Origin of the sequence: Dyadobacter sp. (assembly GCF_017744695.1) — a bacterium.
GTDB lineage: Bacteria > Bacteroidota > Bacteroidia > Cytophagales > Spirosomataceae > Dyadobacter.
The window spans coordinates 519,042-576,712 of the sequence record NZ_JAGIAS010000002.1 but is presented as its reverse complement, the minus strand read 5'-3'; the positions used below and the strand labels follow the sequence as shown (position 1 = coordinate 576,712).

The 57,671-nt window shown below is 52.0% G+C and carries 46 protein-coding genes (2 of these 46 cut by a window edge); 16 read left to right on the top strand and 30 right to left on the bottom strand.

Translation table 11 applies throughout. The features are described 5' to 3' along the window. The 4 genes from J7619_RS10010 to J7619_RS09995 all read right to left on the bottom strand — a co-directional run. Positions 1-1,052, bottom strand: the 5' portion of a protein-coding gene (locus J7619_RS10010; protein WP_291197511.1) for a glycoside hydrolase family 71/99-like protein. Its footprint begins 256 nt before the window's first position; 1,052 of the gene's 1,308 nt are visible here — the first part of the coding sequence; the start codon lies at positions 1,050-1,052; its stop codon lies off the left edge, out of view. Between the two features lie 118 nt (positions 1,053-1,170). After that, positions 1,171-1,860: a DUF3823 domain-containing protein gene (locus tag J7619_RS10005; RefSeq protein WP_291197509.1), complete on the bottom strand. Its 690-nt coding sequence runs from the start codon at positions 1,858-1,860 to the stop codon at positions 1,171-1,173. Between the two features lie 106 nt (positions 1,861-1,966). Continuing rightward, positions 1,967-3,862, bottom strand: a complete 1,896-nt coding sequence (locus J7619_RS10000; RefSeq protein ID WP_291197507.1) for a RagB/SusD family nutrient uptake outer membrane protein — start codon at positions 3,860-3,862, stop codon at positions 1,967-1,969. 12 nt (positions 3,863-3,874) lie between these two features. Continuing rightward, positions 3,875-7,018, bottom strand: a complete 3,144-nt coding sequence (locus J7619_RS09995; RefSeq protein WP_291197505.1) for a TonB-dependent receptor — start codon at positions 7,016-7,018, stop codon at positions 3,875-3,877. A 296-nt stretch (positions 7,019-7,314) separates the two neighbouring features. On the opposite strand from J7619_RS09995, the gene J7619_RS09990 reads away from it, so the two are divergent. Together J7619_RS09990 and J7619_RS09985 are read left to right on the top strand one after the other, a co-directional pair. Beyond that, positions 7,315-8,070 carry a T9SS type A sorting domain-containing protein gene (locus J7619_RS09990; RefSeq protein WP_291197503.1) on the top strand — a complete coding sequence of 252 codons (756 nt, stop codon included), beginning with the start codon at positions 7,315-7,317 and terminating at the stop codon, positions 8,068-8,070. 3 nt (positions 8,071-8,073) lie between these two features. Continuing rightward, positions 8,074-9,849 (top strand): hypothetical protein, encoded by a 1,776-nt coding sequence (locus J7619_RS09985; protein WP_291197501.1) that lies wholly within the window; start codon positions 8,074-8,076, stop codon positions 9,847-9,849. Positions 9,850-9,917: 68 nt separating this feature from the next. Here J7619_RS09985 and J7619_RS09980 read toward each other — a convergent pair whose 3' ends face one another. The 11 genes from J7619_RS09980 to J7619_RS09930 form a co-directional block, all read right to left on the bottom strand. Further along, positions 9,918-10,178 carry a hypothetical protein gene (locus J7619_RS09980; protein ID WP_291197499.1) on the bottom strand — a complete coding sequence of 87 codons (261 nt, stop codon included), beginning with the start codon at positions 10,176-10,178 and terminating at the stop codon, positions 9,918-9,920. A gap of 58 nt (positions 10,179-10,236) precedes the next feature. After that, the gene (locus J7619_RS09975) at positions 10,237-10,875 is read right to left on the bottom strand and encodes a hypothetical protein (protein WP_291197497.1); all 639 of its coding nucleotides are present in this window, start codon (positions 10,873-10,875) and stop codon (positions 10,237-10,239) included. A gap of 75 nt (positions 10,876-10,950) precedes the next feature. Further along, complete coding sequence (locus J7619_RS09970; RefSeq protein ID WP_291197495.1) at positions 10,951-13,191, bottom strand: TonB-dependent receptor; 2,241 nt, start codon at positions 13,189-13,191, stop codon at positions 10,951-10,953. Positions 13,192-13,297: 106 nt separating this feature from the next. Further along, positions 13,298-14,011, bottom strand: coding sequence for a LytTR family DNA-binding domain-containing protein (locus J7619_RS09965; protein WP_291197493.1), 714 nt, complete (start codon positions 14,009-14,011; stop codon positions 13,298-13,300). Next, complete coding sequence (locus J7619_RS09960; RefSeq protein ID WP_291197491.1) at positions 14,008-15,030, bottom strand: sensor histidine kinase; 1,023 nt, start codon at positions 15,028-15,030, stop codon at positions 14,008-14,010. The genes J7619_RS09965 and J7619_RS09960 overlap by 4 nt, the downstream gene beginning before the upstream one ends. A gap of 140 nt (positions 15,031-15,170) precedes the next feature. Further along, positions 15,171-20,165, bottom strand: coding sequence for an Ig-like domain-containing protein (locus tag J7619_RS09955; protein ID WP_291197489.1), 4,995 nt, complete (start codon positions 20,163-20,165; stop codon positions 15,171-15,173). A 64-nt stretch (positions 20,166-20,229) separates the two neighbouring features. Next, positions 20,230-20,538 (bottom strand): DUF6916 family protein, encoded by a 309-nt coding sequence (locus J7619_RS09950; RefSeq protein WP_291197487.1) that lies wholly within the window; start codon positions 20,536-20,538, stop codon positions 20,230-20,232. Then, positions 20,520-21,023 carry a GNAT family N-acetyltransferase gene (locus J7619_RS09945; protein ID WP_291197485.1) on the bottom strand — a complete coding sequence of 168 codons (504 nt, stop codon included), beginning with the start codon at positions 21,021-21,023 and terminating at the stop codon, positions 20,520-20,522. The genes J7619_RS09950 and J7619_RS09945 overlap by 19 nt, the downstream gene beginning before the upstream one ends. A gap of 44 nt (positions 21,024-21,067) precedes the next feature. Continuing rightward, entirely contained in the window at positions 21,068-21,589 is a 522-nt protein-coding gene (locus J7619_RS09940; RefSeq protein ID WP_291197483.1) for a phage tail protein, read from the bottom strand. Positions 21,590-21,636: 47 nt separating this feature from the next. Continuing rightward, positions 21,637-22,152, bottom strand: a complete 516-nt coding sequence (locus J7619_RS09935) for a phage tail protein (protein WP_291197480.1) — start codon at positions 22,150-22,152, stop codon at positions 21,637-21,639. A gap of 42 nt (positions 22,153-22,194) precedes the next feature. Beyond that, positions 22,195-22,704: a phage tail protein gene (locus J7619_RS09930; RefSeq protein WP_291197478.1), complete on the bottom strand. Its 510-nt coding sequence runs from the start codon at positions 22,702-22,704 to the stop codon at positions 22,195-22,197. Positions 22,705-23,198: 494 nt separating this feature from the next. Between J7619_RS09930 and J7619_RS09925 the strand changes: the two genes are divergently transcribed. The 7 genes from J7619_RS09925 (at position 23,199) to J7619_RS09895 (ending at position 36,935) form a co-directional block, all read left to right on the top strand. After that, on the top strand, positions 23,199-24,566 hold the full coding sequence (locus J7619_RS09925; protein WP_291197476.1) for a glycoside hydrolase family 140 protein: 1,368 nt from the start codon (positions 23,199-23,201) through the stop codon (positions 24,564-24,566). A 141-nt stretch (positions 24,567-24,707) separates the two neighbouring features. Further along, positions 24,708-25,280 carry an RNA polymerase sigma factor gene (locus J7619_RS09920; protein WP_291197474.1) on the top strand — a complete coding sequence of 191 codons (573 nt, stop codon included), beginning with the start codon at positions 24,708-24,710 and terminating at the stop codon, positions 25,278-25,280. A gap of 118 nt (positions 25,281-25,398) precedes the next feature. Beyond that, positions 25,399-26,484, top strand: coding sequence for a FecR family protein (locus J7619_RS09915; protein WP_291197472.1), 1,086 nt, complete (start codon positions 25,399-25,401; stop codon positions 26,482-26,484). Between the two features lie 198 nt (positions 26,485-26,682). Continuing rightward, positions 26,683-30,300 (top strand): TonB-dependent receptor, encoded by a 3,618-nt coding sequence (locus J7619_RS09910; protein ID WP_291197470.1) that lies wholly within the window; start codon positions 26,683-26,685, stop codon positions 30,298-30,300. A gap of 10 nt (positions 30,301-30,310) precedes the next feature. Further along, positions 30,311-32,029: a RagB/SusD family nutrient uptake outer membrane protein gene (locus J7619_RS09905; RefSeq protein WP_291197468.1), complete on the top strand. Its 1,719-nt coding sequence runs from the start codon at positions 30,311-30,313 to the stop codon at positions 32,027-32,029. 152 nt (positions 32,030-32,181) lie between these two features. Continuing rightward, positions 32,182-35,445 carry a DUF1553 domain-containing protein gene (locus J7619_RS09900; RefSeq protein ID WP_291197466.1) on the top strand — a complete coding sequence of 1,088 codons (3,264 nt, stop codon included), beginning with the start codon at positions 32,182-32,184 and terminating at the stop codon, positions 35,443-35,445. Positions 35,446-35,456: 11 nt separating this feature from the next. Further along, on the top strand, positions 35,457-36,935 hold the full coding sequence (locus J7619_RS09895; RefSeq protein ID WP_291197464.1) for a DUF1501 domain-containing protein: 1,479 nt from the start codon (positions 35,457-35,459) through the stop codon (positions 36,933-36,935). Here J7619_RS09895 and J7619_RS09890 read toward each other — a convergent pair. The 5 genes from J7619_RS09890 to J7619_RS09870 form a co-directional block, all read right to left on the bottom strand. Further along, positions 36,932-37,375: a DUF3592 domain-containing protein gene (locus tag J7619_RS09890; RefSeq protein ID WP_291197463.1), complete on the bottom strand. Its 444-nt coding sequence runs from the start codon at positions 37,373-37,375 to the stop codon at positions 36,932-36,934. The two genes, J7619_RS09895 and J7619_RS09890, sit on opposite strands and share 4 nt — an antisense overlap. A gap of 12 nt (positions 37,376-37,387) precedes the next feature. After that, positions 37,388-37,738 carry a hypothetical protein gene (locus J7619_RS09885; RefSeq protein WP_291197462.1) on the bottom strand — a complete coding sequence of 117 codons (351 nt, stop codon included), beginning with the start codon at positions 37,736-37,738 and terminating at the stop codon, positions 37,388-37,390. 10 nt (positions 37,739-37,748) lie between these two features. Further along, on the bottom strand, positions 37,749-38,153 hold the full coding sequence (locus J7619_RS09880; protein WP_291197461.1) for a hypothetical protein: 405 nt from the start codon (positions 38,151-38,153) through the stop codon (positions 37,749-37,751). Between the two features lie 2 nt (positions 38,154-38,155). After that, positions 38,156-38,656, bottom strand: a complete 501-nt coding sequence (locus J7619_RS09875) for a DUF4468 domain-containing protein (RefSeq protein WP_291197460.1) — start codon at positions 38,654-38,656, stop codon at positions 38,156-38,158. A 159-nt stretch (positions 38,657-38,815) separates the two neighbouring features. Then, complete coding sequence (locus J7619_RS09870) at positions 38,816-39,787, bottom strand: GlxA family transcriptional regulator (protein WP_291197458.1); 972 nt, start codon at positions 39,785-39,787, stop codon at positions 38,816-38,818. On the opposite strand from J7619_RS09870, the gene J7619_RS09865 reads away from it, so the two are divergent. The 4 genes from J7619_RS09865 (at position 39,786) to J7619_RS09850 (ending at position 43,257) form a co-directional block, all read left to right on the top strand. Next, positions 39,786-39,971 carry a hypothetical protein gene (locus tag J7619_RS09865; protein WP_291197456.1) on the top strand — a complete coding sequence of 62 codons (186 nt, stop codon included), beginning with the start codon at positions 39,786-39,788 and terminating at the stop codon, positions 39,969-39,971. The two genes, J7619_RS09870 and J7619_RS09865, sit on opposite strands and share 2 nt — an antisense overlap. Next, complete coding sequence (locus J7619_RS09860) at positions 39,968-40,459, top strand: VOC family protein (RefSeq protein ID WP_291197454.1); 492 nt, start codon at positions 39,968-39,970, stop codon at positions 40,457-40,459. The genes J7619_RS09865 and J7619_RS09860 overlap by 4 nt, the downstream gene beginning before the upstream one ends. 7 nt (positions 40,460-40,466) lie before the next feature. After that, complete coding sequence (locus tag J7619_RS09855; RefSeq protein ID WP_291197452.1) at positions 40,467-40,877, top strand: VOC family protein; 411 nt, start codon at positions 40,467-40,469, stop codon at positions 40,875-40,877. Between the two features lie 115 nt (positions 40,878-40,992). Beyond that, positions 40,993-43,257, top strand: coding sequence for an excinuclease ABC subunit UvrA (locus J7619_RS09850; protein ID WP_291197450.1), 2,265 nt, complete (start codon positions 40,993-40,995; stop codon positions 43,255-43,257). 259 nt (positions 43,258-43,516) lie between these two features. Here the strand turns inward: J7619_RS09850 and J7619_RS09845 are convergent, their stop codons facing one another. From J7619_RS09845 to J7619_RS09800, 10 genes are all read right to left on the bottom strand, one after another. After that, positions 43,517-43,702, bottom strand: coding sequence for a hypothetical protein (locus J7619_RS09845; RefSeq protein ID WP_291197448.1), 186 nt, complete (start codon positions 43,700-43,702; stop codon positions 43,517-43,519). Between the two features lie 129 nt (positions 43,703-43,831). Continuing rightward, on the bottom strand, positions 43,832-44,284 hold the full coding sequence (locus tag J7619_RS09840; RefSeq protein WP_291197446.1) for a GNAT family N-acetyltransferase: 453 nt from the start codon (positions 44,282-44,284) through the stop codon (positions 43,832-43,834). Positions 44,285-44,330: 46 nt separating this feature from the next. Next, positions 44,331-45,209, bottom strand: a complete 879-nt coding sequence (locus tag J7619_RS09835) for an alpha/beta hydrolase (RefSeq protein WP_291197444.1) — start codon at positions 45,207-45,209, stop codon at positions 44,331-44,333. A gap of 90 nt (positions 45,210-45,299) precedes the next feature. After that, positions 45,300-45,689 (bottom strand): hypothetical protein, encoded by a 390-nt coding sequence (locus J7619_RS09830; protein WP_291197442.1) that lies wholly within the window; start codon positions 45,687-45,689, stop codon positions 45,300-45,302. Positions 45,690-45,726: 37 nt separating this feature from the next. After that, entirely contained in the window at positions 45,727-46,980 is a 1,254-nt protein-coding gene (locus J7619_RS09825) for a hypothetical protein (RefSeq protein ID WP_291197440.1), read from the bottom strand. A 126-nt stretch (positions 46,981-47,106) separates the two neighbouring features. Next, complete coding sequence (locus tag J7619_RS09820) at positions 47,107-48,006, bottom strand: hypothetical protein (protein WP_291197438.1); 900 nt, start codon at positions 48,004-48,006, stop codon at positions 47,107-47,109. A gap of 11 nt (positions 48,007-48,017) precedes the next feature. After that, positions 48,018-48,584 carry a hypothetical protein gene (locus J7619_RS09815; protein WP_291197436.1) on the bottom strand — a complete coding sequence of 189 codons (567 nt, stop codon included), beginning with the start codon at positions 48,582-48,584 and terminating at the stop codon, positions 48,018-48,020. 11 nt (positions 48,585-48,595) lie between these two features. After that, positions 48,596-49,105: an RNA polymerase sigma factor gene (locus J7619_RS09810; protein WP_291197434.1), complete on the bottom strand. Its 510-nt coding sequence runs from the start codon at positions 49,103-49,105 to the stop codon at positions 48,596-48,598. A 133-nt stretch (positions 49,106-49,238) separates the two neighbouring features. Next, a complete protein-coding gene (locus J7619_RS09805) occupies positions 49,239-50,873 on the bottom strand; it encodes a glycosyltransferase family 39 protein (RefSeq protein ID WP_291197432.1) in 1,635 nt (544 codons plus the stop codon). Continuing rightward, the gene (locus tag J7619_RS09800) at positions 50,813-51,997 is read right to left on the bottom strand and encodes a hypothetical protein (protein ID WP_291197430.1); all 1,185 of its coding nucleotides are present in this window, start codon (positions 51,995-51,997) and stop codon (positions 50,813-50,815) included. Before J7619_RS09800 ends, J7619_RS09805 begins: the two co-directional genes overlap by 61 nt. Positions 51,998-52,598: 601 nt before the next feature. Here J7619_RS09800 and J7619_RS09795 point away from each other — a divergent pair. The 3 genes from J7619_RS09795 to J7619_RS09785 form a co-directional block, all read left to right on the top strand. Continuing rightward, complete coding sequence (locus J7619_RS09795; RefSeq protein WP_291197428.1) at positions 52,599-55,877, top strand: SusC/RagA family TonB-linked outer membrane protein; 3,279 nt, start codon at positions 52,599-52,601, stop codon at positions 55,875-55,877. Positions 55,878-55,889: 12 nt separating this feature from the next. Next, complete coding sequence (locus J7619_RS09790; protein ID WP_291197426.1) at positions 55,890-57,368, top strand: SusD/RagB family nutrient-binding outer membrane lipoprotein; 1,479 nt, start codon at positions 55,890-55,892, stop codon at positions 57,366-57,368. A gap of 70 nt (positions 57,369-57,438) precedes the next feature. Then, positions 57,439-57,671 carry the 5' portion of a sulfatase-like hydrolase/transferase gene (locus J7619_RS09785; protein ID WP_291197424.1) on the top strand. Its footprint extends 865 nt past the window's final position, so 233 of the gene's 1,098 nt are visible here — the first part of the coding sequence; its start codon is at positions 57,439-57,441; its stop codon lies off the right edge, out of view.

Genomic DNA, 57,671 nt, shown 5'->3' with positions numbered 1-57,671 from the left:
AATTCGCCCTTGTTGCGCGGAATTTGGTTGTAGAGTAATTTGTCGTTTTTCAGGTTACCCCAACTGAAACCTGGGAAAACAAGCGGCGCATAGTCGATTTTATTCGTTTTGCACCAGGTAATGTCTGCGGGGAGGTTGGCGCCGGCTACACTCAGGTAGGTAGAGGCGTTGTAACGGCCCACGGCCCAGGGCATGATAATATCGGCCTGCTTGATGACCGTATGCAGCAACGGCGAGTTTTCTGTATCGCGGCCGAGTTCCCGCCAATAGTAGGGGACGCCGAGTAAAATAGAAGCTTTTTTGGAAGGACCCTTTATTTTCTCCATCAATATCTGAATGTCGGCAATGGTGTATTTCCGGCCGTCGTTGAAACCCACACCCCAGATGGCCAGCAGTGGCCGTCCGTTGTGCCTGAGGTAGGTTGGGTTTTCCTGTCCGTCGAACAGTTTGAATTGCTGTTGCAGTTCTTCCCAATCCTTCACGATGAAATCCATATCCGCGGAAGTGGAGCCACTGAGATCGTACATAATGCTGATCGCCCGGCCGTACTTTTTGGATGCTTTCAGTGCATTGGCCAGCACTTTATTGAAGTGCCGCTTGCCGCTTTCACCTTTTACTTCCGAGACGAACCTTTGCATATATACGCCGTCGATTCTGTGTTCCTTCATCCATTTGAAATGCAGATCCACGCTTTCCTCATCATAGGGGCTGTACACTTTGGCGGGGTCGCCATTGGCATATTGGAATGCAGTGTTGTAGGTTTTGGCATATTCGGTCACGTCCGGCCAGAAATCAATGGAAGCGAAACCCGGTTCGAACTTGCCGGCTTTCTGATAATGATGCCAGCCGCGGCCGGCGCCATCGCCTTCCGCAGTAAACCAGCCCTGATACCCGGCCATGACCAGGCCTTTGTAGCTTTTAAACAACGAATGCGATTCGTCGTATTTGACTTCCTCGACGGGTTTGGGATCGTCGGTTCTCGGATTTTCATCGCTGCCCTTGCAGCCCAACGAGATGATGGATAGGCAAAATAGGAGTTTAGGTAAGTTCATAAGAAGCTGTAAGCTTTAAGCTATATGTTGTAAGCTTATGTTTTTATCCAGAATATTTACAGCCGCAAGCCATTACTGAAAGCGTATAGCTTAGAGCCTATGGCCTACGGCTTTTTCATTACAATGCAACCCTAACCGCTTTGGCGTAATTAAACTTCGACTCGGGGGCATCGATAATGGCGCCTGCGCGGAAGAAGTATGGGTTGCCGGTTTTCAGCACGTTACTATTCGAAGGTAGGTCAATTTCCAGCTGATAAACCTTGTTCGGGTCGATGGCGCCGTTGATCTCCTGCTCCGCGAGCGCCACGCGCATGGGCTCGCCCACGGACGGCTCCGGGTGCGCATACAAGCCAATCTTCCTCACATTATTCATCACGGTTTGCTGCAATTTGAATTTGGCAATGACCTTCGTTCCCACTTTTTCAATGCTGGCTTCCTTTACACGAATATAAGGCTGTACCTTGAAGTCCAGCTTCGTTTCGCCTTTGATAGTCACTTCCTGTGAGGCAATCGGGACAAAATTCCCACGTACAGGCGTGATCGTATACGTATTCGCGAAGATCAGGTTGTTGCGGTAACTGCCATCGTTCTTGACGATCATGGTCTGCTTGGTTTGCGAGGCATAACCGTGCTCGATGAATTCGATGGTACTGCCGCGGATAATATCCTGCTCGACGGGTTCATTGGTATCGGCGTCGAGGAATGTCCCGTACAATTGCGAATCAGGGGCAGGGTAGTTGTCGACGCTGCACGCTGCTGTGCCGAAAAGGAGCAGCAGGGCGAGAAGGGAAGTGAATATCTGTTTCATTGTCAATGTGTTTGTGTTGTGGGCGGTAGGCAGTAAGCTATAAGCTGTAAGCTTTAAGCACTTGTCCTATGTAGCTTATAGCCTACGGCTTACAGCTTACAGCCTATTAATACTGTGGATTTTGAACCAAACCATTCGCCCCGATGCCGGGGATTGAGCGGTAATACTGGCGGTAATCAAAGGTGGCCGGATTACTGCGTGGGACATTGACGCGTACGAAAATGTATTTCGCAGGCGTAACGCGCAGGTCGAGGATGGGAAGCAATGCGTGACGCATGGTGTTGTTGAACACCGTGTGGTACTCGCGGCGACGGATCAGGTCCCAGAAGCGCTTGTGTTCAAATGCGAGCTCAACCCGTCTTTCGCGGATCACATTGTTGATCGTCAGCGGGATTTCGGCCTTATGCCCGGCCCTGCGGCGAATGTCGTTCAGCGCTTTGGCTCCCTTCACTTTATCGCCCGAACCGCTTTCGGCGATTGCTTCGGCATAGTTCAGGAGGATTTCGGCGTAACGGAAATCGGCGAAGTCGGTCACGCATTGGTTCCAGCCTGGCGCGATGTTTAAACCTTCATTCAAAAACTTCTTGAAACTCACGCCCGTACGGGTATTGTTGCCGCCCCAGGTGTCGAAACCGGAGTATTTGGTCCGGTCCGATGCGCCGTAAGTGTAGTAGGTCGTGCCGCCATGCGTGAACGGGTCACCGCCCATGATCTGCGCCGAGCCGTCGGGTTTGATGAAACCGGCCTGAATCACGATCTTCTGGCCCTTCCAGTTCGTGCCGGGAAGGATCATCGTTGCCCACATACGCGCGTCCTTGCCTTTGAAGATGTCGTTCTCGGTATCAAACCGTTTGTATTGCTTGGAAGCATTGAAACCGGTATAGTCGGTCAGGTCGTTGGCGGCTGCGGAGGTAGCGAGCGGTGCGCTTTCGCCCGGCTTGTCATAGCTTTCGTAAACATCCATGAGTTCGAGTGTCGGGTTCATGCGTCCCGGGTGCGGCCAGCCGTTGGCCGTTTGATTGGGCTGGTACCAGATGCCGTAGTTGTGACCTGTTCCGGAGCCCGGCCTCGCATAACCTTTGATGAAAATCACCTCTTCCGGCGCATTGTTAGGATCCTCGAAAAGCAGCCGGTAGTTGTTGGCAGCCTCTTCGGGCGTTGCGGGCGATGGCTTGTACAAATTGAATTTGCCCGAATTAATGATCGCCTCAGACGCGTCGATGGCAGCTTTGTAAAACTCCGTTGCGGCAGATTTGTCCAATCCAACCAGTTTCTGGTCCACGGCTGTTCCCGAGATCGGCGCGCGGTCAGCGTATTTGGCTAGCGATGCCGCGTGCAATGCGGCACGGGATTTCAGCGCATATGCTACCCATTTTGTTGCGCGTCTTTCGCCTCCGGGCCACGAGTCGCCGAGGTTACCCACAGCCGTGTCGCATTCTTTCAGTACAAAATCCCAGGTTTCTTTCTCGGTACTGCGCGGCACTTTCAGGGCTTCCACATTGCCCTCATACTTCTGAACCGACGTGATCAGGGGCACGCCGCCATAGCGTTTGGCCAATGCGAAATAGGCATATGCGCGGATGAATGCACTTTCTCCGACGAGCGCTTTCCGTTCATCGTCGGTAATGTCGAGGGTAGGGATAATGTCGATCAGGATGTTCACATCGCGGATTAATTTATAGCCCTGGTCCCACCACTGGAAATCACCATCTCCCACAAAATCACCAAATTCGGTGTGCACAGCTTCGTCGGTGGACATCGCCGGGGCGAAACCGCCATTGTTCGGGTCGCCGGTGTTCCAGTTGAAGCCCTGCCGGAAGAATGTGAAATCCTCGATCGGTAGTTGGTAATACAGGTTCGCCATGTATAGTTTCACGCCTTCGGGATTCGAGAACAGGTTCTCGCCCTGCAACTTATCGAGCGGCTGCTTATCGAGTACATCGCCGCAACTCATCGCCACGAGCACCAATAATAGCGTTAGGGTCTTTTTTAAATAGCTCATTATCAATTAGTATTAAAATTTGACATTGATCCCGAAGTTGTAGCTCCTCGTGACGGGGTACGTAAGCCCCGCTCCAAACAATCCTTCCACTTTTTCAGGATCGAAAGGCTTCACGAACGAATCGGCCCAGGTGAAAATGTTGTGCGCATTGCCGTACACGCGGACATCGTTGATACCGATCTTTTTCAGCCACGGTAAATTGAACGTGTAACCCAGCTGCGCGCTCTTGAAACGCAGATAGGACGCATCCTTCCGCCACGCGCCGCTTTCGGCGTACATCGCTCCCACATTATAGTTGAAGCGCGAAGCGGGCCATTCACCGGGGATCCACTGGCCGTCGGGCGACTGGTGCCACCTGTCATAGAAATACGCGGGCGTGTTGCCGCGGAATGCGAAAACTTCGGCATAGACCTCGCGGAAGCGAACGCTGTATTTACCCGAACCCTGGAACAATGCGGTAAAGTCGAAACCTTTCCAGGAAGCGTTCAAAGTCACGCCATAATACATTTTAGGATCGCCGCCGAAGAATAACGGAACAGCATCGTTACCATCGATCACCCCGTTGCCATCGACATCCTTATACTTGAAATCGCCGGGAAGCTCGCGGGTATTGCCGAGGTCACCGTTTTGGATGGGCGCGTAAATGACTTCATCCTTGCTCTGGAACTGGCCTTCGAGCTGGTAAGCCCACACCACGTCGTTCCAGCGGTTGGTAGCGCCGCCGCGCCATTTGTCCATGCTGCTCAGGAATTCCCCGCGCTCTACGTAGCGGTTCTGTGTGCGGGCGAAGTTGAAGTTACCCGAAATACCATATTTGAAATCGCGGATCTGGCCATTGTAAGCCGCGGAGAATTCGATCCCGCGTACACGGTCGCTGTTCAGGTTTTCTTCCGGTAACGTGCCACCGAAAGTGTTGGGCAACGACACATTCCTGCGTGCGAGCAGACCTTTACGGTCGCGCTGGTAAACATCGAAGGTCAGGTCGATTTTGTTATCCCAAAGGCCGAGATCGATACCGACATCCCGGATATTGGACTTGAACCAGGTCAGCTTCTCGTTCACGATCGCCGGGGAAGCTGCTCCCGTAGTGTAATTGCCGTTGGTAAACTCATATCCGCCGCCCCCCGTGAGCGAGAAGCCGGGCACATACTGGAACGGCGCGCCGGCATCGGCACCCACGAGGCCATATGAACTCCTCAGTTTCAGGTTTGAAACGATAGGAAGGCGTTTCATGAATTGCTCTTCCGAAATGCGCCATCCGGTCGATATCACCGGAAACAAGCCCCAGCGACGATCGGGATGGTAGCGGTAGGAACCATCATAGCGCGCAGCTACCTCCAAAAGGTATTTTTCTTTGAAATCGTAATTCAACCGGCCTACGTACGACTGGCTCGCATATTCCGATTCCGAACCGCTGGTGGTCTGGTTGTTCAGCCCCGCCTGGTCGATCTGATCGTTGGTGAAGAATGCATATTCACGGCCGAGCCCTGCCCACCGGTTGTGCGATTCCTGTTGCTCGTACACCAACGTCGCCCCCAGGTTATGGTTTTTCGCGATGACGGTATTGTAAAACAGCTGTCCCTGGAAGGTAATGCGGTTATTGTCCGAGAAGTTGTTGCCGATTCGCGACGGGTTGCGTTGGGCGTGCGCGGTGTATTTGTCTGTGGACGCGTCGTAGGTATACAGGTTATAAGCCTTCGAAACTGATTTCGCGCGGTAGTTATTGCTGTCGTAAGCCACCAATCCCTTAATGCGCAGTCCCGGAATGAACGGCACGGTATAGGTGAGGGCAAAGGTCGACTGGAAAAACTTGTTCACTTCCTGCGAATAGCCGGTCAGGCTTTTGTCGGCCAATGCAACGGGATTATAGCCGCCGCTGAGTAATGCCGGGTATTTCGGGTTATCGTTGGCATACGGACGTTCCGTAGGCAATGCGATGCGGGTACCTTTATAAATGTTGAAGAAATTATCCCCCGGCTGGTCCCTTTTATCGAATAGTCCTGAGAGAATCAGGTCGGCTTTCAGATTTTTGGTTAAATCAATGCCAACGTTGGAGCGGAAGGTGTACTTCTGGTACCCCATATCACCGCTTTTGAGCAAACCGTTTTCTTTCTGGTACCCAAAACTGGTGAAGTAGTTCACCACGCCCTCGCCGCCGGATGCGGAAATAAAATGCTGCTGCTGGCTCGCCGATTTATTTAAAGTTTCCTTATACCAATCGGTACCCTGGTAACCGGGCGCGCCGTTACGGAACTTCTCGATTTCCTCGGGAGAGAACACGGGATTCTCGCCCAGGTTCTTCGCCGCGTCGTTACGCATTTCGGCCCATTGCAATGCGCTCGTCATTTTGGGCACATCGGTGGGGCTTTGGCGGCCATATACCATATTGTAGCTGAACTGCGGCTTGCCCTGCTTGCCTTTTTTGGTGGTCACGATCACGACGCCATTCCCTGCGCGGATACCGAAAATCGCTGCGGAGGCGTCTTTCAGCACCGAAATGCTTTCGATGTCGTCGGGGTTGATCTTCTGAAACTCGTACCCTCCATCGCGTGCCACACCGTCGACCACATACAACGGCTCACCGAAGCCGCGTATATTAATGTTCGTGCTGAAAGAGCCGGGTTCTCCCGAGTTCTGGCGGATCTGCACACCGGCCACTTTCCCTTGCAGGCTTTGGGCTAAACTGGTGTGCGTCGTCGTCTTGATTTGCTCCGAAACAATGTTCGAAATCGCGCCCGTCAGGGTTTGCTTACGCTGGGTGCCGTAACCCACCACAACTACCTCCTGCAACTCGTCGGTACTGAGTTCGAGCTGCACAGTAAAGTTGGTCCGGCTACCGACGGCTATTTCCTGTCTTTTGTAACCTAAAAAGCTCACGATAATCACCGCCCCCGACCTGGGAACGGAGAGCGAAAATTTTCCATTGGCATCAGTGGTGGTACCTTTCGTGGTGCCTTGCAGCACAATGCTAGCGCCTGGGATGGCGCTGCTTTTCTCGTCCCTGACTTCGCCGCTGATAAGGGTTTCATCCGCGGCCGATTGCGCCCATGCGCCCGCTTGCACGAGCAGCATTATGCATAGTGTCGTGCACATGCGCCGGAGCATTGCCCGGACATTACACCTGCGCGGGGTTTTTGATAGAAGTTGTTTGTTCATACCGTAGGGTTAAGTTCCTGTTCGTTTAAATGCATGAATTCGGTCGGCCGAACCGTAGGATCAAAGAAATAGGGGGTTGATTAAGAAATGGTTAACAAACCATTAATGGCGCGCTTAATCCCGCTGATTTTTACATTATCCGGGTAAAATATTGGGGGATTTTGGGGAAGGGCAATAAATGAAACAATAGTCTACCTGTTTGGGCGTAGCGTCCACCTCTGTTTTTATCCACTTCGATAAGTTTGTCGCAAGCCCATTTTCACACTGGCACGCTTGCAGTCTAAACTAAATTGAGCATGATGAAAAAACACAGACACGTAGGGACCATTGCCCTGTTTACACTGGTGATGGCCCATGCAGATGCACAGCAGATCCACGAGGCCATGGCATCAGGCGGAGGGGATATTTCGGGAACGAACGGATCGGTCAATTATACTATCGGACAGGTGTTCTACACAACGATGTCAGGGGCTTCCGGCACATCGGCCGCCGGCATACAGACCACATTGAATTTGGGTCCGCCGCTACCGGTTACGCTCATCAGTTTTGAAGGCGAATGCGTAGCCGGGATGGTACGCCTCAGCTGGCAAACCTCCATGGAGCTAAACAACGATTTTTTTGTGGCGGAAAAGAGTACCGACGCGAAAGTCTGGGTGCCGGTGGATACGATAATGGGAGGGAACGAACCCGGGAGCTATTCCTGTGTCGACGAGCAGCCTGCGACGCCTGTTTCCTACTATCGTCTGAAACAGGTGGATACGGATGGAACATTCGCGTATTCGCGCCTGATACACGTACTGGGCTGCGCAGGCGAAACCCGGGCGGTGGCAATTTATCCCAATCCCACGGACACGGGCGTATACCTTGCCATGGAAAACGGTGAGGGTACGGAGTATGAGATTTACAATCTGAAAGGGACTCTGTTACGCAGGGACAGGGTCCGAAACGGTAAAACCTATATAGATATGCGTGCGTGGGTTACAGGGGCCTATTTTTTAAGGGTTATGCAAAACAAGTATGTCATAAACAGCTTCTCCATTGTAAAAAACTAAATCATGAGAAAACTATTTACAATCACGATAGCGGTACTTGCCTGTGTGAGCACGTATGCGCAGGCGCCGCAGAGATTAAGCTACCAGGCAGTGATACGTAATGCCTCGAACGCGCTTGTCACCAACGCGCCGGCGGGTATGCGTGTAAGTATTTTGCAGGGAAACGCTGCCGGTCCGGCCGTGTATGTCGAAACGCAAACACCTGTCACCAATGCCAATGGCCTCGCTACGATTGTGATCGGGGCCGGTACGTTGGTAAGCGGAAACTTCACCGGCATCAACTGGGGGACCGATACCTATTTTATCAAGACGGAAACGGACCCGGCGGGAAGTACGAACTATACCATCACGGGTACCACACAGATACTGAGCGCGCCCTACGCATTGTACGCAAACAAGGCAGGCAATGCCGCTCCGGCAGGCGCGGCAGGGGGCGATCTCGGAGGTTCCAGCTACCCTAATCCTGTGATCGCCGCTAATGCGATAACCGGGGCCAAAATAGCCAATAGCACGATAACCGTAGGCAAGCTGAACGTTTCCGGCACGCCGGGCGCCAATAATTTTTTGCAGGGTAACGGTGCCTGGAGTGCCGTGGATCTTGCTTCGGACGTGACCGGTAATCTCCCTGTAAACCGCCTAAATAGTGGCACCAGCGCCTCTTCCACTACATTCTGGCGCGGCGATGGGACCTGGGCCGCAGCCGGCGGTGGTGCCCCGACGGGCGCGGCAGGCGGCGACCTGGCCGGCACGTATCCCAATCCGACCCTGGACGTAAATAGCGTGACATCGGCCAAAATAGTGAACGGGGCGGTTACAACCGACGATATCGCGAATAACGCCATAACAATACCCAAGATTAATGGCGTGGGTACGCCGGGTAACACCAATTTTTTGCGTGGCGACGGGGCCTGGGCAGCGCCGTCCACTTTGCCCACGGGTGCAGCAGGCGGCGACCTGACCGGTACCTATCCCAATCCGGTCATCGACGTCGACGCCGTAACATCAGCCAAGATAGCGGATGGCACGATCGTGAATGCGGACATTCAGACCGGCACGATAAACGTGAACAAGCTGAATGCGACGGGGACCCCGTCCGCTAATAATTTCCTGCAAGGCAATGGCAGCTGGGCACAGGTCGATATTGCTACGGCAGATGTGACCGGTAATCTCCCGGTATCGAAGCTGAACAGTGGTACCGACGCGTCGGCAACCACTTTCTGGCGCGGCGACGGCACCTGGGCAGCACCTTCCGGCGGAGTCACGCTGCCCAGCCAAACCGGGAATGAAGGGAAGTTCCTTACTACAAACGGGACCACCACCAGTTGGGCAATCTCGGGGCCTGCGCTGTACGACGACGGTGACAGGAGATTGGGCACCATCATGTCGATATCCCGTAACACCGCGACTATAATCACTTCAACAGGATATATCGTGAAAGTACTGTTTACGCCCGACGGTACAAACGATTTTCCCATCGATCAGATATATTGGTCAGGGTCGAACTGTACGGGAACACCATTTTTGAATGATAATGGCCTGACCGGCTCGGCGCTCTATGCAAAAATACTTTGTTATTCCGGCAAAACAGGGCTATTATATGCACCGGCCACCCCTAATGCGAATGGGTGCTCCATCAGTACGGCCCATTCGCCCGCGGCAACGATAGAAAATCCCACCTGTATGACTGGTGGAGGAACGAGTGGCTGGTCAATCACCTCTATCACTTTTGCAGCGGCAGGTTTACCTAACAATATATTTCACCCCCTTACAATAAGATGAGCGTAGACTGAATAGTAGAGAAGGTGTCCCATTTATAATTGAGACACCTTCTGCTGTGCAACTGCCTTTTATGGTTTTGCTTCGATTTTTGGATGATGGCCGTCATCGCAATTCCAATGCCCGTGGTGATGCCACGGACCGCCGTGCGACGCGGCGCGGAATGCGAAGATATTCATCATGATGAACGCGAAAATGATTGCGATGGCAGCAACTCTTGCGGCGATAGTAAGTCCGCGGCGTTGGGAGAACGGGCCGTAAATATAGCCGATGATGAAAACCATACAGGCTACGAACAGGATGCGTGCGAAAATCAATAATCCGAAAAACATGATTTCTAAAAGTTTAAGTGAAACAATTGATGAAGTGTAAATGGAACCCGGGAGAGGCCTACTTGAGTAAGGCTTCGCTTTCCGCTTTGCCCCAATGCGGCATGACGGTGAATGCCGTTGCAGGAAGTTTTTGAATGGCTTTGCCTGCGAGTTCTTTGGCGAGGTCTTTATCGCCGCCCCATAGTTTAGGCGTGTAGTACTTCGTCCAGGCTTCGAGGTAAATGGCACGGGGGTTTTCGGCTGAGAGTTTTTGCGCTTTCTTCAAAAACTGGTCGGATAGCGGGCCGAATTGCCTGCCCATGGTCATGGGACTGATGAAAACTTTGGTACGGTAAATCATCGCCTGGACGACGTAAATTTCAGAAAGCACTTTACTCTCGCCCTTTGCCAGCGACTCGCTTTTCTTGATCTGCGCTTCGCCGCGTACGCTGTAAGGCTCGATTTTCTCGCCGTCGTCTTGCAGGAGAAAGCCCACTTTGGCATTGCAGAAAGCGGCATAGTAATAGGGCAGCCACTCGGTTTTTTGCGCATTACCTAGCTGAACGAATGTCTTTTCAAGCGCCTGAAAATCATTGACTGATTTGGCCTGATCCAGCTTCTTGACGGAAGCCTCTAACTGGGCGGAATAATCTCCGTTTTGCGCGAATGTGAATGCGACGGAGCAAATGAGCAGGATGGTGGTGATGAGCGTTTTCATGGTTTTGTTTTGAAGTTTATGAGTTCAGAGTTTATGAGTAGGCGAGTCTGGAGTTCAAGGCTTTGAACTTTAAACTCATCGACTCTGATCGAGGAGGTCTTCGGTGCGGTCGATGCCCAGGCTCATGAACACGCCGACAAAATAGAAACGGGTGGCCGGGAGGGTAATGGGTGTTTTGAACTGGCCATTGTAAGCGTAGTTGTATCCGAATACTTGTTTGGATCCCAGCACATTGTTGGCCCCGAACGCGAAACCGGAGTAGTCTTTGAACTTCGACTTTTTGAAAAAGGTCATCATTTTCGACACGTGCAGGTTGAGCACATTGTAAGGTCGTGCCGTGCCTGAATCGTAGATGCGTGTACCTGCGTCGCCGCCCGTGCGGATACCATAATAGGGGCGACCAGCTGCGTACGAGTACGAAACGTTGACATTGGTACTGATACCCTGGAAAAAGCGTTTGACAGCGATGGTGAACGTATGCGGACTCGTGAACGATGGCCGGATGCTTTCAGGGTAGTCGAGGTAGTTGCGCTTGGTGTCGAGATAAGTGTAAGTCAGCCAGTAATCAAGGTTACGGACCGTCTTTTTATCGCGCCAGAAAAGCTCCAATCCCTGCGCGTAACCATCGCCCCCGAGCGATACGCCAGGAAATGTTTTAACCAGATTCCTGTACTTTTTGTAATAAACTTCTGTCCTGAAAAATCGGTTATTGACCTTTCTCGAATAGTTGAGCACATAATGTTCCGATCGCGAAAACCCGAGTTCCTGATTTTGAAACAGGTACCGGTTTTCAGGTTTTTGGTAGAAAACACCATACGCCAGGTTCAACTGACTACCCGCAGCCAGCCGGTAACCGAGGCTCGCACGAGGTGCCACGACGGCCTTGCGAAGCAGGCTCGAATACTCTCCACGTAACCCCGGACGGAATGCCATGTGCTCACCCAAATGAATATCGCCTTCGATAAAAACCGCAGACAATTGATCGCGAAGTACCGTCTTGGTACCATCATAATGTTGCACATCATGGAAATAGAATGTCTCTCCGCCGAAGCGCAATGCCTGGTTGCGGTCGAAGCTGCGGGTGAATACGGCACGGCCCTGTGCGAAATGCGAACGGAGGGTAATGTCGCTGTTTTTGGCAGGAAAGGGGCCGTACGGTATGGTAACGGTCTCGTTGCTTCCGTTGAGCAACCGGTTATGGAGGTCATTTTTGTCAAAAGTGTAGGCAATGCCTGCATCGAGGCGCCAGTTGGGACCGAGGTCCGTGCGATAGCTCATGGTTACGTAGATATTCGGGTTTTTCAGCCGGAAGTCGGAACGGAGCGCTACGCTGTCGGTATCGGCGTTGCGCATGCCTATGTTACTCTCGGCAAAGGCCAGATAGCCCTTCAACATGCCTGTTTTTCCGGTTTTGAAACGGATGTTCGCATTGGCGCTCAGGTATTCGGGGCCATGGTAGTAATCGGGGCGTTGCGGAACTACTTTATTGTACAAACCCTGATTGCTGTAAGCCAGCCCGCCGCCGTAGCTGCTCCGGCCGGATTGGGACAAATGCTGGAAACCTGCCCCGAGGTTCGAAGGAAACACGCTGAAATTGGCGGAGCTTTTTTCAGGTAGATCGATGCTTTCGAGGATCAATGCACTGCTCATGGCTTGCCCGTACAATGCCGAATAGCCGCCCGTGTTGAACAATACCCCTTTGAACAGGAACAGGTTAATGCGAGCCGGTTGCATAATGCCCGGTACGGAAGCGTAGTTCGGATTTTTCATGAGCGTACCGTCCACGAACATCCGGGTTTCGTCACTGGTACCGCCGCGCACAAAGAGCCCCTCGCGCTCGCCCACCTGCTGCGCACCGGGGAGCGTCCGCAGGGCATTGGAGATGTCGCCGCCGTTTCCCGCCACCGTGTAGGCATCAATGGGCGTCAGCGAGGCGCCTTTGGCCTTATCGCTCGCCTCGAAACTGCCTGCACTCACGGTGACGGCCTCGAGTGTATTGACGGCATCGTCCAGGGTGATGGAGAGTGTGATGGCGCTATCGGCGAGGGTCAGCGTTTGCTGATGCGTTTTGAAGCCGATCGATGAGACAATAAGCGTCTGATTACCCCGCCGGGTGGTCACGAAGTCGAATCGGCCGAGCGAATCGGCCACGGTACCGGATTGCGCGCCTTTGATACGAACGTGTGCCCCGGGAATGGCTTCGCCCAGTGGGCCGGTCACTTCACCGTGAATTCGGATTTGCGCCCGGGCCGCCAGCGCGAGCAGCAGGCTGCCCGCGATCAGGATGAGTTTGGTTGTAAATGCATTGGAAATCATGGCTTTGTTTGTTTTTTGACCAAAGCTATGGTATGCGCCAATGCATTTCAGTGAGAGTAGACCAGACGGTCAATGCCTGCGACGAAACAGTTAAATCCTGCGACGATCAATCGGGCGTAATGTTCAATATTTTGCGGAGATTGTCTTTGTAATGCTCGCTGACGGGAATCTCGGCAGCGCCAATCATCACAAAATCGCGCTTGATGGCTGTGATTTTCTGAACGGCCGCCAGGTAGGATTTATGGGTGCGCGCAAATGCGGGCTCGGGAAGTTTTTCTTCCAATGCTTTGAATGTCATGCGGGTGATGACGGGCTTGTCGGCAGACGAAAGGTAGATCTTCACATAATCCTTCAATCCTTCGACCCACGCCACGTCGGCCACCACTATCTTCACCAAAGCGTATTCGACATTCACAAAAAAATCGGGCAATGTGGCAGGAGCGGCGACGGACGTTTTGTGTTTTAACTCGAATAGTTCATGGGCGCGGTTACAGGCCTTTAAAAAGCGCTCCATGCTTACGGGTTTGAGCAGGTAATCGACCACATTCAGTTCAAAACCTTCCAGCGCATATTTGTCGTAAGCCGTCACCAGAATTACCAGTGGCGGGTCAGGGAGGCTTTTTAAAAACTGTAAACCACTCAGACGGGGCATTTGAATGTCCAGAAAAAGCAGGTCTATGTGCTCGTTCTGCAATATTTCAATGGCCTCCATGGCATTACGCGCAGTTTTCACGAGGGTCAGGTACGGGACCTGCCGGATATTATCGACGAGCAGATCGAGCACGAGTTTCTCATCATCAACAGCAAGGCATCGCATCATCGTAAATCCAGGTTCAGGGTAACTGTGAATACATGATTCCGGTCGTCGATCGCGAGGGAATGCTTTTCGGGATAAACCAGTTTCAGCCTCGTCCGTACATTCTCGAGGCCAATGCCGGAGTTGTCGTCTTTGGCTGCGCCGGGTTGGGAATCGTACGGATTAACAATTGTGAGCGTCAGAAGCCCGCCAGTGGCTTTGAGATTGATCAGAATATAAGGCTCGTCGAGCCAGGAGCTGCCATGCTTGAATGCATTTTCTACAAATGGGATCATGATCATCGGTTCTATCGACAAGGCGCCCGCATTCGCATCCATTTCTGTATCGAGTTCGATGCGCATCGTGTCCGAAAAGCGTAGTTTTTGCAATTCGATATAACTTTTAAGATAATCCGTTTCCTGTTGCAAGGTCACCTTTGTCGCCTGCGTATCGTACGTCATGTAGCGCATCAGGTCGGCAAGGCGGATGAGCGCTCCTTCCAGCTGGTCGGACCGTTGCCGTGCAAGTGCTACCATATTGGTCAGCACATTAAAAAGGAAATGAGGGTTGACCTGTGATCGCAGCAGTTTCAGCTCGGCTGCTACCTGTTGTGCCTCATATTCTTTCCGGGCCCGTTCTTTGCGAATGCCGTCGCTGATACGCCTGTAAATAACACTCGCCGCGAAAACCAATACCGACGGGCCAAATATCAATCCGGCCGCGCTTTTCAGCACTACTTCCGGAAAAAAGCGGGCAACAACCTGGTATTTAAGGGCAAAAGAAGCCATGATTAACAGTGCCGCACAAGGGATATAGAGCCACCATTGCCAGCCGTGGGCAAGTTTGGGATAGAGATAAAATGCATTGAAATAGAAAATTCCTGCGTGGATGATGCCCGCCAGCACAAAAAATGCGGCCGGCAACCCGCCGATCCTGTATCCTTCGCTGGCCGAAGATACGAGGTAGGGCAGCAGCAGAATGGTCACCCATATGCTGATATGGATGGCAATTTCCCGTTTCTGCTGCGTTTTCAAGGATATCATAAAGTGTAAAAATCCAAATTTATAGGAATCGCCTGCTAATCAAAAGAAACTGGCGGCGATATAAAAAATCAGGCGGAGAGAAGCTCCCCGCCTGATACCGTTAACTTAAACAACACATTAATAACGCTTTGGTGTCGTAATTATCGGTTGATAAGCACTTTCCGGTTGATAACCTCACCGTTCTTGTGCGTGATCGTCAGAATGTACATGCCTACCGGGAGGCTCTTCACATCGATGGTTTTCGAAACGGTCTTGCCCGATTTGTAAACCGAAAGGCCCGTCAGGTTGTGCATTTCCACCGCCTTAACCTGGGTCCAATCCGTGCTTCTCAGGTTCAGGACGTCGGAAACCGGGTTCGGATAGAATTCCGAGTTCAGTGACGGCACATCGTAACCCACCTTGATGATCTTGCTGTAAGCGAATGTCTTATCGGTATCGATCATTTTCAGGCGGTAGAAGTTATCGCCCGACGCCGGTTTTTTGTCCACGAATGTGTAATTCACCACTGCGTAGCTGTCGCCCTGGGACTTCTGTATACCAATAGCCGCCCAGTTTTTGCCATCGGCACTGCGCTGGACTTCGAAGCGGTCGCTGTGCGTTTCTTCGGCGGTATTCCATTTCAATGCAATGGTATTTTCAACCCTCGCACCGCTGAAATCGATCAGGGTTACCGGAAGCGAGCAGTCTTTGTAAGCTGTGAGCGTGTCTGAACAACCGTTCAGGGTAGCGACGATGATCGCCGTTTCCTTGCTTACAATGCCGGTTACGGTGCTTCCGTTCACCGTTCCTTTGTCGGTGGTGATCACAGCGCCCGGAGTTGCGGTGAAGAAAACCGTATAAGTCTGCGGATTCGTGGCAAAGTTGCATTGGTACTCGGCACCCGACAGCACAATGCTCGGTTTGGCATTCACATTCACCGTGGCCGTCTGTCCGGCGATCGGTGTCGAGGCACCGCCCGAACCGCTCACGTTCGTCAGGGTGTAAACAAATGATCCTGTTGAACCGGTCGGTACATCGACGGTCGCGCTCGTATTTACGCCCGTTGTGCTCACCTGAAGATCGCCACCGCCATTGATTTTGTAAGTAAATGTAAACGGTGCGATGCCGTTCACAGCCGTAAACGTGATCTTGGGCGCTGTTTCGTTCTGGCATGCGGTGGTGCTGCCGGAAATAGTCGCCGTCAGGTTGTTCGACACGGTTACAGTGGCTGTTTGAGCCGAAGGCGGTGTCAGCGTACAGTTTTGTGCGTCGGTTACGGTTACCAGTTCGTAGGTGAATACGCCTACGGCCGCAGTCGACTGGCCCACTGAGGCACTGGTATTCACGCCGGTTGTGCTTACGGTAAGGTTCGACCCGTTGTTGATCTTGTAAGTGAACGTGTAAGGTAAAGTACCGCCGGTAGCGCTGAATGTAACGTTTGGCGCCGGTGCCCCCTGGTTCACGGTAGTAGTTCCTGCAATGCCCGAACCAGTGATCTGATTCACCGTCAGTACGGCAGCGTCGGAGGTACTGTTGTTACAAGGGTTTGTAATGATACAGCGGTATTCCGAAAGGTTATCGCCAACCGGTACGTTGCTCAGCGTCAGCGTTGGATCATCCGCTGTCGGGTTTGTGCCGGTTGAAATGTTCGCGAATGAGCCGCCGAATGGTTTTTTCTGCCATTGGTAGGTAACACCAGTCTGTGAAGTTGCCACGGTGAACGAAGTGCCGGAGCCTGCACAGATGGTCGCTGCATCAGGCTGATCAGTGATCGGAGGAGCCGGGGTAGGGGTTACCGTTACAGTGAACGAGCATGTAGGAGCCGTTCCGATGCCATTCGAAGCCGTTACAAGCACGGTGGTGTTACCCGCCGGGAATGCGTACGGGAATGTGATCTGGTTGCCGCCCACGCTGTAAGTAATGGTAGGCGCAGGGCATCCGTCTGCCGTTGCTGCGAAAGTTTGCGACGAGGTACAAGTTCCTGCGTCGGGCGAGAAAGTCTGGTTGCCGGGGCAGAAAGTGATTACCGGCGTCGAAACTACGGGTGTAACAGTAGGGTTATTGCTTCCTGCCACATTTGGATCGTCTGTAAGCACGTTGGCAAAATTGCTGCCGCTTACAGTACCTTGTGTAGACACTTCGCAATCAGACACCGGAATGTTGGCATCGATCACCACTCTGAATTTGATGATGGTACTTTTGTTGGCAGGTATTGTGAAGCCGCTGCCACCGTTATTGACCGTCACTGTTTCACCCGATTGTACGGCCTCTGTTCTGGCCGGATTCGGCGCCGTAGTTACGGGCTGGGCAATTTCTTCTTTCGGTTGGGTCAATGCCGGTGCCTGGGCAACCGCCTGATGTACCGGCGCTGCCGGTGCTGCTACGGAATCTGCGGAAAGCCGGCCTGCCACTGGTTCCTCGATCGCTGCCTCCCGTAAGCCGCTGAATGATGGCGACGGACAAGTTCCGGCGCCGTAGTTGACCGTACCGGAGCCGGTTTTGGTTGCCGAGTTCGAAGGTGTGTTGAGGCCTGCTGTCCATGCAGCTGATGCCGACGCTCCGGCTTGCTGTACGTTGAGTACAGTGCCGGCAGTGCCGGCTCTGTAACCCCCTGCGAAAGGTGAGTTGGGCGATAATGTAACGTCATTGTTGGTAACATTAACGCACAATGTACCATTGTTGCCTGTACCGCCCACGGCGTTCAGGTACAGACCGTGAGCAAAACCGCTACCGGTTAATGTAACAGTATTGTTGTCGGCGATGACGCTGCTCAGCGCGCCGCCGGTCGAGGCCGGCAAGATACCAATACCCACCCCGTTGAGGGAGTTGTTAATGGTGTTGTTGTTTATTTTGAGGACTCCGCGCGCCGTTGTTCCTTCGGTAGAGAATGTAATACCCTGGAAAGAACCCTCCGTAGCTTCATTATCGCCATTGTTGGTCAGCGTATTACCGGTGACATTTCCTTCCAGGTATCCTCCACTAAAGGCGAAGAAGTTGAAGCCGGGGCCGCCGAGGTAATCCGAGATATTGTTTGCTACGTTGAACTTGATGCTGGCTGTTCCGGACGCGGCGATGTCGAGACCTCTCCCGAGATCGTTTCCAGTGCCGATATCGATGGTGGCGCCTTGGATGTCGGCCTCTATTTGTGAGGTATTGTTGGCATAGACCTCTATACCGGATGTGCCCGGTCTCAGAAACTGACAAGTGCCCTGGATTTTGAGACTCATGACCGAGGAACCCGCTCCTTCAAACAGGAGACAGGAGGCGGCGTCGGCATCTTCGAATGATGAATTCGTCACGTTCAGCCTCGTCATATTGACGTTATTGTTTCTGAAATAGGCCGCCCGGCCGCCGGGTTTTTTCAATGCGGAATTCACGATGGAGTTGGTTCCTCCGACGTTCATCGCATAGATATTACCTTCTTCGACGATTGTTGCGCTACCCGATTGATTAATCGTACTATTGGTGAGGTTGAAGTTGCTGCCTCCACGGAGATTGATCCCCATTTGGACCACCGTTCCGCTTACCACAATGCGGTCGAGTGTAAGGCCCGCAACATTCAATCCGTGGATCGCCGCGTTGGCATTGGTATTGTCGGTGTTGGAAGTAACAGGACCTTCGGCGGTATTGGGATTCGTCAGGTTCATGTTTTTAATGGTGATATTCTGAACCTCGAGCAGCTCGATCCCGCGGTTGGCGATGTTTTGGATCGTTCCGCCGGACCCGCCTGTTGTTCCGGTACCGTTGATCGTAAAACTACCGGTAGCATTTGACAGCGTCATACCCTTGTTGCCTCCATTGGCTGATACGGATGTCAATGTGATGTTAAGGGCAACTTTATTAGCAGCGCTGACACCAGCGATATCGATTGCCGGTACCGACGTGGACGAAATAGTACCGCCCGGTATTACGAGTGACCCGGTACTGGACCCGATCTTGATCGGGCTAACGCCATTTGTTGCCGAAGAGCTCGATACATCGGAGAAGCTGGCAGATAACGTCTTGTTTGTCAGATTCAGGGCGCTCCCGCTGCCCGATAAGCCAATTTCGGAGGCCGTAAATGCACCGGCCGTCGTTCCCGATATTTTTGTGCCGGTCGTATTGCCGACATTAAAGCCCTGGAGAATGCTGTTGGCACCTACGTTAATGGCATTGATCGTTCCCGTTGTGGTCGTAATAGTCGGTCGCGTACCGCCGAGAGAAGGCAGCAAATTGGTGCCGCTGGGAGCTGAAAAGCCGGTAAGCCCGAGGAGTGATCCTGTGGCGCCCTGGCCGAGCAGCTTTTGATTGTTGCGCATGGTGAGCGGACCGGAGTACGAGCCGGTGTACAGGAAAATATACTGCCCGTCCTTGGGGTGAAGTCCTGCACCGTCGCCATTGATAGCCTCAAAGGCAGCGATATTATTGAATGGCTTACTCAGCGTGCCGGTACCGCCGGCAGGGGCGGCCGAGTTGATAAACCAGATCATCGTAATAGTGCTTCCCACGGCAACAGTTACCGTGGCGCTGGACGTCATGCCCGAACCATTTTGAATCTCGTACGTAAAAGTATCATTTCCGGAGAAGCCCGCAACCGGCTCATACGTGAATGCGCCGGTTGTGGCGTTGACGGTAGCCGTGCCGCCGTTTACAGAAGTAATGGTGGTCGAACCATTCAGGCTGATGGCGGTGCCGTTAGGGCTTATATCATTGGCAAAAAGACCCGACCCGGCCGGAATGTCGATCCCGACGTTTCCGATAGTGGAATAGGAGTCATTTTGGGCGATAGGGCTGGCTTTGATCGACCCGGGCACCAAAGTTGTATTGGCATCTATTGTTTCGGTAAACGCCGTCACGTTGGCGGGATCGGGCCCGCCATTACTGATGGTGACAGTGTATTCCAGTTCATCGCCCGCAGAAGCGCCGGAAGGTCCGACGTTGTTGGTGATCGCATAGGTGTTCGTAGCGGTGATGCTCGGTGCGAGAAATGCTCTCGTCCCGGCTTTCTTACGGGCGCGGGCAAATGGCACCCGCTCTTTCGGTTTTTGGACGGACCTGTCCTCCTTTCGGACGGTCCATTCCTGGGGGACGGCCGGGGCGTCGGCTAATCTGCTGACGATTCCAACGCCCGACGCAAGCAGGGCAACGCCTGCCAGGTATGCGTATAAGTTTCTCATAGTTTTAGTTTGTTAAGCAATCATAGGCTCACTATTCATCTTGCGTTTAGTTCTAAATTCAGGTTTACGAAAAAACCACTTCGTAGCGCATTCCTTCGGCATCGAGCGCGATGGGGACCATGAATACGTCCAAAAATTTGCCGTTCGGATGGATAATCCTGTAAATGCCCTGTTCGCGGGGCTTACGGTCACCGGTCGTTTGAAGTTCGATCGAGAACGATTTTCTTTCCAGCGGGCTGTAACCGTTCAATTCCGTTACGCCAGTGACAACTGCTTGTACTACAAGGTTTTCTGCGAAATGGATATCTACCGGCTGTTGCACAAAATGTGTAAAATCTGCGGATGTGATCTGGCTTAAATCGTATGCTTCCATTCCATTAAATGATAAACTCCATTGGTTTCACTGATTGTTTTAAATCCAAGGCGGGTATACAGATTCTTGGCAGGATTGAAGCTCTCGACATGGATTGTGAGCGGGCGATCGAGCGCCGCTGCCTTCCCGAAGAGATCTTCAAAAATACTCCGGCCGATTCCCTGGTTGCGGTACTCCGGCAGGATACTGATGTCAATAATCCGCATACCCTGTCCCTGGTGATCTTCCTGGAAGTAAAGTCTCCCGATCGTTTGGTTGTTTTTTTCAATAACCCAGAAATCAGCAGCGATATAGTTTTTCTGATAGTATTCATGCTGTGCCCGAAACTGGCTGGCGAGGAACTCTTTTTTCATGAGGTCGGACCAGTGCGGGACCCTTTCCATTTCTTTCTCCCTTGTGCTGCCATAAATTTCAAGCAGTTTATCCATGTCGGCGGACTGAATAGGCCGTAGCCGCAGGCTGGGGTCGGTAAGCTTTAACGTCATCAATATTCAGAATAAAAATCAACAGTGTTACTCCGGGTCTTTTACTAGCCCCGCGCCGGGAAAATGCCCTGCATTGCAATGCAGAAATTGACCGTCAGATAAGGCATCATATTATTATGCGGCAAAGTACTTCCTGTGACCGTGAGTAAGTTGGGAGACATCATCACTTGCGGGTTGGGGCCGGCCGTAAATACGTTACCATTCTGGGAAACGGCGAAAGCTTTGTCCTCCGGCCCCTTTGCATCCGCCAGAGCGCCCACGGCGTTAATGGCGTGCGTGTGCGAGGGTATTTCGGATATAATGAGCGTCACACTTTCCACGCCCGACTGTTCGCCGATAAAGCGCTGGGAGAGTCCGGGGCCATCCCCCTGGTGCAACGGCGCCGAACCTTGGAGGTCGGGAAGCGCGAAGGTTGATTTGCCATCACCCCCGTAATTGGTTCCCAACAACGAAAACAGCGCGGTGTTTTGGGAAATGGGCAAGAGTTGTCCATCGCAAAATGCCCAGCCGGTCGGAGGAAAATTAAAGGGGAATATTCTTATCTCTGCTACGAATTGATCTGCCATGATGATTGAATGGGTTTTGAGGTTCTACAATTGCCAGTCGCCGGAGCCTAGGTTTGCGACGGAAAAATGCCGAATAATGAAATGATGAAACTAATACACAGGAAAGGCTGTGTATTCTCATGCGGCTGGCTGCCGCCGGCAGGGGCCAGGGCAGTTTTCATCGGCTCGGAAGGGGCATCAGCAATGAAAACAAATGTCGAGCTGGATACCCCGAGTACCGTATCTTTCGGGCTCGCTGAGTTGGCAATGTCATTATTTGCACGAATCAGGTGATTATGGGTTGGGATTTGCTGGGTGGTCAGGGTGACACTTTCAACTCCGGACGCCTCGCCGATCTGATAGGTGGTCCCGAATTTCCCGGTACCCGAATGCAGGGGAAGCCGCCCGCGCAGATCGGGCAGATTGAAAGTTTCCTGACCGTCTCCGCCGTAGGTAGTACCGATCAGTATAAAGAGCGCGTCATTTTCGGATATAGGAAGCGTTTGACCGTTACAGAAAGCCCATCCGACCGGAGCGAAAGACCCGGCGAACATTCTGATTTCTCCAATGTATGGTTGTCCCATTTATTTCAAAAGTTTTGGGTTGATACAAAATTGACCAGGTACTTAATTTCTGCTTGGGAAAATTCCCTGTAATGCAATGATGAAAATGAGTGCCAGGTATGGTTGCATATTCGTATGCGGTTGGCTGCCTCCTACATTCGATACGGTTGCGGCGTTCATAGTCACCGGGGTGGTCACGTTGTTGGAGTAAAGGTTGTTAGGCGCCGAATTGGAAAGGTAGTTACCAATCGGGTTATTGTTGTTGGCGCTGTTGTTGTCGATAGCAGTCAGAAAATGGTTATGCGCCGGTAATTGCTGAATGTTAACGGTTACGGCCTCAGATCCGGCGGCTTCGCCGAGGGTATGGCCGTTGCCCATGTGAATGGGTACTCTGCCGCGGAAGTCCGGCAGCTGGAAGGTGGTTTGCCCGTTACCTCCATAGGTAGTCCCCAACAAGGAGAACAACGCCTGATTTTGGTTGATAGGGAGCGTTTGTCCGTTAGCAAGCGCCCAGCCTTTCGGCGCGAAATTGAAACTCACCATCCGGATCTCAGATAGAAATGGTTCAGCCATAGAATGAAATGGGTTAATAGATGGATAATGTATTGACGTTGCACTGCCGGTAACCGGCAGCATCGATGAAGTGTAGTCGCAATGGGTGTTGATGAGCAGTATTGACCGGTTTGTACCTGTCCTGATTAGGAGGATACCGGTAAAACAGCGATGACAACAGCGGAGAATGTAGAAGTTATTTTCATAAGGAGGTGCGTTTGGCTTAGGTTATGTAAAAATAGTACTTCAATATTAGTGATATATCGCCATTTCGATGAAATAAATTACTAAGCGGTAATAATTATTCTACGTATAATGATATAAAAAGCCGGTAACTAGTTGTATTAAAATATTGAAAATGAGGTTCTTGAAATTATCCTGTGGTTGCAAAAATTTTTTATCCGGCTATAAAAGCAATATACTCACTTATTCGTTAGATTATTCATGCTCTGGATGTTAAGAATTGATGGACCTTGGCTTTATGGATTGACCATACTTAGTTAATCCGGTACCCGATGAAACCAAACAGGCTCCTGATCCTGGCAGTCCTCTGCTGCTCGCTTGCGGGCGTACGCGCTCAACACTATACGATAAGTGAAAACAGACGATTTTTACTGAAAGAAGGCAGGCCTTTTTTCTGGCTCGGCGACACTGCCTGGGAGCTTTTTCACCGGCTCGACCGCTCCGATGCCGATTATTACCTCCGGAAGCGTGCCGAACAGGGCTTCACCGTCATTCAGGCCGTAGCGCTGGCCGAGTTCGACGGACTGGGAGAGCCCAATCCTTATGGTGAAAAGCCGCTGATCAACAACGATCCCACGCAGCCGAATGAGAATTATTTCGCGCATGTCGATTACATTATCGACAAGGCGGCCACCCATGGATTGACCATCGCATTCCTCCCGACATGGGGCGACAAGGTTTTTAAGAATACATGGGGTAAAGGCCCCGAAATTTTCAATGAGAATAACGCAAAAGCCTATGGAAAATGGCTTGGTAACCGCTATAAGGCTAAACCGAATGTGATATGGGTGCTCGGCGGAGACCGGCAGCCCCGCAAAGACAGCCGCGATGTGGAAATCTGGCGGGCCATGGCCGCAGGGATCGCCGAGGGGGTGGGAGGCCACGAAAAGGCATTGATGACCTACCATCCGCAGCCCAATAAGGAAGGTTCCAGCGAGTGGTTCCACGACGACGAATGGTTCGATTTCAATATGTTCCAGACGGGCCATTGCCGCGATTCGCCGGTTTACGACAATATCCAGCGCTCGTACAACCGCACGCTCGTGAAGCCGGTCATTGACGCCGAACCCATATACGAAGATCACCCCGTGTGCTTCAATGCAAAGGAAAATGGCACGTCGAGTGCCTACGATGTCCGAAAATCGGCGTACCTCGATTTGTTCGCGGGAGCGTTCGGGCATACGTATGGCTGCCATGACATTTGGCAGATGTACTCGCCCAACCGCGAGGCGGTCAACGGCCCGCATATTTTCTGGCAACAGGCCCTAGATTTGCCCGGCGCATTGGAAATGAAGTATGTACGCAAGCTCTTCGAAGCGCGCCCGGTCCTGGACCGGGTACCTGATCAGTCAATTATCGTGGAGAATGCATTGCCGGCAGCGGATCGCGTGCAGGCTACGCGCGGAAAGGATTACCTGTTTGTGTACACCGCGTCCGGGAAACCATTTTCCGTGAACCCCGGCAAAATATCCGGCGACAAGCTGGAAGCATTCTGGTATGATCCGCGCAATGGCAAGGTACGCGACGCAGGGAAGTTTGATAATAAGTCAGTCAGCAAATTTGTGCCGCCGACCTCAGGCTACGGGCACGACTGGGTGCTGGTGGTGGACGATGCGGCGAAAGGGTATGGAAGACCTTAAAATTTCGCCACTGTTGAAATCCTCGTTACCGGTTGTCCCGGTAGCGAGGATTTCTCTTTTTTGCAGTAATTCCCGGTAAAATTTTACTTAATAAAGAAATTCGATCATTCGTAGCACCCCATTTTGTACACTGGCTGACCGATGGAGCAGGATCTGGAACGTTGGAAGAGATTCAAAGACGGCGACGCGGCCGTTTTTGAAGACATGATCCGGGGCGAATTCCGCGCATTGTTCGAATACGGCTCGCGTTTTGTCCACGACCGCGACACGCTGAACGACTGCATTCACGACCTTTTTGCCTCCCTCTGGGACCGCCGCCATTTCCTCGTCGATACCGATAAAATCCGGCCTTACCTGCTCAAAAGTCTTCGCAACCGACTATTGAAAGAAATCGAACGGACAAACCCGTTGACGCCGTTCGAAGCCTGGCATGAAAACCTCGACGCGGAAGAAGGCATTGAAAACCGACTCATCTCGACTGAAACCGATGAACGTCGCAAACGGCAGATCGGCACAGTACTGCATTCGCTCACGCCGCGCCAGCGGGAAATCATTCACCTTAAATTCTTTGAAAACCTATCCCACGAGCAGATCGCCGGCGTGCTCGATATCTCACGCCCAGCCGTGGCAAACCTGCTCTCACAGGCATTACGCCTCTTCCGTGACAAATGGCAGACGATCCTGCCTTCGCTTTTAATGATTTTAATTGGCTGAATAGCAGTGTTTTGAGTGGTTTTGTTTCAGCACCCGAAAAATAGTTCGCTTTTTTCGATGATGATTCCCGCATTTGCCGATTATCCTCCCTGTAAACACACCAAAATGGTGTTATGTTATGAAATACTATAAAGATTACGATCTGGAAGACTTCCTGCAAGACGACAGTTTCCGCCGGTGGGTAATCGGCGAAGCCGATGCGACGGAAGGGCTTTGGGAAGAGATCGTACGCCTCTATCCGGATAAGAAAGTGATTATGCAGCAGGCCCGGGAGCTGATCACGACCTGGCGCGAACATGCGGCCATCGTGACCGACCAGCAGCTCGAAGACCAGGTGCAGCGGATCCTGCACACGACGCAGGCAGGTGTGGAAGCACCGGCGCGGCGCGTGGTATGGCGCAAATGGCTCTCCGCCGCCGCGGTGGTAACGCTGGTGGCAGGCCTGGGCGGTGCTTTTTGGTGGAAATCGGAACAAACAGGAAATGGTACCGGCCATCGCCAGGCCTATGTGCCGGAAAGTTCGAAAGCGTTACAGGAAGTGGTCAATACGACGGGCACGGCGATGAAAGTCGGGTTGCCGGATGGCAGTAAGGTGAGCCTCGCACCCGCGGGGAGGATCAGCTATGCGGCGGACTTTGTCCATGATAAAAAACGGGAAGTCTTCCTGTCCGGTGAGGCATTTTTCGACGTGACGAAAGACCCGCAGAACCCATTTTTTGTATATGCCAATGGTTTGGTAACCCGGGTGCTGGGGACCAGCTTCCTGGTTAAAGCTACCGATACGAATGTGGAGGTGCTGGTGCGGAGCGGCAGGGTGTCGGTTTTGCCTTTGAAAGACATTGAAAACCCGACCGACCGCAATACGGAATTACTCCTGACGCCCAATCAGCAGGCGATATTCTCGGTGAAGGACAATGTGGTTTCCAAATCCATCACCAATATGCCGCTTGAACTCATCAAGCCCGACGCGGAAGCGGGATTTGTGTTTGAAAACCAGCCTGTGAGCAAGGTATTCTCCGCATTGGAGAAGGTGTACGGCATCCCGATCGTATACGACGCGGCGGTAATGGAGAAATGCTCGCTCCGTGTGGAGCTCAGCAACGAACCTTTTTTTACCAAACTTGACATTATTACCCAAACGCTCGGAGCCGCTTACCGTGTCAGCGACGGCCAGGTAGTCATTTCGAGCGAAGGTTGCAGATAGCACTCAGTTTTCCTACCTATTCATCCTAAACCCTTAATACATGATTAAACACCAGTTGTAAAAAGCAAAAAGCCGGGAACGGGTCCAGCGTTTCCGGCTTTGAAAATTCCCCTGATTTTAAGCGAAACTTAAATCTCCCAAAACGGGAGAGAGGAAGGTCTTTGTCGTTTGTGAACATTCAAAAACCATCGTAAAAGTATGAAAAAAAATAGTTTACCATTTAAATATTTGGTAGCTGCGATGAAAGTTACATGCATACCATTTCTGGTGTCCCTCTTCTTTCAGAGCCTGGCCCTCGCCAACGACGGCGTAGCCCAGGAAATCCTGAACCGGGAGGTCACGCTCCAAGCCAGGCAGCAGGATCTCAAACAGGTGCTGACCACGCTTGAAAAGAATGCCAAAGTCAAGTTTTCGTACATTCCATCCCTGATATCCAACCAGAAAGTGACCGTGGAGGCTTCCAACCAGAAGCTGAGCAAGGTGTTGAAGGAGCTGCTGGGCCCGTTGCAAATCCATTACGCGGTGTCGGGCAACTACATTATCCTGATCCGAAAGCCGGATGAGTCGTTTTCCGATTCGCCCAAGCTGCTCGAACCGGTACCGCTGCCTTACCTGCATCCGGTGGATTTTGGCGTGAAGGGCAAGGTTACCGGATCCGACAATAAGGAAGGACTGCCCGGCGTGAGCGTGGTAGTGAAAGGTACGCAGCAGGGCGCCATTACCGGCGGTGACGGCAGCTTCGAGCTCGTGGTGCCGGACGATAAAGCCGTGCTGGTGTTCAGTTTTGTCGGTTATGTGTCGCAGGAAATCCCGGTCGTGAACCGCTCGGTGATCAACGTCGCGCTCGACCCGGACATCAAGGCGCTGAGCGAGGTGGTCGTGACGGGTTATACGACGCAATCGCGCAGGGATATCACCGGTTCGGTGAGCGTGATCGATGCCGAAAAGCTGCTGTCGGTGCCGGCCACCAACCTCGCGCAGCAGTTGCAGGGCCGGGCCGCGGGCGTGACCGTGGGCACGGATAATACGCCCGGCGGTGGTGTGGCCGTACGTGTACGCGGGTACGGAACGCTGGGGAACAACGACCCGCTTTACATTATCGACGGGGTGCCCACAAAAGGAAATCTCAACACGATCAATCAGAACGACATCGAGTCGATACAGATATTAAAAGATGCATCATCGGCTTCCATTTATGGCTCGCGCGCAGCGAACGGCGTAGTGATCATTACGACGAAAAGGGGCAAATCCGGTGTTCCGAAACTTACATTCGACGCCTATTTCGGCGTACAGAAGCTCGCCAAAACAATGGATTTGCTCAATACGCAAGAATATGGCGAGTACCTCTGGCAGAGCAAGAAGAACGCCAACGTGGTGAACCCCAAGACGGGTAACCCCGAGCATTCACAATATGGCAATGGCCCCACGCCGGTTATCCCGGATTACATCATTCCCGATGGTGCGGCCGAAGGCGATCCACGGGTAAATCCGGCCAATTACAGCTACGACCGCTATACCGACCCGCAGTTTGGCAAAACCAAATTCTCCATTACCAAAGCCAACAAACAAGGTACCGACTGGATGCGCGAGGTTTTCGACGATGCGCCTATTCAGAATTACCAGCTCGGCGTTTCGGGCGGATCGGAGGTGAGCCGCTATTCGTTTTCTGCCAATTATTTCAACCAGACGGGTATTCTGCTTTACAATGGCTACAAACGCTACTCGGTAAGGGCAAATACCGAGTTTACGATTAAAAAGAAGCTGAGAATCGGGGAGAACCTGCAGGTAGCCTACGGAAGGCGGCAGGGCAACTACGGCAATAACAGCGAAACCAGCCAGGTTTCGAATACCTACCGCGCACAGCCGATTATTCCGGTGTACGACATAGGCGGTAATTTCGCAGGAACGCTCGGCAGTAACCTCGGCAATGCGAATAACCCCGTGGGCCAGCTCGTACGCAACAGGGATAATGGTTATAAAGACCTCCGGTTGTTCGGCAATGCCTATGCGGAGTTTGATATTCTTAAAAACCTGACGGCCAAATCCAGTTTCGGGCTGGACCTGACCGCCTCTGCCGGGAAATATTACACGCCGGTCGAAATCGAGCTTGCGCACGGTACCAATGTGAACAGCCTGAGCGAAAACCGGGGGTATGGCTACTCCTGGACCTGGACCAACACCCTTACTTATGACAAAACATTCGGCGAGGCGCATCATTTGAATGCATTCGTCGGGCTGGAATCCATCGATTCGTTCGGTGATTTTGTAAATGCCTACCGCCAGGGCTTCTTTTCAAACAATATTGATTTACGCTACATCGATGCCGGTAACCCCGCCACGGCTACCAATAGCGGTTATGCGTCATCGTCCTGGTCGTTGTTCTCGTATTTCGGGCGGGTGGATTATGCATTCGACGACAAATATCTGCTCCAAGCGACCCTGCGTCGCGATGCTTCTTCGCGTTTTCAGGCTGCTTCACGCTATGCTACTTTCCCGGCGGCAAGCGTCGGCTGGCGTATTTCGAAGGAGAGCTTCATGTCGGGTGTCGATTTTGTGAGTGATTTGAAGATCCGCGCAGGCTGGGGGCAGACGGGGAATCAGGAAATCGGGGATTTCAATGCGTATTCTACCTACCAAAGCAACCCGAACAGCAGTGGTTACGGACTCGGCAGCAGTCCGATCGGCTATAAGCAAGGTTTTGATCTCGGCCGCTTCGGCAATCCGAATGCCAAATGGGAGACTACCACGACGGTCAACGTAGGTATCGACGCCAATTTGTTTAAAGGTAAATTTGACCTGAGCCTTGATGTTTTCGACCGGCAAACGAAAGATTTGCTGTATACCAAAGCCTACGATCCCCGGCTTGGCGACGCCGCCATTCCTTCGCAAAACATTGCTTCCATGCAAAACAGGGGGGTGGACCTGGGGTTGAATTACCAGGACCACGCGATGGACGGGCAACTGACGTACAGCATTGGCCTGAACTTCTCGACTTATCGCAACAAGATCGTCGCCCTCGACCCGCAAAATCCCGACGACTTTTTGCCCGGCTTCTCGTTACGTACGCCGCCGGTGACGCGCTCCATTGCCGGTCGGCCGATCTCTTCTTTCTACGGTTACATCATCGATGGGATTATGCAGAATGAGGAAGAAGTACAAAACCACGCCAAATTTCCGGGCTACTACGATTCGAACATTTACATCGATGGCAAGCGTACGCAGGGTGTGGGCAAATTCAAGTACCGGGATGTCAACAACGACGGCATTATCAATGCGCAAGACCAAACCTACATCGGTAACCCTCACCCTGATTTCACCTACGGCCTGAATGTGAATGTGGGCTACAAGGGATTTGACCTGGCCATTTTCGCTCAGGGCGTACAGGGGAACGACATTTTCAACCACGTGCGGTACTGGACCGACTTCGAGGTTTTTCAAGGCAACCGTTCCAAAAGAATGCTTTACGATTCGTGGCGGCCAGATAACCCGGGTGCCAAACTGCCGATTCTCGATGCGAATGACGCGCAGAGCGGCGAGCCTTCGACTTATTTTGTGGAGGACGGATCTTATGTGCGTTTCAAGAATATCCAGCTTGGTTACACCCTGCCGAAATCGGTTTTGTCCAAAATCGGCGCCGACCATCTGCGGATCTACATTCAGGGGCAAAACCTGCTGACTTTCACAAAATACACCGGCATGGACCCCGAAATCAATCTCCGCAATTTCAACAGCGGCTCCGATCGCCAGATCGGTGTGGACGAGGGGGTGTATCCGACGCCCAAATCATTTATCGTAGGTATCAGTCTCGGCTTTTAAAATCAATACCATGAAAAAGATATTCATACCGGTGCTCCTGCTGTTCGCTACCTCGTGCGGCGACGATTTCCTGGAAAAACGTCCTCAGGGGCAATACAGTCCTGATATTATTCTCACTACCGCCGGCATCGAGGGTGCGCTCGTGGGTGCGTATGCGCTGCTCGACGGCATCGGTACCAGCGGCGTAACCTCCTGGCACGGCGCGGTGTCCAACTGGATTTTCGGCAGCGTCGTTTCCGATGATGCCTACAAAGGCTCCGACGCCGGTGACCAGCCTGAGCAAACGTTCCTCGAACGGTACGTTTGGCTTTCGACCAACACCCACATTTATGGGAAATGGCGCACGCTCTACGACGGCATCGCTCGCGCCAATGACGTTTTAAGATCGCTGCCCAAAGTGGCGGGGCTTTCCGAAGAGCGGAAAGTACAGATTACGGCGGAAGCCCGGTTCCTGCGCGGGCATTACCACTTCGAAGCCAAGAAAATGTGGGGAAACATTTCGTATCTCGACGAACAGACCTGGGACCCCGAGAACCCAGAAAGTGTGCTGCTGCCCAATACCGAAGACGCCTGGCCGAAGATCGAAGCGGATTTTAAATTTGCGGCTGAAAATCTGCCGGTATCGCAAAGTGAGCCTGGTCGTCCTACCAAAAACGCGGCGTACGCTTACCTGGGCAAATGCCATATGTTCCAGGGTTTCCTGAAAGGCCAACCGAATGTGCAGCACCTAACCGCTGCGAAGGAGGCATTGCTGCAAGTGGTCAACAGCGGAAAGTACAAGTTGATGGAGCATTTTCATGACAATTTCGCGGCTGAAACCCGGAATAATGCCGAATCGATTTTTGAGGTGCAATATACTGTTACTGCGGCGGACGGTTCGGGCGGGAATGCCGGTGATGAGCTTACCTATATGTACCCTAATGGCCCGGGTGGCTGCTGCGGCTTTTTCCAGGCTTCGCAAAATCTGGTGAATGCCTACAAAACCGACGAAAAGGGTTTGCCGATGATCAGGACCTTCAACGACGAGAATGTAAAGAATGACGAAGGGCTACTCTCTTCCGCTCCGTTCGAACCCTATACCGGCCGGATGGATTCCCGTGTAGACTGGACGCTCGGTCGCCGGGGCATTCCTTACATCGATTGGGGCGTGCATCCGGGCCGGTTCTGGATCCGCGATCAGTCGTATGCCGGGCCTTATTCTTCCAAGAAACAGATCGTGAGCAAGGCAGAATCCGGTAAAACAGGCAACCCGAGACTTAGTACGAACAATTACCGTCTGATCCGCTACGATCACGTGCTGCTTTGGCTGGCCGAATGCGAAGTGGAGCTGGGTAACCTGGAAAAAGCCCGTGAATATGTGAACCTGATCCGCAAACGCGCCGCCAATCCGGATGGTTTTGTGAAGACGGACACAGGTAAGCCTGCTGCTAATTATGTGGTCGGGCTGTACAATGATCCCTGGAAAGACGCCGCCGCCGCACGCGAGGCGGTACGGTTCGAGACGCGGCTGGAATTTGCGATGGAGGGACATCGTTTCTTCGACCTCGTCCGATGGGGAGTGGCCGTGCAGGTGTTGAATACCTATCTCGAAAAGGAAAAAAATCTCCGTACCTATCTCAGCGGCGCCAAATTCGAGGAGAAACACCAATACTATCCGATCCCGCAACAGGCCATTGTATATAGTACTAAAAATGGCAAAGCCACACTAACACAAAATCCTGGCTATTAACACAACAGAATCCCTATTGCCGTCGACTTAAGTCGACGGCAATAGGGGAAAAATGATTAAATTAGGATTAAGGGAGTGGAGAATTAGATGGCTGAATGCTTTGTTGATTGTTGTCTGTTGTAAGCTGTTTGCTTGTAATAATGTTTGAGATAATGTTGAAGTCCCTGCTTAAATATTGCTTGCTGGTTCCCGCCGCCGGATTCTTGTTAATGTCTTGTGACAAAAAGGTGGATCTGCCCGACGACGTGGCCGCTGAAATGAATACGCTGGTCGCCCCGGTCGACTATACTTACGACGTGAAGCCGATCCTTTCGGACCGCTGCTTTGCCTGTCACGGGCCCGATGCCAATCACCAGAAGGCCAATCTGCGTCTCGACGTAGCCGAAGTGGCTTATAAAAAGGAGGCCGAGAGCGGCTTGAAGGCGATTAAACCCGGCAAGCCGGGTAGCAGCGAGCTCGTACACCGGATCTTGTCGGCCGATCCCGATATGGTCATGCCTACACCCGAGTCGCATTTGTCGCTCACCGCGCGGGAGAAGGCGATACTGATCCGATGGGTGGAGGAAGGTGCCGAGTACAAGCCGCACTGGGCGTTTACCAAAGTGGAGAAACCGGCTTTGCCGAAAGTGAAGAATGAGGCGTGGGTACGCAACGATATCGACCGTTTTATTCTTAAAAAACTGGAAGACAGGCATATTCAGCCTTCGCCCGAAGCGAGTAAAACCACATTGCTACGTCGCGTTTCGCTCGATTTGACCGGCTTGCCGCCGACGCCGGAGGAAGTGGCCGCATTCTTGAACGATAAATCCCCGAATGCCTACGAAAAAGCCGTCGACCGGCTGCTGGCCTCGCCACATTATGGCGAGCATATGGCCGTGCCCTGGCTCGATGCCGCGCGTTATGCGGATACGCACGGGTACCAGGACGACGGCCTGCGCACTGCCTGGCCGTTCCGCGATTGGGTGATCAATTCATTTAATAAGAACCAACCCTACGACCAATTCGTGACCTGGCAACTGGCAGGCGACATGTTACCTAACCCCACCCGCGATATGATGGTCGCTACGGCATTCAACCGCATGCACCAGCAGAGCCAGGAGGGAGGTATTATCCCCGAGGAATACCGCAGTGCTTACGTTTCCGACCGGGTGGATACGTTTGGCAAAACCTTTCTGGGCCTCACTGTCGAGTGCGCGCGCTGCCACGACCACAAGTATGATCCGATCAGCCATAAGGATTACTACTCATTGTATGCATTTTTTAACAACAATGACGAAAACGGCCAGATCCCGTACAACGGGGAGGCGAGTCCGGCCATTACGCTGCCGACGCCCGAGGCTGATGCCAAATTGAAATACATTCATGAAAATCTTGCCAAAGAGCGATCGGCCATCGTGGCGAATGCGGTCGTGTATGAACAAGGTTTTCAGCAGTGGTTGACTACTGCCCGGACAGCGCCCGAGAAGGCACTACTTCCGGAAAAAGCAGGCTTGATAGGCCATTTCACATTCGACGAACCAACGGGTAAGGAGTTTGCCAACCTCGCAGATCCGAAGCACAAAGCCAATGCGGAGGGCGATGATAGCCTTTCCAATGTGGCTTCACGCAATGGCCGTATCGGCAAGGCCCGGTATATTTTCGGGGAAAACGCGGTGAGTTTCGGCGATAATTTCGCATTCTTCGAGCGTAACCAGCCATTCAGCATTAGTATTTGGTTGAACTTGCATGATCCTGCGGTGAGTGGCTCGTTGCTACACAAATCCAATGGCGTTATGAACGGATACCGCGGCTGGAATGTGTTCCGGGAAAAAGACGGTCGAATCCGGTTGACGATGAGTCACGTCTGGCCGGAGAATGCGATTGAAATACAGACGGTCGACAAATTTCCGATGAACAAATGGACGCAGCTGGGTTTCACCTATGATGGTTTGAGCAAGGCGGCGGGCTTGAAATTGTTTGTCAACGGGCAGCCCGTGCAGGTTACCGTGCATAATGACCACCTGACGGAGAGTATTTTGTTTGGAAAGAACAAAACGAACTGGTATGTCGACAAGCTGAATATCGGCCGGTTATCGGACCAGCGGACGAAGAATTTTGAGGTGGATGAATTCCGGATTTACACCCGGTCGATCAGCCCGCTGGAAATGCAAGGGTTGTTTACATTGAAAAATGAGTTGATAGCCGCGTTGAAAACGCCTGCCGCGCAACTGAAACCGGCGCAGCTTGCTTCCCTGAAAGAATATTACCTAACCAATATCGATGCCGGGTACAAAAAGGAAATGGCTTCGAGCCGCGCATTGATCGGCGAGGAAACGGAGATCATGGACAAGCAGATCGATGTGATGGTCATGAAAGAGCGAAAATATCCGCGCAAGACTTTCATTCTCAATCGCGGGGCTTATGATGCGCCGGGCAAGCCGGTAACGATGGATACGCCGGACGCATTCTTCAAAATTCCGAAGGATTACCCGCGGAACCGGCTCGGTTTGGCCAAATGGCTGCTGGACAAAGATCACCCGCTGTTTACCCGTGTGACCGTGAACCGGTTCTGGATGATGTACTTCGGGAAAGGTATCGTGATTTCAAGCGACGATTATGGCAACCAGGGCGAATTACCGACACATCCCGAGCTACTCGATTACCTCGCGGCACGCTTCCGTGAGTCGGGCTGGAATGTGAAGGCGATACAAAAGCTGATGGTGACTTCGGCGACTTACCGGCAGTCTTCCAAAATTGAACCGAATATGAAGGATGTCGATCCGGATAACCGGCTGTATGCACGTGGCCCCAGCTACCGCATGAGTGCTGAGCAGATTCGCGATAATGCTTTGGCTTCGAGCGGGTTGCTTACGCGCAGGGTAGGGGGCAAGAGCGCGTATCCGTACCAGCCCGCGGGCCTGTGGGAAGCGCTCGCGACGCGTAACGAGGTGACTTACAAGCAGCAGCACGGCGACTCGCTCTACCGACGGAGTCTCTATACGATCTGGAAACGCAGCTCACCGCCACCGATGATGCTCAATTTCGACGCGGCTGAGCGGCATTTCTGCATTACCAAACGGCAGAAAACCAGTACGCCGTTGCAGGCGCTGGTGGTCATGAACGATCCGCAATTCGTGGAAGCATCCCGGGTATTGGCGCAGCATATGCTGAAAAACGGCAAATCCATCGATGAGCAGATCGATTACGCATTTACTGCATTGACGAGCCGCCTGCCCGATCCGAAAGAGAGAACTGTACTGAAAGAGCTGTACGACGAGGAATTGAAGGATTTTAGTAATAATCCAAAGCGCATGAAGTCTATCCTGGCAGTGGGGGAGTACCCGCTTGATAAGACCCTGAACCCGGCCCAGCTGGCGGCGGGAACCATCGTGGCGAGTACGGTAATGAATTTTGATGAATTTTTGATCAAGCGATAACGAGGAAAGCAATGAGCCTTTACAGAGAACTTGAAAACCATGTCCACGAGCAATTGAGCAGGCGTAATTTCCTGTCGAAAACGAGCCTGGGACTGGGTGCGGCAGCGATGGCATCGCTCTTGAGTGCGGATAACTCGCTGGCCAAAAAAGTGGGGGAAAAGGGCGCCGAAGCTGCCGGGCTGCCAATCGGGCATCCGCATTTTCCGCCGAAAGCAAAGCGTGTTATTTACTTGTTCCAAAGTGGTGCGCCGTCGCAGCTGGAACTGTTTGACTATAAGCCGAAACTGGAAGAAATGTGGGGTAAGGACCTCCCCGAATCGGTGCGGAAGGGGCAGCGCCTGACCGGCATGACCGCGGGGCAAAGTAGTTTTCCCCTGGCCGCTTCGAAATACAAATTCCAAAGGTATGGCGATAATGATATGATGATCAGCGAGCTAATGCCGTACACATCGGGTATTGTGAACGATGTGACATTCATTCGCTCGATGTTTACCGAGGCCATTAACCACGACCCGGCCGTCACGTTTTTCCAGACCGGAAGCCAGCAGGGGGGCAGGCCCTCCTGGGGATCGTGGGTGAGTTACGGGCTGGGATCCGATAACCAGAATATGCCGTCGTTTGTAGTGCTGCTTTCCAAAGGTCGCGGCGGCGACCAGCCATTGTACGCCAAACTGTGGAGCAACGGGTTCCTGCCGTCTATTCACCAGGGCGTTGTGTTCCGCTCCGGTCCCGACCCGGTTTTTTACCTCAATAATCCCGAGGGAATCGACCGCAGCAGCCGCAGACGTATGTTGAATTCGCTTGCAAAGCTGCAACAAGGCCAGTTTGAGAAACTGCTCGACCCGGAGATCAACTACCGGATGGCGCAGTATGAAATGGCTTACCGGATGCAAACGGCCGTGCCCGAGACGATGGACATTTCCAAAGAGCCGGATTATATTTTCGATATGTATGGGGAGGACTCGCGTAAGCCGGGAACATTCGCGGCGAACTGCGTGCTGGCCCGGAAGCTGATCGAGAAGGACGTGAAATTTGTGCAGCTGTACCACCAGGGCTGGGACCAGCACGGTAACCTGCCGAATGATATCAAAATCATGGCCAAGAGTGTCGATCAGGCTTCTGCTGCGTTGATCAATGATTTGAAGCAGCGCGGTTTACTGGACGAAACGCTGGTGGTATGGGGTGGCGAGTTTGGCCGCGGTGCTTATTCACAAGGCAAACTGACCCGTGATAACTACGGTCGCGATCACCACCCGCGTAGCTTTTCGATCTGGATGGCTGGTGCAGGTGTGAAAAAGGGATTCGTATACGGGCAGACTGACGATTTTGGTTATAATATCATCAAAGATCCCGTTCATGTGCATGATTTCCAGGCTACTGTGATGCATTTGATGGGCATCGACCACGAGCAATTGATATTCAAGCATCAGGGACGCCGGTACCGGCTTACCGACGTTCATGGAAAGGTCGTGAAACCGCTTTTGGCCTAGCCGAAAAGCCATTGGAATATGGCTTTCACCGCCGAGCCGATGTACCAGATGGAAAACAGCCAGAACATGGCGCCCATTCCCGCAAATACATATACGAACAGGTAATTGCCTTTTAAATGGATATTATCGGGGTCGTTAGGGTCATAATACAGCGTCACTTCCTCGCCGATCTGGTATTCGGGCGGGTTGCGTGCTTCCGAACTGTGAAAAACGTGCACGGTGCCGTCCTTTTTTACATAGCGGATAGACGGTGCCAGCGGATATTCCCGGGGCTTCAGGCGGTGCAGGTCTATCACAATGCCCTTGGTTTCGATACCATTCTCGATGAGGTTACGGCTGTTGCGGTAAATCGTAAATGAGATAGTCGCAAAAACTGCGCCGACGGTAAAGAATAGTAAAATGAACAGTTCAAAACCCGGCACTCCCTTGCTGGTTTCCATGATTCGGGATTGTTAAAGCCAACGATAAATTTCCTGTAAACTGCCTTCGAACTCCCTCGGAGGCTTTTTCATGGAGTTTGCAAACGGGTATGCGCCTCTCACAGCCTTGCCCGTACCTGCTTTAAGGTCAAGAACCAGATCGCAGTATTCACGGCCCGGATACAGCCGCGTTTTGAGTTCGACGGTATGGTCGTCAATCCATTTGGCTTCGTCGCAGCTCCAAGTGGAGGGCATCTCAAATACCATTTGATTATTAGAAACCCGTATAATGACGGGTTCGGTGATCCAGTGGCTCATACGTACTTCGTAGGCGCCGAACCGGACCGTGTAGGTGTTTTGAGGGGAGGGAACTTCGTCGAACATATTGTAGATATTAAGATCTGAATTTAATGCAGAGACTTATGACGATCATGCTGAGGAACAAAAAGATCGCTCCGAAAATGACCAGCATGATCCACAAAGTGCCTACGCCTGAATTCCGCGAATCGTGATAGTCGATCGCGCTGCAAAAAGCCGTGGCCACGGAGGTAATACCGACCAGACCGGCAATGCCTATACGCAGCATCCACCAGCCGAGGCCATTTTGCGACCAGTACAATGGCACAAATGAGAGCATGATCGCCCCGAAGAGCACGTACCAGGCCAGACTTTCGAGCCGGACATTGCCCGCTTCCGTCGCGGGCTGGTTGGGCGCGACGAGCAGCAGCGCCAGGCCGTACATGAGAAGCCAGGAAAGTTCAGGACCGAGGAGGAACGTTGTAATGCGACCGGTGTTCATGGTCAGAATGGCTTGTAATCCTTCACGTTCGCCTTTAAATCATCGAACATTTCACTCAGTTTGTTATCCAGTTCGTTACCTACCTTTATGTTCTCAGATTTTGACTTGAAAGCGTCCAGAGGTACAGCGCGGCCGCCATTCGTTTCCAGGTATTCTACATTGGCAACAGAGACGCGGTACTTACGGTTGGCGCATTCAACGGAAAGCACGTAACTGAATTTGTAAATGCCTCCTGCGCTGCTTTCAGATCTCGGAAGGGTAATGGTAATGACGCCTTGTGTTACGAGATCGCCCGTTTCTTTGTCCTCAACGAGCTTTTTGTTGTCCGGAGTCGACAGGTTTACCCATAAACGGGCACGGCGGAAAATGTCGGTAAGCGTAACACTGCCGCAGTCTACCACCTCGGAGCGGGTGATTTTGTTTTTCATGGTTGGACGGATAAAATGTGCGTGCGCGGAACCGATCATGCATGCGAGCACGACGGTCAAAATGGATTTTGACATGACGATAAATTGGTTCGATTTTTAAAATAGCGGTGCAAAATTGTGCATTTGAAAAGGAGCGTGCAAATAAAATGAGCTACCGGTAAATCACTGCTCTGTCTTGAAAAGCAATTGCTTAGCGCAATGCCGTTCAATAAAAAAGCGGCCCGGTGGCCGCTCTCAATTATCCTTGCTATACTTGTTCCGATATTCAATAGGGGTCAGCCCGGTGACCTTTTTGAAAACATCCCTGAATGCTTTCGTATCGGTATAACCCACATCGTACATCACTTCGGTCACGTTCTTGCGTGATACCTCGAAGCTCCTTTTGGCAGCCTCCACGCGCACGCGGCGGACATATTCATTAATCGTATTGTTGGTCGCATTTTTGAAGCGTCGCTCGAAGCTCCGGCGGCTAACGCTCGCAATGTCGGCAAGTTCCACGATCGTCAGCTTCTCGGTGTAATTCTGTTCGATGTAATCCTGTGCGGCCAGGATCCCGTCGTCGTTATGGTTTTTCTGGCCTTTGAAAATCGTGAACGCACGCTGGTTATCGCGGTCGATATCGATGGCGAAGTACTTGGCGGCCAGGATCGCGATGTCGCGGCTGGTGTATTTTTCGAGAATGTAAATCAAAAGGTTCCATATCGAGTTGGCACCGCCGCTGGAATACACTTTTCCTTCGTCCGTGATAATAGTCCCGTCCACCACCTCGATTTGCGGATATATTTCTTTAAACTCTTCATAATAAGCCCAGTGCGTAGAGCATTTTTTGCCGTCGAGCAGGCCGGTAGCACCCAGCAGGAACGCACCCAGGCAAAGCGATGCGATTTCGGAGCCCTTTTCACGCATTTCCAGCATCCACGGAATGGCGGGCCGGTCGAGCTCCACCGACTCGCGCAAGTTGCCACATAATGCAGGGATGATCACGAGGTCGGTCTTCTCCACTTCGCTAAGCAGCTTGTTGATGCGGATCGTGTATTCTCCGTCCTGGGCTTTGATATCGTGGCTCAACCCGACGAATTCGACGTTGAATTTGGGCTCTTTCCCCGAAGCTCTCAGAAAGTCGTTAGCCGTGTTGAAAAGCCGGTAAGCAGGCGATACCGCTTCGATGTAGGAGCATTGGGGGACATATACCGAGATATGTTTCATGACGATTTTGGATTTAGAAGACGTAAATATAGAAAAATATTCAGTTGGCATTTTTACCCCTTGGGATAGGCGTATTCACACCCCTTTTATTTTCTTTAAACCCGCCAAATTTGTAATGTCGATCACCGGCAAACTAAAAACCATTTTTATCCAAACCATTCACCTTCAACAATCCAAACAATGAGCGAATTGTCAACCACCCAAGGCATTACCCCATTTCTCTGGTACAATGGCGGCGCAGAAGAAGCGATGAACCTGTACACCCGTATTTTCCCGAATTCGAAGATCAAACTGCTGAAAAGATGGGGCGAGGGCAGCCATATGCCCGCCGACCAGATAATGATGGGCGTCATCGAGCTCAACGGACTGACGCTGCACCTGTTCGACGCCGGGCCGATGTTCAAATTCACGGAGGCCGTTTCTTTTTTTGTTTCCTGCAAAGACCAGGAGGAAGTCGACCATTACTGGAACTCGCTGATTGCCGACGGCGGCGAAGAAAGCCAATGCGGCTGGCTTAAAGACAAATTCGGCTTGTCGTGGCAGATCGTGCCGGCCATGCTCAACGAAAAGTTGGCATACGGCGATCCGAAGCGTGCAGGACAGATGTTCCAGGCGGTGATGGGTATGCGCAAGCTGATCATCGCGGAAATGGAAGAAGCATACAATCGATAATTACCATATGGCCATTTACCCCTTTCTCACTTTCAACGGCAATTGCAAAGAAGCAATGCGATTTTACCAGTCGTGTTTCGGGGGCGAGCTGCATTTTACGCTGCTGGGCGACACGCCCGACGGCAGGCAGTTCCCGCACGAGATCCGGCAGCTGGTACTGCACGCGAGCCTGGTGTCGGAACATGTCCGGCTCTTTGCGTCCGACCTTGGTGGTGAGGAAGGGGTAGCTTCGGGTAACAGTATTTCACTGTGGATCAGCATTACGGCACCGGGGCAATTGAAATCGGTATTTCAGAAACTGGCGCAGGAAGGAGAGGTCACCGCCCCGCTCTCGCCAGGTATCCTGAAAGGCCAATGGGCCACACTTACAGATCGTTATGCGGTGCAGTGGATTTTTTCGGCTGGAAGTGCCGGCTGAATGACTAATTTTGAATGACCGAATGATTGAATGATTGAATATTATTTCCCTATTCAGTCATTCAATCATTCGGTCATTCAATCATTAACTATTAGCCAACTTCAAACCAATCATCATGAACCATCAGGAGTACATCCGCATTCGCGGTGCCAGGGAGAACAATCTCAAAAATGTTTCACTTGACATTCCCAAACGTAAAATCACCATTTTTACCGGTGTTTCCGGGTCGGGAAAATCCTCCATTGTATTCGATACCATCGGCGCTGAGGCACAACGCCAGCTGAACGAGACATTCAGCATGTTTATCCGGAACAGGCTGCCGCGTATCAGTCAGCCGGAAGCCGACGCAATCGAAAACCTTTCCACCTCCATCGTCATCGATCAGAAGCGCCTCGGAGGCAATTCGCGCTCTACGATGGGCACTATTACCGATATTTCGGCGGTTATGCGTCTCTTGTTTTCGCGATTGGGCCAGCCACATGCCGGTTTTTCCAATGCATTCTCGTTCAACGATCCCGCCGGCATGTGCCCGGAATGCAATGGTTTGGGTAAAAAGGTGGAAATCGATCTTGAAAAATTTCTGGACCCTACGAAGTCGCTCAATGAAGGGGCGATACTCTTTCCGGTGTTTGCCGTCGGAACCTGGTATTGGAAAGCCTACACGTTTTCGGGTATGCTCGACAACGACAAGAAGCTGGAAGATTACTCCGACGAGGAAATGCATACGCTCCTCTACGGAAAAGGCACTTATGAATCGAATTACAATGGAATGACGTTCGATACCAAATACGAAGGATTGGTCGATAAATTCAACCGGTTGTACATTCAGAAGGACAGTAGTGAAATTTCGGAAAGGACTGTCAAAAAAGTAGAGAAGTTCCTGAAAATGGGCGACTGTCCTGCGTGCAAAGGCGCGCGCCTGAATGAGAAGGCGCTCGCGAGCCGCATTAACGGACTGAATATCGCGGAAATGTCGGCGATGGAAGTTTCGGAACTGGTTAAGATCATCCGCGAAATACACGACCCGGTTTCCAAACCGATGATCGACACCCTGACCGAGCGTTTGGAACATTTGGTCGACATCGGTCTGGGTTATCTCAGCCTCGATCGCGAAACTGGCACGTTGTCCGGCGGCGAATCGCAGCGCATTAAAATGGTGAAGCATTTGAACAGCAGCCTGATCGACATCACCTACATTTTCGACGAACCAAGTATTGGCCTGCACCCGCGCGACGTGCACCGCCTGAACGAGCTTTTACAAAAGCTGCGCGACAAAGGGAATACGATCCTGGTCGTTGAGCACGATCCGGATGTGATCCGGGTGGCCGATTATGTTGTGGATGTGGGCCCGAAAGCGGGGAGTGGCGGGGGCGAGATCGTCTATTCCGGCGACTATAAAGGCCTCTTGCAAGCCCCAACGCTTACCGGCAGGTTTATCAATCGGGATTTAAAGGTCAAATCTACGTTCAGGCAACCAACAGGTGCATTGAAGGTCAGGAATGCCAAACGGCATAACCTCAAAAACGTGTCTGTAGACATTCCCACCGGTGTGTTTACGGTCGTAACCGGCGTGGCGGGTTCGGGTAAGAGTTCGCTGATCAACGGTGTGTTCCTATCGCAGCACCCGGAGGCGATCGTAATCGACCAGTCGGCGGTAGGGACGTCCATTCGTTCCAATCCTGCTACCTATACGGGCATTATGGACGATATCCGTAAGCTGTTTGGCAAAACCAATAAGGTCAGCGCGTCGTTGTTCAGCTTTAATTCTGACGGCGCTTGTCCTGAATGCCAGGGGCTTGGTTTCATATTTACAGACCTTGCATTCCTGGAACCGGTGAAAACCGTTTGTGAAACCTGTGAAGGCAAGCGTTTCAAGCCGGAAGTTTTGGAATATAAAGTCAATGACAAATCAATTACCGACGTGCTGGATATGCCCGTGGAGGAAGCGCTGGCTTTTTTCAAAACCAAAGAAGTCATTCACAAACTCACCGCTATGAACCAGGTAGGACTTAACTACCTGACGCTCGGACAGCCGCTCAGCACGTTATCGGGCGGAGAATGCCAGCGTATCAAGCTGGCCGGCGAGCTGCACAAGAACGGCACGATTTACGTCATGGACGAACCGACAACCGGCCTTCATATGTCCGACACAGGCCATTTGCTCGAAATCATCGATCACCTTGTCGACCAGGGCAATTCGGTGATCGTCATCGAACACAACACCGAAGTGATGAAACACGCCGACTGGATTATCGATCTGGGCCCTGAGGGCGGGCATAAGGGCGGCCAGATATTGTTCGAAGGTACGCCGGCCGATCTGTTGAAATCGACGGAGTCGCTGACGGCGGAGTATTTGCGCGGTGACGGCATGGTTAGATAAGTAGCCGTAACAATGGATTCGATGTTGTATCCCTACTGGGATTTTGGAATTTGTGCATGCCCGATTTTCCACCCATGTTGCGTCGCTGACGCGACTCGCGTAGTCGGAAGAAAGTGCCGTTAGGCACGTAATATTGGTAGAATTTCCATAGCAATCAGTGTCGTAAATGCCGTCAGGCATGTAACGCCAGCGCAGTTTTGCTAGGTTTGAAAGATTATTGTGAGAAAGGGAAGGGACTGGCTTATCAGGAAAGGGAGTTTTAATCGAGCAACACCTGCGCCGGAACCGAATAATGCTCATCTTCGTAAGCCTTAACCAGCAGTAGCGCAATTTGTAGCATGTTACCTTCCGAGCTGTCCGGCGCTGGTGCAGCATCGAATTGGCTATCAATCCATTCAAGGAATTGATCGTATTCCGCTTCGCTTTTTATCGGTTTTAATTGCATTAGAGCTTTCTATTTGTATTGAACGGTTCTGGCATCAATGCGATCGTATTTCGGGTGCGTTCTAAACCATGTGAATGGGTTGCTTGATATTCAAACATGATCCTGACAATCAGACGAAAATAGTGATTTTCAAGCGGATAATTCCAAATGCAAAATAGGGAATGGCAGTCCCGAACCGTCCAGTGGAGAGCGGCTTTTCACTTCAAAACCCAAATGTTTGTAGAATGCCAATGCATCCGGATTTTGTTCGTTTACGTCAACTTTGCGAATTGATCGCTCCTTTATAGCGTATTCCATCAGTTTTTTGCCAATTCTCTTACCAAAATATTCGGGATGGATGAAGAGCATTTCAATCGTTTCCGGGGAAAGTCCGGCAAAACCCACAATCCGACCGGCCTGGTCACGAATGCAAAAAAGATCGACGGCGTCGAAATATTGATTCAGGATAAGCGGCTTGAAGTGTTGAATATGTTCCTCCTGCAAAAAATGATGGGTAGCACGGACTGCCGCTTCCCAGATTTCGAGCAGGACAGGGTAATCTGTTGAATTTGGAATAGAAATGGTGTAATCTGTGAATTTCATGGCCTTGTATCGTAAAGAATGCAAGATAGCACGCCGCCGCGGCTTTTTACAAATATCCATTATCTCCCAGCCAATCGGCCATGCGCTGGGGCCATGACTTGATACTTTGCAGCGGTGAGCGGTCACCCATGTTGAAGCCGTGGTCGCCTTTGGTGTAGAGGTGGGCCTCCACGGAGCGTTTCGCTTCCCGGTATTTGATGAGCAGGCTAGCCGTGGTGACGCCGCAGCAAGGGTCGTCGTTGGCAGCCAGCAGGAATGCCGGCGGAGCGTCAGCGGGGACGGTTTCGGGAATTCCGAGCGGACCGGGGTAGATCAGCATTTGGAAATCGGGCCTGCCGTCGAGGCGGTCGACGGGGTCTTTAGCGTTGGGTTCACCTTTGCCGGAAACATAGGCTACCGAAGCCACGACTTCCCCTCCGGCTGAAAAACCCAGCATTCCTACGCGTGCGGGGTCGATCCCGTACTCCTTTGCGCGGCTGCGCACCTGCCTGACCGCTCGCAATGCGTCTTCGCGCGGGTGTTTTTCGAGCGAGTAAGGAGAGCCCTCTTCACGGGGCAGGCGATATTTCAGAACAAATACTGTAATGCCCAGTTTGGCCAGGTATTCAGCGGGTTGGATACCCTCCGCATTGTAAACCAGCAGCCTGAAACCACCGCCCGGGCAGACAACCACCGCGGTCCCATTCGCCTTGCCTGCGGGTGGCGTAAACACCTGCAACGACGGGTTATGAATGTTTTTCACCCAGTAATCCTTCGCCGATTCCAGCTCGTTTCGCTTGCTTTCGAATCCAGGCGCCCCGTTTTCCCAGAGGGGGATGATTTTGCGCGTGGGCTGTGCCTGGGCGGTGGTTTGAGCGAAACAACAGGTCACCGCAGCAAAGCAGAGAATCCTGTAAAAAATCAATGAAGTTTTCAGTATGTTCATAAAGTCCGCAGGTTAACGACCGCTTTCATACGACCTGATGCTTAGTAAAGCAGAAAACCGACGTCTCTACCGTTTTCACGGCGTTGGCGGTTAGTAGGTATCATTGATTTTTTCAATTCGCCCGATTTCCCGGAGGACGGTAGTCAATGGGGCACGGCTGTCTATTAATTGTTCCAGCCTGGCGAGACTGTCGGACTGGAAAATGTCCTTTTTACCATTGATGCTGTGATAGAGCATGTCGCGTTCATCCCATAGCCTTCGTATTTCAAGCGAAGTGTTTTGCGAATAATGCATTTGCTTTGTCCCGAATTCATGCCTGAGATTCATGAGTTGCCGGCTGATCTGTATCCGGGTACTTTGGTACTTTCTGTGTAAATCACTTCGTAAGGGGGTATGCGCGAGTCTTTGCCGGATCAGCAGGAATAGGACAATAATGAAAGGCAAAGCGATGCCAACCCACTTTTTGGTAGTGCGTGTCATGGGGAATAGGTGGATTGATGTTCGGACGTTTGGGGTATCAGAATGCGATCCCGACTGTAATATTGGTCGTGAATCCGAAGTCTTTTTTGTTACTATTCAGATAATCCTTGAAATTGTAGGAGGTGTTGCAATCGACATAACCGTGTCGAAAGACTCTCAACTGGTAACCCAGCAATGGGCCCACATGTATGGCGTTTGTTTTGCGATAGATTTCGTCGAAAGTATACCGGAAAATGCGGTGCTCCCCTTTGTAGTACACATATGCCATGTTGATACCAGTATATGGCCCTGAAAAGCCATGACCGCCTTTCCCTCTTAGTTTCTGTATTTTACTCAGGAAATAATACCGGGGTTGGACGGAAAAGCTGAGAAATTTTTCTTTCGATCGTGAATTTAGGTACTGGAATCCCGCTGCATGTTCTGGATTTCTGATATCATTGAATCCATCGCTGTGATCCGCATTCAATTGAAAGTTGATACTGAACGGCAATGTCCCGATCTTCTGTTCAAAGGCAAGCGCGGTTCGGATCCTGACCATATACCTTCCGAGCGTTAGTTCTGGTAAACGTATTTTCCATTGGTTAGAAAGATGCTCGTCGCAAAGAAAAACGTCACACAGCGGGCCAATGGCGGCTTTTTTCCAGTCGCCGAATGCCAAACCGAAACTAGCCTGCGTAGAAAGATCCCAGTTGTAGAATGCCCCATAGTGGAAAAACGGCGTTCCTTGCTGCAATGCTACCGCGAAATCCATAAATCCGAAATTCAGGAACCTTCGCTGAAATCCCAGCTTTAACCCGATTCGCGGATCGTCTTGCATAGTGCTGGGCATATTGTAAAACACAGCGAGATAGTTGCCACTGAAATTGTTGGCACTTTTACCCTTCCTGATTCGCCTTCCCATGTTCATAAACCAACGCAACTGGGCATCCAGGACCGTGTTTTGAAATGACTCCCGAAAAGGTGTTTGGAGATCATAGTATGGAATGTGGCCTGAAAGTGCAATCGAAAATGCAGGTAAAAACTTGAATTCATAACCCAAATGCAGCGAAGTGCTGTTGATCGTGCGGTCATCCGATAATGCAAACACTTTCGCCTGATAATACTGCGACAACCCGATCTTGAACATATGCCTCGTCGGCACTTTGGTCATGAACACATTTTCGTACCGGTCCAGGAAACGCTGTTTCACCAGGGTGTCTGTTTCTTCGGAATAGGATACGCTCACGGTGTCCTGTGCATGTGCAATGGGAGAAAGCAGCAGGAGCAGGACGGACAATACGCCTTTTTGCATTAAATAGCGGTTGGGGTCAGGTTCAAAGTGGTAAAGGTGTTGTCGATAATCGGTTGTTTTTCAATGTTTTGAAATGTCAAAGAGGAGGGCTATTTTACCTTCATAGCTAATAGTTAAAGCACCCGTTTATTTAATCGTAACCCTGCCAAACTCGGCGTTGATGTCGACGCTCGCGAGCTGGTTGCGGGAGAAAAATGCTTCTTTGAAATCGGCAGTATTGCGTTTCCATTTAAAGCCGTTGGGCAACTTCATGGTAGCATACGCGCCGTTGATGGTGTAATCGAAATGCTGCCAGTTCTTGGCCAGGAGCGTTACCTCCGCCTTTTTGGAATGGATCCCGAGACTGGTGAGGCCCACGGTCGGGAAGATTTCGACATTGCCATAGGCGGCATCTATCCGAATGGCCCCTGCGATCTGTTCCAGACGGACGTTGGTGTGGTCGCTCGCAAAGGTGAATGTCCCTGCCAGTTCGTTGCCCGAAAGCTCGCCGAATGTCGTTTGCAGGGCACCTTTGCCGCTCAATCCAGTCAGGTTAGTTGTGCAGAAATCCGCTTTGAGGTTCAATTGATTGGTCAGCCCGCGCAGGGTGATGGTGCCGAACGAATTTTTGAGATCGACGGCGCACGATGCGGGCAAATGGATCGTATACCGCGCTTTCAGGTTCGAAACGGGTTTACTTTCCCCGTCTTTTAATACAATATAATTGCGCAGGAAGTAGTCCTTTCCGTTACGGTCGGCGATGTACTGCAGCTTGGAAAGGTCCTGCGTGGCAGTGGCGCGATCCGGGTGGCGGGCCGAGAGTTCCATGATTACGGCAATGTCGGAATTGTCCCAGGTCACGATTTCGATGTCGGCTTTTTCGGCGCTGATGTACAGTGTCCGTACGGTGGGTGCACTCACCGTCTTTTCGATTCTTTTGGTGGCAACCTGCAATTTTCCCTGCGCATACACAGGCACGCCTCCGAGCGCCCACGCAAGCAGCAGGGGCAGGGTTAATTTTCGGATATTTTTGAGATATGTTTTCATTGTTATGGTGCTTAAATCATCTTGGCCATCGCATTCAGGATGTCCGTTTTTTGTCTCTCAATTTCATTGTACTGTCTCAGGAGCTCCGGCTCGGTATTGTAATCGCCGATTGCCTGCACAAGCTGCTGCGATGCCGAGCTGAGCCGTTCATATTCCTGCTGCAACGACCGGTACTCGGTACTCTTGCATACCAGCGTCTCCGTCTCACAATAGGTTTTCAGTAGGTGATATTGCTGGTCGGTCTTCAACTCGGCGTCCATTTGCAACCGCTGGTCGACGGTCTCCTGCGAGTAGGCTATGCCTGCCGCGCTCCTTGGCAGCATCAGCCAGGCTGCTCCGGCGGCCATGAGCAGCATTGCAGCCGCATATCCCCATTTCCAGCGTTGTTGCTGTGTATTTTTGCGGTCGATCAGGTCCCAGAGTTTGTCATCCGGCTCGTAGGCGGGCATTTCCGAAAGCGCCTGGCGAAGTGGTTGCGCCCGCAGGTTTTCATCAATCGCGTTCCAAACTTCGTCCCCAGGTTCGTAAGCCGGGAAGCGGCGGATCGCGTTTTGCAGGTTTATATGGTTCTTTTCCATGATAATCGTGGTCAGTTCGCCGAAAGCATCGCGCGGAGCTTTCTTTTGGCATGAAACAATTGTGATTTCGAAGTACCTTCCGAAATGTTGAGCATCGCCGCAATCTCCCGGTGTGTGTAGCCTTCTACCTCGGCGAGCACAAAAATGGTCCGGAAGCCGTCGGGTAGGGACAAAACCGCTGTTTCAAGGTGCGCTGCATTGATCTCCGATTGGCCCCAGTCGACCCCTTCACCTGTATAATCGTCCACATTTTGCCAGATTACAACCCGTTTCTTCTTCGTCGATTTCCGGACGACGATCTGTTTGACCCACGCGCCGAGCGTCGATTCGCCGCGGAACTGGTTTAAATGCTTGAATACATCCAGAAATGCATCCTGCAAGACGTCGTTGGCATCGTCGAAATCACCTGTAATGCGGTAGGCGAGGGTGTACATCGCTTTTTTGTAGCGGTCGTACAGCTGTCGTTGGGCAATTCGGTCATTTAAAAGGCAACCAGAAATCAAATCGGCTTCCGAAGTCATGCGGGGATTTTTAGCGTATTCGTATCAAAGAGGCCGCAATATCCGGAAATGGTTGTATGCGGGGGCAGTTTTTTTGACCGCCGACCGCCGATCAGGCCCCACGGTTAGCCGGCGGTGGTCGATGGGCTATCGTCTATGGTCGGGCCGCGAGGCCCTTGATCGGCGATCGCCCCAAATTTCGCCGCGCATTTTTAAGCCGGTAAACAAACCAGTAGCGGGCTACTTGTCCGTTGCGCCTTTGGGTGATCGTCCCGGACTTTTCGAATCGTTCAAAATCGCCGGCAAACTGCTCCGCGGGATCGCTGAAATTGTTGGAAGGGGTGATGTACCACGCGTCCGAGCCGGCCGGGACCTGCCCGTAACGCCGGTTGAGCCAGGCAAAATGATGCAGGTCGTCCAGGCGCCCGACGCCCACCGTACGCATGCCGAGCGGGTATGCGACATGGTAATAAATGTGCGAGCCGGGAAACCATTTGTGCACGACCATCGGCGCATCGCGTTTCATTTTGCCAGCGGCAATGTCTTGGTCGCGGAGCATTTCAAATGCCGGTAATAACTGATCCCAGCCGGTAACGTCCAGCGTGGCATCGCCCGCCCCCGTATTTGGGAAGGGCTTGGGACTCATCGTGCCCGGATAGCATCGGATGAGAACAGGACCTATGGTGAATACGACCAAAATTAGCCCTGCCGAGCCGTTTAGCAGTCTTTTGGGGAGATTATTGAAATCCGGAAAGCTAAATTTATCGATCCAGGCCGCCCCTGTCAGCATCAAGGCGAGGAACCCCGGCCCGCTCCAATGCGGTAAAGTGTCGCGAAAAAGTGAAACCAGTGTCGTGCACGCAATAATGGGCAGACTGCACCAATAGAGCAATGCCACCGATGCGGCGTCGGCCACGGTAAGCCCGCGTGCGATCGCTTTGCCGGTCAGGATGAAGATGATGACCTGGAAGGGATTGGCATATAATAGCTGTCCGATGGTTGTGCGAAGAAATGATTTAATGTTGATCCCGCTGTCACCTATCGTTACGCGTTCGCTATGGAACCGCCAGGTAATGAAATCGTTGCTGAAATTCCAGAACAGGATCGGTGAGGCCAGCAATGCAGTAATGGCGATGGATACGTATAAATAGGGGCTTTTGAGCAGCCCGCGACGATCGGAAATGATAAATCCGGCAAACCCTGCCCATAGGAAAACGCCGTGCACTTTGCTCATCGTCGCAAGCCCGATCCAAAGGCCCGTCAACAGCAGATGGCGGCGGATATCGGCAGGACTTGTCGCCTTGATACACCGGAGCATCGCATGCAACGCAGCCAGCCATAAGGAGAGCTGGACTGAATCGGGGAGAATGAAAATGCCGGAAAGAATGCAGGTATAAACCGACGTATTATAAAGTACAGCAGCGATAAGGCCGGTATTCCGGTTTTTGATCAGCAAACCACAGCGGGCGATCAGCCATGTGTTGACGGCCGCGCCCACGATGCCGGGCATTCGCACAAATACCTCCGGGTTACAATGGAGATTGAAAGTGAAAATGCGGATCAAAATGCCGACCAACGGCGGATGGTCGAAATGGTTCCAGTCGGGCAGGACGGCGTAAGTGAAGTAGTAAACTTCGTCGTTGCCGAGGTTGATCAGGTTGGCGATAAGAAGCCGGATGATCGTAAAAACGACCACCAGCGTGGCTAGCGGGTGTTTTTGAATGTACTCTATCGCCATGACAGCCTGCGTCGTCCGTAGCGCTGCGGTCGTTGGCCGGTTATCAGCCATACCACAAGCAGCAGCCACCCGCCCAAAATACAGGTACCTATACTCCGGAAAAACATCGTCTCATTGAAATTTTCATAAACGGGCATCGGCTGGTACCCGCTTTTTGGAGTGAAAAACACGGGGTTCAGCAAAATCTCGGTTCCGTTCGCATATCTGAAAGTCACGCGGGCGTAGCGGTCTTCGGGAGTGATGTGGTAGTTGATGCGGTCGGTGTGGCGGGCCAGGGCCAGTACCTTGCCGTTCTGGCCGGTGACGGTCACTTCGTTGGCTCTTTGTGTCATCAGGGCCCGGATCGTGTCACGGTGTACCGTCAGGCTTTGCAATTGCGGAATAGAGTCATGGTGTTGGTTTTCACCGACTATGACTCCATAGCTCTGCCCGGTTTTCAATGCATGGATTACCTCGCGTGCCGAATTGCTCCTGACATTCACGAAGGTACACCTTGTACCGAGCCGGTCCTCCGAAATAACATCGTGGATATCGTCGTCGCCTACGATAAATACCCGCTTGCCGGCCGATAACGCTGCGTCCCATTGTCCGGTGGATGTTACCGAGGGGTTTAGTACCTCCATGCAATCATAATGCGTGAGCTGGGCGAGATCTTCGGCAGTGTAGCCGTTTTTGAGTGCCGGGTGGTTGAGGATCACCACGTTATCGGAACTGGTAAGGTGGCTGAGTACATGCTGCTTGTTATGGGCAGTCTGCTGAAATAAGTAATCCAGCCACTGTACTTCGCCGCTCCCGAGTACCAGCTGGTGCGTTTTCCGGATATTATAGCCGTGCTCGTACGCCGAAAGGTAATTGGCATTGGTAGAGTGGGTAGTGTCAATATGATGATAGTTCGAGACGCAATGCACACCGTAATGCAGTGCTTTGTAGGCATTGTGGATGTCGGCAGCCGTTCCGTGCCCGTTCGTCACGCCCTCCCATGCGTGCGAATGCGCGTGGAAGTTGCATTTGACCCAGCGTGAGCTGCTGATCGAATCGTAAGGATTGTAGAGCGCGGGACCTTCGAAAGGAATCGGGGCATTGAACTGGTAGCGCGGGCAGAAGAAGAACTGGGATACCAGCAGCCAGATTACCCACGAGGAAAATGCGAGCAGTATAATACGGAGTATCTTCATAAGTGCCGCAAAGATGCTCCCGTGGTGTTAAGCCATTATTAGGGAAATAAAAAGTTTTGATTTGTTCTCAAATACTTAACAATCGAGGGCCGGGCGGGAGACAAAACCCGTGACAATTGCCGGCGCCGTTTCAGGATCTCTTGAAAGTTAAATATTAATTAACATTACGGTAAATTATTTGTGGGAAGTCCGAAATATCTTTGTGTCGTGGGATTAAAATATAGAGTATTTGTAAACCTGTGAAGATGTGGTCGAGCACATAGTGGAAAATTTTTAGATAAATATTGGAAAATGCTTTTGGATTGTTTAATTATACTTTACTTTTAGATTTCAGCCGCAGAATATTTCGAAGTATTGATAATCAAAGACTGTTTAGTATTTGTTCACAATTCTGACTGTACATGAATTAACCGCGAACGCTTGTTTTTGGATGACCGTGAGCCGGCGCTACTGTGCCCGGTGACCGGTACCTGAGTACCCGGCTGTTGGGTGCCGGGGCTGGGCTTTGTCCGTGTTTACCGCGTGCACATTGGCAAGAAGGCTGTTTGGCCCTCGATGGAACCCTTTTGACTTTGAAATACCAGCTAATTAACAATCACTTATGAAAAAAAAGATTACGTTTTTAGAGCGGAAGCGCCCGGGCGGGTGCTGGTCTGTTGCGCTCACGCTGTGCATGGGGCTCTCGGCAGTGCTTCCGGGCGAAGCTTACGCCCATACGAGCGCTCCTCTACGGGGAAAAGACCTTGCTAAGGAGCGTACGTATAAACTTGTACGTTCGACAATTAACGCAACCGAAAATGAAAGGACCATTAACGGTAAAGTGACCGAGGGCGCGGGTAAGGAGGGGCTCGTCGGGGTGAATATCCTGATCAAGGGGACCTCGCGCGGGACTGTGACCGATGCTACCGGGAATTATGTGTTGAGGGTTGATAGTGAGAAAGATACGTTGGTGTTTTCTTTCCTGGGTTTCCTCTCGCAGGAAATGGCGGTAGGAAACAGAACGGTGATAAACCTGGCCATGACCGCCGACCAGCGGCAACTCAACGAGGTGGTCGTAACGGCTTTGGGTATTAAAAAGGAGAAAAAGGCCGTCGGTTATTCGGTTTCGGAAGTAAAGGGTGCCTCTATGGTGAAAGCGCGGGAACCGAATGCGATCAGCTCGCTGACGGGTAAAGTGGCCGGCCTCACCATCGCGCAGAGCCCCGATTTGCTTTCCAGCCCGCAGGTGACTTTGCGCGGCCGCGACAGGGTGTTGTACGTCGTGGACGGTGTGCCTATGAATACCGATTCCTGGAACCTGAGCCCGGACGATATCGAAACGTATTCCGTCCTCAAAGGAGCAAGTGCAGCAGCGCTGTACGGTAACCGCGGTCAGAACGGGGCGATCATCATCACCACCAAAAAAGGCAGCGGCGCGAAGAAAGGTTTTACGGTCGATTTCAATTCGAGTACCCAGTTGCAGACCGGTTTTAATGCAATCCCTAAATACCAGACGGAGTACGGCCCGGGCAGCGATTATGAATATGCATTCAAGGATGGTCGCGGCGGCGGGATCAACGATAACGACTACAACATATGGGGCCCGCGTTTTGAAGGGCAGCTGATTACCCAATACAATAGCCCCAAAGACCCGGCAACGGGCGCATTGGTACCTATTCCCTGGCTTGCGAGAGGAAAGAACAACCTGACCAACTTCCTTCGGAACGGCCTGCTGAGCACCAATAACCTGGCTATTTCAAGTAAAAACGAGGTGGGCGACTTCCGCCTCTCGCTTTCACAGACGTTCCAGCGCGGCCAGATGCCGAATACTAAGCTCGGCGGCACGAACGTGAACATTTCGGGAGGGATTAATGCAGGCAAAAAGCTGCGCTTCGACGCGAGCATCAACTACAATCGCCAGTACTCGCCCAACTACCCGACGCTCGATTACGGTCCTGCAAGCCCCATTTACATATTTACCGTGTGGGGCGGTGTGGATTACGATGTGAACGATCTGCGTAACTACTGGCAGCCCGGAAAGGAGAATGCACAGCAGTATAACCGGGAATATACCATTTACGATAACCCGTGGATGACCGCGTACGAGGCATTGAAAACCTACTATAAAAATGACGTGTACGGTTTCGCGCAGATGAATTACAAGATCAGCGACAAGCTGACCTTCAATGCCCGTACCAACGTGAGCACCTGGAACCGCAACCGCAGCACACGTGCCCCGATTTCATCAAACCTTTACAACTTCGGCTTCCCGAACCAGGCGGGTGGCTATTCCGAAACCTACGACACATTCTGGGAGAATAACACCGAAGGATCACTGAAATACCAGGACCGCTTCGGTCCGGACTTTGGATTGAACGCCTCGCTGTATGGTAACCTCCGCTCGGTGAAGGTGACTTCGCTCACCGGTAAGACTACCAAAGGCCTGCTTGTGCCGGGCGTGTACGATCTTTCGAACTCCGTACAGCCTTCCACTTCGACTAATGACTATGCCAAGCGCTGGGTAGGAAGTGTATATGGTTTTGTGGACATGGATTACAAAGACTTCCTCTTTCTGAGCCTCACCGGCCGGGCCGATCGTTCGAGCACGATGCCGAAGAAGAACAATACCTATTTCTACCCATCGGCTTCGTTGAGCGCGGTGCTTTCGGAGGTGATCGATCTGCCCCAGGCGATTTCATTCGCGAAAGTGCGTGGGGCCTACGCTAATGTAGCGAGCGATTTTGTGGATGAGAATTTCCAATATGATATTTACAAACTGCTCCCGACCTACACCAGCTCTGCACCCTGGAATAACTCCTACACCGGCGTGAGCTACACCGGCACGCTTTACAGTGACAACTTGCAAGCGGCCCGTGTAAAAACCCTCGAACTTGGTCTGGAAATGCGTTTCCTGCATAACAGGCTTGGTTTTGACGCAGCGGTGTTCCGGAATGTGGAAGGCCCCGGGATCGTGAGCGTACCTACGTCCGTAACCTCTGGCGTGTCGGGTGTGCAGCGCAACGCGTTCACCTACGTACGCAAGGGGATTGAACTGGGCCTGGACGGAACGGTGGTGAAGAACGAGAACCTTACCTGGAATGTGTCGGCCAACTGGTCGCTGAACCACAAATGGCTCGACAAGATCGACGGGGTGCAGCAGCGCGATGGAAATATCCACGTTGGCGAGCGTGCGGATGCCTATTATATCAAAGATTTCCAGCGCGATGAAACCGGCAATATCATCGTCGGCTCTAACGGGATGCCCGCCTACAATCCTTATAATTCCAAAATCGGCTATTACGACAACAAGTTTACTGCGGGAATCAATAACACGTTTACGCACAAGTCGTTTACGCTGAGCTTCCAGGTGGATGGGCGTTTCGGTGGAAAGGTGAATAATTATATGTACACCAAACAGTTCGGCAGCGGTACAGCGCCTGAATCGGCGAATGAATACCGGCTAAAAGACTGGCAAAACCGCGACAATGCCGACTACAAGGGCTCTGTCATGACCTCCGGAAAACGGATCGTGAAAGGCCAGCTGAATACCGACCAGGACGGCAATGTGATTTCGGATACACGTGAGTTTACAGAAAACAACGTACCGGTGTTGTGGCAGGCCTGGGCGACGAATTACTATCAGTCGGGGTATATCGCTGCCAAGAACCGCACCTATGTAAAGCTGCGCGAAGTTGTCCTAACCTATAATTTCCCTGCGAAGCTCCTTTCCAAAACACGTTTCGCGTCGGCAGCCAGCCTCTCGCTCGTGGGACGCAACCTGCTGTATTTTACAGGAAAATATACCAAAAACATCGACCTCGACCAGTTTACAGGCACGATTACCAGCTTCCAGACGCCGTCCGTGAAGAGCTTCGGGGCCAATTTGAATGTGACTTTCTAACCGGAATTACCAATGAAAAAGATCAAATACATGATATTGTCGCTGGCGCTCGGCCTGGGAAGTTGCCAGGATATCGATACGCTGCAAAAGGACCCCGGCGCGATCACCAATCCATCCGCGGACCTTATCCTCACGGGGATACTGAGCAATACCTGGGATTCGCCTTGGAGTACGGATCACCGTCATAACCAGTTCATGACGCAGAATGAGGCCTACTACGACGGCCAGGCTTATGGTTGGACGACAGGTTCCTACGACGTTTTCTACAATTCGCTACGCAATGTGAGCCGCATGGAAATCGAAGCGACCAAAGCCGGCGACGTGGGTACACATTATCTGACGCTCGCGAAGTTTTTCAAGGCGTATTTTTATAGCCGCGCGACCGAAATGTTCGGCGACGTACCGATGTCCGAAGCGATCAAAGGCGTGAGTGATGAGGTTTTTAAACCGAAATACGACAGTCAGAAGGACATTTATATCCAGGTTTTGAAATGGCTGGAAGAAGCCAACGCGGAAATGCCTGCGCTCATCGCGAAAAAGCCGGCTATTTCGGGCGACTACCTGTACGGCGGCGATCTCGTTAAATGGCAGAAACTGATCAATTCGTACCGTTTGCGGGTACTCATCAGCCTTAGCAAACGTGCCGACGATACCCCCGACCTGAACGTGAAGCAGCAGTTCGCGGCGATCGTGAATGACCCGGCGAAGTACCCGCTCATTACCACCAATGCGGACAACTTCCAGGTTGTTTACAACACCGTCAACACTTACCCGCTATGGCCGAGCAATGGGGTAGTTGTCAAGAATGACAAGCGTAATACCCTCGGCGCCACGTTTGTGGATATTGCTAAAACCACCCGAGACCCGCGCCTGCTGGTGGTGGCGCTGCCTGCCGAGGCTTTGAAAAGCAACCCGGATGTGTTCCTTCGCTATGGCGGCGGGAAAACCGGCGATCTGCAATCGACACTGCTCGAAGAGGCCGGAAAAGGATTGCTTTCCATGATCAATTTCGACTACTGGGAAGCGTCGGCCGCCGGCGTGCCGGCGATCCAGCTGGGTGCCCACGAGGTGAATTTCAGCATTGCGGAGGGGATCAATCGTGGCTGGCTCACCGGTAATGCGGCAGATTACTACAATAAGGGTGTCACCGAATCGATGAAGTTTTACAATATTGCCCAATCGGAAATTGATAAATTCCTGGCAGCGAACCCGTACCCGGGTAATACGGACAAAGGTTTGCAGAAAGTGCTCGAACAGAAGTACATGGCATTCTTCGAAAACTCGGGACGACAGGCATTCTACAACTTCCGCCGCACGGGAATTCCGGCATTCGATATCGGGCAATCCAATGCGAATAACAACCAGATCCCTGTCCGCTGGGCTTACCCGACCTCGGAATACACGACCAATGAGGCGAATGTGAAAGCCTCGCTCAAAACGCAGTTCAACGGGGCCGACACCCAGAATGGCGTGATGTGGCTTGTTAAATAAAATTTCTCCTTCCTCCGGACAGACCGTCCGGAGGAAGTTTTTACTTTTCCGGACTCTTAACCTTAACATCATGAAAACCTCTGTACGCACCTCGATCCTGGCAGCGGTATTCACAATGTCCGTGAGCATTGTGGCTGTCGCCCAAACCAAAACCAAAAATGTGGTCATGATCTCCGTCGATGGCTGTCGCTGGCAGGAGATCTTCCGCGGCGCGGATTCGGTTTTGTTTTATACCAAAAAATACCGTCAGCAGGATTCTGCCGCGATGAGCGCGAAATATTGGGGCAAAACAGTTGCTGAGCG

What these genes read in the sequence shown, in the direction of transcription:
- J7619_RS10005 (WP_291197509.1), bottom strand. Translation starts at nt 1,860, where the DNA reads ATGAAACAGATATTCACTTCCCTTCTCGCCCTGCTGCTCCTTTTCGGC.
- J7619_RS10000 (WP_291197507.1), bottom strand. Translation starts at nt 3,862, where the DNA reads ATGAGCTATTTAAAAAAGACCCTAACGCTATTATTGGTGCTCGTGGCG.
- J7619_RS09995 (WP_291197505.1), bottom strand. Translation starts at nt 7,018, where the DNA reads ATGAACAAACAACTTCTATCAAAAACCCCGCGCAGGTGTAATGTCCGG.
- J7619_RS09990 (WP_291197503.1), top strand. Translation starts at nt 7,315, where the DNA reads ATGATGAAAAAACACAGACACGTAGGGACCATTGCCCTGTTTACACTG.
- J7619_RS09985 (WP_291197501.1), top strand. Translation starts at nt 8,074, where the DNA reads ATGAGAAAACTATTTACAATCACGATAGCGGTACTTGCCTGTGTGAGC.
- J7619_RS09980 (WP_291197499.1), bottom strand. Translation starts at nt 10,178, where the DNA reads ATGTTTTTCGGATTATTGATTTTCGCACGCATCCTGTTCGTAGCCTGT.
- J7619_RS09975 (WP_291197497.1), bottom strand. Translation starts at nt 10,875, where the DNA reads ATGAAAACGCTCATCACCACCATCCTGCTCATTTGCTCCGTCGCATTC.
- J7619_RS09970 (WP_291197495.1), bottom strand. Translation starts at nt 13,191, where the DNA reads ATGATTTCCAATGCATTTACAACCAAACTCATCCTGATCGCGGGCAGC.
- J7619_RS09965 (WP_291197493.1), bottom strand. Translation starts at nt 14,011, where the DNA reads ATGATGCGATGCCTTGCTGTTGATGATGAGAAACTCGTGCTCGATCTG.
- J7619_RS09960 (WP_291197491.1), bottom strand. Translation starts at nt 15,030, where the DNA reads ATGATATCCTTGAAAACGCAGCAGAAACGGGAAATTGCCATCCATATC.
- J7619_RS09955 (WP_291197489.1), bottom strand. Translation starts at nt 20,165, where the DNA reads ATGAGAAACTTATACGCATACCTGGCAGGCGTTGCCCTGCTTGCGTCG.
- J7619_RS09950 (WP_291197487.1), bottom strand. Translation starts at nt 20,538, where the DNA reads ATGGAAGCATACGATTTAAGCCAGATCACATCCGCAGATTTTACACAT.
- J7619_RS09945 (WP_291197485.1), bottom strand. Translation starts at nt 21,023, where the DNA reads ATGACGTTAAAGCTTACCGACCCCAGCCTGCGGCTACGGCCTATTCAG.
- J7619_RS09940 (WP_291197483.1), bottom strand. Translation starts at nt 21,589, where the DNA reads ATGGCAGATCAATTCGTAGCAGAGATAAGAATATTCCCCTTTAATTTT.
- J7619_RS09935 (WP_291197480.1), bottom strand. Translation starts at nt 22,152, where the DNA reads ATGGGACAACCATACATTGGAGAAATCAGAATGTTCGCCGGGTCTTTC.
- J7619_RS09930 (WP_291197478.1), bottom strand. Translation starts at nt 22,704, where the DNA reads ATGGCTGAACCATTTCTATCTGAGATCCGGATGGTGAGTTTCAATTTC.
- J7619_RS09925 (WP_291197476.1), top strand. Translation starts at nt 23,199, where the DNA reads ATGAAACCAAACAGGCTCCTGATCCTGGCAGTCCTCTGCTGCTCGCTT.
- J7619_RS09920 (WP_291197474.1), top strand. Translation starts at nt 24,708, where the DNA reads ATGGAGCAGGATCTGGAACGTTGGAAGAGATTCAAAGACGGCGACGCG.
- J7619_RS09915 (WP_291197472.1), top strand. Translation starts at nt 25,399, where the DNA reads ATGAAATACTATAAAGATTACGATCTGGAAGACTTCCTGCAAGACGAC.
- J7619_RS09910 (WP_291197470.1), top strand. Translation starts at nt 26,683, where the DNA reads ATGAAAAAAAATAGTTTACCATTTAAATATTTGGTAGCTGCGATGAAA.
- J7619_RS09905 (WP_291197468.1), top strand. Translation starts at nt 30,311, where the DNA reads ATGAAAAAGATATTCATACCGGTGCTCCTGCTGTTCGCTACCTCGTGC.
- J7619_RS09900 (WP_291197466.1), top strand. Translation starts at nt 32,182, where the DNA reads ATGTTGAAGTCCCTGCTTAAATATTGCTTGCTGGTTCCCGCCGCCGGA.
- J7619_RS09895 (WP_291197464.1), top strand. Translation starts at nt 35,457, where the DNA reads ATGAGCCTTTACAGAGAACTTGAAAACCATGTCCACGAGCAATTGAGC.
- J7619_RS09890 (WP_291197463.1), bottom strand. Translation starts at nt 37,375, where the DNA reads ATGGAAACCAGCAAGGGAGTGCCGGGTTTTGAACTGTTCATTTTACTA.
- J7619_RS09885 (WP_291197462.1), bottom strand. Translation starts at nt 37,738, where the DNA reads ATGTTCGACGAAGTTCCCTCCCCTCAAAACACCTACACGGTCCGGTTC.
- J7619_RS09880 (WP_291197461.1), bottom strand. Translation starts at nt 38,153, where the DNA reads ATGAACACCGGTCGCATTACAACGTTCCTCCTCGGTCCTGAACTTTCC.
- J7619_RS09875 (WP_291197460.1), bottom strand. Translation starts at nt 38,656, where the DNA reads ATGTCAAAATCCATTTTGACCGTCGTGCTCGCATGCATGATCGGTTCC.
- J7619_RS09865 (WP_291197456.1), top strand. Translation starts at nt 39,786, where the DNA reads ATGACGATTTTGGATTTAGAAGACGTAAATATAGAAAAATATTCAGTT.
- J7619_RS09870 (WP_291197458.1), bottom strand. Translation starts at nt 39,787, where the DNA reads ATGAAACATATCTCGGTATATGTCCCCCAATGCTCCTACATCGAAGCG.
- J7619_RS09860 (WP_291197454.1), top strand. Translation starts at nt 39,968, where the DNA reads ATGAGCGAATTGTCAACCACCCAAGGCATTACCCCATTTCTCTGGTAC.
- J7619_RS09855 (WP_291197452.1), top strand. Translation starts at nt 40,467, where the DNA reads ATGGCCATTTACCCCTTTCTCACTTTCAACGGCAATTGCAAAGAAGCA.
- J7619_RS09850 (WP_291197450.1), top strand. Translation starts at nt 40,993, where the DNA reads ATGAACCATCAGGAGTACATCCGCATTCGCGGTGCCAGGGAGAACAAT.
- J7619_RS09845 (WP_291197448.1), bottom strand. Translation starts at nt 43,702, where the DNA reads ATGCAATTAAAACCGATAAAAAGCGAAGCGGAATACGATCAATTCCTT.
- J7619_RS09840 (WP_291197446.1), bottom strand. Translation starts at nt 44,284, where the DNA reads ATGAAATTCACAGATTACACCATTTCTATTCCAAATTCAACAGATTAC.
- J7619_RS09835 (WP_291197444.1), bottom strand. Translation starts at nt 45,209, where the DNA reads ATGAACATACTGAAAACTTCATTGATTTTTTACAGGATTCTCTGCTTT.
- J7619_RS09830 (WP_291197442.1), bottom strand. Translation starts at nt 45,689, where the DNA reads ATGACACGCACTACCAAAAAGTGGGTTGGCATCGCTTTGCCTTTCATT.
- J7619_RS09825 (WP_291197440.1), bottom strand. Translation starts at nt 46,980, where the DNA reads ATGCAAAAAGGCGTATTGTCCGTCCTGCTCCTGCTGCTTTCTCCCATT.
- J7619_RS09820 (WP_291197438.1), bottom strand. Translation starts at nt 48,006, where the DNA reads ATGAAAACATATCTCAAAAATATCCGAAAATTAACCCTGCCCCTGCTG.
- J7619_RS09815 (WP_291197436.1), bottom strand. Translation starts at nt 48,584, where the DNA reads ATGGAAAAGAACCATATAAACCTGCAAAACGCGATCCGCCGCTTCCCG.
- J7619_RS09810 (WP_291197434.1), bottom strand. Translation starts at nt 49,105, where the DNA reads ATGACTTCGGAAGCCGATTTGATTTCTGGTTGCCTTTTAAATGACCGA.
- J7619_RS09805 (WP_291197432.1), bottom strand. Translation starts at nt 50,873, where the DNA reads ATGGCTGATAACCGGCCAACGACCGCAGCGCTACGGACGACGCAGGCT.
- J7619_RS09800 (WP_291197430.1), bottom strand. Translation starts at nt 51,997, where the DNA reads ATGAAGATACTCCGTATTATACTGCTCGCATTTTCCTCGTGGGTAATC.
- J7619_RS09795 (WP_291197428.1), top strand. Translation starts at nt 52,599, where the DNA reads ATGAAAAAAAAGATTACGTTTTTAGAGCGGAAGCGCCCGGGCGGGTGC.
- J7619_RS09790 (WP_291197426.1), top strand. Translation starts at nt 55,890, where the DNA reads ATGAAAAAGATCAAATACATGATATTGTCGCTGGCGCTCGGCCTGGGA.